The 57671-nt window shown below is 45.5% G+C and carries 52 protein-coding genes and 1 pseudogene (2 of these 53 running past the window's edge); 15 read left to right on the forward strand and 38 right to left on the reverse strand.

Annotation, left to right across the window (positions count from 1 at the left end; all coding sequences use genetic code 11):
- A protein-coding gene (locus tag MKX30_RS12610; RefSeq protein ID WP_023988019.1) for a YesL family protein crosses the window boundary here: on the reverse strand, positions 1-133 show its 5' portion. It extends 629 nt beyond the left edge of the window; 133 of the gene's 762 nt are visible here — the first part of the coding sequence; the start codon lies at positions 131-133; its stop codon lies off the left edge, out of view.
- A gap of 222 nt (positions 134-355) precedes the next feature.
- Entirely contained in the window at positions 356-1945 is a 1590-nt protein-coding gene (locus tag MKX30_RS12615) for a DEAD/DEAH box helicase (protein WP_023988018.1), read from the reverse strand.
- A gap of 325 nt (positions 1946-2270) precedes the next feature.
- Here MKX30_RS12615 and MKX30_RS12620 point away from each other — a divergent pair, with 325 nt between their 5' ends.
- From MKX30_RS12620 to MKX30_RS12635, 4 genes are all read left to right on the forward strand, one after another.
- Positions 2271-3092, forward strand: a complete 822-nt coding sequence (locus tag MKX30_RS12620; protein WP_023988017.1) for a YitT family protein — start codon at positions 2271-2273, stop codon at positions 3090-3092.
- 172 nt (positions 3093-3264) lie between these two features.
- Positions 3265-3453, forward strand: a complete 189-nt coding sequence (locus MKX30_RS12625; RefSeq protein WP_080683009.1) for a hypothetical protein — start codon at positions 3265-3267, stop codon at positions 3451-3453.
- 216 nt (positions 3454-3669) lie between these two features.
- Positions 3670-4848 (forward strand): putative glycoside hydrolase, encoded by a 1179-nt coding sequence (locus MKX30_RS12630; protein WP_023988016.1) that lies wholly within the window; start codon positions 3670-3672, stop codon positions 4846-4848.
- 196 nt (positions 4849-5044) lie between these two features.
- Entirely contained in the window at positions 5045-6415 is a 1371-nt protein-coding gene (locus MKX30_RS12635; RefSeq protein ID WP_023988015.1) for an MATE family efflux transporter, read from the forward strand.
- Here the strand turns inward: MKX30_RS12635 and MKX30_RS12640 are convergent.
- From MKX30_RS12640 to MKX30_RS12660, 5 genes are all read right to left on the reverse strand, one after another.
- Positions 6412-6621 carry a DUF3906 family protein gene (locus tag MKX30_RS12640; RefSeq protein WP_023988014.1) on the reverse strand — a complete coding sequence of 70 codons (210 nt, stop codon included), beginning with the start codon at positions 6619-6621 and terminating at the stop codon, positions 6412-6414. The genes MKX30_RS12635 and MKX30_RS12640 overlap by 4 nt on opposite strands.
- A gap of 117 nt (positions 6622-6738) precedes the next feature.
- Positions 6739-7710 (reverse strand): 6-phosphofructokinase, encoded by a 972-nt coding sequence (gene pfkA, locus MKX30_RS12645; protein WP_023988013.1) that lies wholly within the window; start codon positions 7708-7710, stop codon positions 6739-6741.
- 23 nt (positions 7711-7733) lie between these two features.
- Complete coding sequence (locus MKX30_RS12650) at positions 7734-8813, reverse strand: tetraprenyl-beta-curcumene synthase family protein (RefSeq protein WP_013309708.1); 1080 nt, start codon at positions 8811-8813, stop codon at positions 7734-7736.
- Between the two features lie 244 nt (positions 8814-9057).
- Positions 9058-10473, reverse strand: a complete 1416-nt coding sequence (locus MKX30_RS12655; RefSeq protein ID WP_341062869.1) for an MATE family efflux transporter — start codon at positions 10471-10473, stop codon at positions 9058-9060.
- A 207-nt stretch (positions 10474-10680) separates the two neighbouring features.
- A complete protein-coding gene (locus MKX30_RS12660; RefSeq protein WP_013309706.1) occupies positions 10681-10878 on the reverse strand; it encodes a cold shock domain-containing protein in 198 nt (65 codons plus the stop codon).
- A gap of 173 nt (positions 10879-11051) precedes the next feature.
- Here MKX30_RS12660 and MKX30_RS12665 point away from each other — a divergent pair, with 173 nt between their 5' ends.
- The 6 genes from MKX30_RS12665 to MKX30_RS12690 all read left to right on the forward strand — a co-directional run bounded on the left by MKX30_RS12665 (position 11052) and on the right by MKX30_RS12690 (position 15980).
- Positions 11052-11285: a hypothetical protein gene (locus tag MKX30_RS12665; RefSeq protein ID WP_013309704.1), complete on the forward strand. Its 234-nt coding sequence runs from the start codon at positions 11052-11054 to the stop codon at positions 11283-11285.
- Positions 11286-11292: 7 nt separating this feature from the next.
- A complete protein-coding gene (locus MKX30_RS12670) occupies positions 11293-11481 on the forward strand; it encodes a hypothetical protein (protein WP_025715827.1) in 189 nt (62 codons plus the stop codon).
- Positions 11482-11680: 199 nt separating this feature from the next.
- On the forward strand, positions 11681-13477 hold the full coding sequence (pepF, locus tag MKX30_RS12675; RefSeq protein ID WP_025722300.1) for an oligoendopeptidase F: 1797 nt from the start codon (positions 11681-11683) through the stop codon (positions 13475-13477).
- 56 nt (positions 13478-13533) lie between these two features.
- On the forward strand, positions 13534-13956 hold the full coding sequence (locus MKX30_RS12680) for a LapA family protein (RefSeq protein ID WP_028542828.1): 423 nt from the start codon (positions 13534-13536) through the stop codon (positions 13954-13956).
- 13 nt (positions 13957-13969) lie between these two features.
- On the forward strand, positions 13970-15007 hold the full coding sequence (locus tag MKX30_RS12685; RefSeq protein WP_028542829.1) for a M42 family metallopeptidase: 1038 nt from the start codon (positions 13970-13972) through the stop codon (positions 15005-15007).
- Between the two features lie 73 nt (positions 15008-15080).
- On the forward strand, positions 15081-15980 hold the full coding sequence (locus MKX30_RS12690) for a LysR substrate-binding domain-containing protein (protein WP_071558935.1): 900 nt from the start codon (positions 15081-15083) through the stop codon (positions 15978-15980).
- Positions 15981-15999: 19 nt separating this feature from the next.
- Here MKX30_RS12690 and MKX30_RS12695 read toward each other — a convergent pair whose 3' ends face one another.
- The 10 genes from MKX30_RS12695 to hemE all read right to left on the reverse strand — a co-directional run bounded on the left by MKX30_RS12695 (position 16000) and on the right by hemE (position 27497).
- Positions 16000-16989 carry an aldo/keto reductase family protein gene (locus tag MKX30_RS12695; protein WP_341062870.1) on the reverse strand — a complete coding sequence of 330 codons (990 nt, stop codon included), beginning with the start codon at positions 16987-16989 and terminating at the stop codon, positions 16000-16002.
- Positions 16990-17142: 153 nt separating this feature from the next.
- A complete protein-coding gene (locus MKX30_RS12700) occupies positions 17143-19092 on the reverse strand; it encodes an ABC-F family ATP-binding cassette domain-containing protein (protein WP_076264300.1) in 1950 nt (649 codons plus the stop codon).
- Between the two features lie 120 nt (positions 19093-19212).
- Complete coding sequence (locus MKX30_RS12705) at positions 19213-19791, reverse strand: TetR/AcrR family transcriptional regulator (RefSeq protein WP_028542833.1); 579 nt, start codon at positions 19789-19791, stop codon at positions 19213-19215.
- A gap of 82 nt (positions 19792-19873) precedes the next feature.
- Entirely contained in the window at positions 19874-20680 is an 807-nt protein-coding gene (locus tag MKX30_RS12710) for a DUF92 domain-containing protein (protein ID WP_341062871.1), read from the reverse strand.
- A gap of 212 nt (positions 20681-20892) precedes the next feature.
- Entirely contained in the window at positions 20893-21516 is a 624-nt protein-coding gene (locus tag MKX30_RS12715; protein WP_069291625.1) for a fumarylacetoacetate hydrolase family protein, read from the reverse strand.
- A 39-nt stretch (positions 21517-21555) separates the two neighbouring features.
- A complete protein-coding gene (locus MKX30_RS12720) occupies positions 21556-22326 on the reverse strand; it encodes a glycerophosphodiester phosphodiesterase (protein ID WP_341062872.1) in 771 nt (256 codons plus the stop codon).
- Positions 22327-22408: 82 nt separating this feature from the next.
- Positions 22409-23887, reverse strand: a complete 1479-nt coding sequence (locus MKX30_RS12725; protein WP_341062873.1) for a CapA family protein — start codon at positions 23885-23887, stop codon at positions 22409-22411.
- A gap of 137 nt (positions 23888-24024) precedes the next feature.
- On the reverse strand, positions 24025-25470 hold the full coding sequence (hemG, locus tag MKX30_RS12730; RefSeq protein WP_075154023.1) for a protoporphyrinogen oxidase: 1446 nt from the start codon (positions 25468-25470) through the stop codon (positions 24025-24027).
- Between the two features lie 7 nt (positions 25471-25477).
- A complete protein-coding gene (gene hemH / locus MKX30_RS12735; protein ID WP_028542839.1) occupies positions 25478-26419 on the reverse strand; it encodes a ferrochelatase in 942 nt (313 codons plus the stop codon).
- A gap of 7 nt (positions 26420-26426) precedes the next feature.
- On the reverse strand, positions 26427-27497 hold the full coding sequence (gene hemE, locus MKX30_RS12740) for a uroporphyrinogen decarboxylase (protein WP_023987997.1): 1071 nt from the start codon (positions 27495-27497) through the stop codon (positions 26427-26429).
- Positions 27498-27730: 233 nt separating this feature from the next.
- Here hemE and MKX30_RS12745 point away from each other — a divergent pair, with 233 nt between their 5' ends.
- Positions 27731-28951 (forward strand): MFS transporter, encoded by a 1221-nt coding sequence (locus MKX30_RS12745; RefSeq protein ID WP_023987996.1) that lies wholly within the window; start codon positions 27731-27733, stop codon positions 28949-28951.
- Between the two features lie 112 nt (positions 28952-29063).
- On the opposite strand, the gene MKX30_RS12750 is transcribed toward MKX30_RS12745, so the two are convergent.
- Positions 29064-29708, reverse strand: coding sequence for an O-methyltransferase (locus MKX30_RS12750; protein WP_023987995.1), 645 nt, complete (start codon positions 29706-29708; stop codon positions 29064-29066).
- Between the two features lie 157 nt (positions 29709-29865).
- On the opposite strand from MKX30_RS12750, the gene MKX30_RS12755 reads away from it, so the two are divergent.
- Positions 29866-31026: a THUMP domain-containing class I SAM-dependent RNA methyltransferase gene (locus tag MKX30_RS12755; protein ID WP_023987994.1), complete on the forward strand. Its 1161-nt coding sequence runs from the start codon at positions 29866-29868 to the stop codon at positions 31024-31026.
- A gap of 188 nt (positions 31027-31214) precedes the next feature.
- A complete protein-coding gene (locus MKX30_RS12760; RefSeq protein WP_023987993.1) occupies positions 31215-33197 on the forward strand; it encodes an LTA synthase family protein in 1983 nt (660 codons plus the stop codon).
- A 173-nt stretch (positions 33198-33370) separates the two neighbouring features.
- Here the strand turns inward: MKX30_RS12760 and MKX30_RS12765 are convergent, their stop codons facing one another.
- The 15 genes from MKX30_RS12765 to MKX30_RS12835 form a co-directional block, all read right to left on the reverse strand.
- Entirely contained in the window at positions 33371-33640 is a 270-nt protein-coding gene (locus MKX30_RS12765; protein WP_023987992.1) for a hypothetical protein, read from the reverse strand.
- A gap of 94 nt (positions 33641-33734) precedes the next feature.
- Positions 33735-33956: a DUF1450 domain-containing protein gene (locus MKX30_RS12770; RefSeq protein WP_007429791.1), complete on the reverse strand. Its 222-nt coding sequence runs from the start codon at positions 33954-33956 to the stop codon at positions 33735-33737.
- 23 nt (positions 33957-33979) lie between these two features.
- Positions 33980-34282: a heme biosynthesis protein HemY gene (locus MKX30_RS12775; protein WP_013309686.1), complete on the reverse strand. Its 303-nt coding sequence runs from the start codon at positions 34280-34282 to the stop codon at positions 33980-33982.
- Between the two features lie 261 nt (positions 34283-34543).
- Positions 34544-34810 carry a hypothetical protein gene (locus MKX30_RS12780; protein WP_023987991.1) on the reverse strand — a complete coding sequence of 89 codons (267 nt, stop codon included), beginning with the start codon at positions 34808-34810 and terminating at the stop codon, positions 34544-34546.
- A gap of 135 nt (positions 34811-34945) precedes the next feature.
- Positions 34946-36166 (reverse strand): M14 family metallopeptidase, encoded by a 1221-nt coding sequence (locus MKX30_RS12785; protein WP_023987990.1) that lies wholly within the window; start codon positions 36164-36166, stop codon positions 34946-34948.
- Between the two features lie 120 nt (positions 36167-36286).
- Positions 36287-37096, reverse strand: a complete 810-nt coding sequence (gene racE, locus MKX30_RS12790; protein WP_023987989.1) for a glutamate racemase — start codon at positions 37094-37096, stop codon at positions 36287-36289.
- 208 nt (positions 37097-37304) lie between these two features.
- Positions 37305-37628 (reverse strand): YtxH domain-containing protein, encoded by a 324-nt coding sequence (locus tag MKX30_RS12795; RefSeq protein WP_068940242.1) that lies wholly within the window; start codon positions 37626-37628, stop codon positions 37305-37307.
- A gap of 96 nt (positions 37629-37724) precedes the next feature.
- Entirely contained in the window at positions 37725-38372 is a 648-nt protein-coding gene (locus tag MKX30_RS12800) for a helix-turn-helix transcriptional regulator (RefSeq protein ID WP_028542843.1), read from the reverse strand.
- Positions 38373-38380: 8 nt separating this feature from the next.
- Complete coding sequence (locus MKX30_RS12805) at positions 38381-38821, reverse strand: DUF86 domain-containing protein (protein WP_023987986.1); 441 nt, start codon at positions 38819-38821, stop codon at positions 38381-38383.
- Between the two features lie 24 nt (positions 38822-38845).
- Entirely contained in the window at positions 38846-39133 is a 288-nt protein-coding gene (locus MKX30_RS12810) for a Dabb family protein (RefSeq protein ID WP_013309679.1), read from the reverse strand.
- 80 nt (positions 39134-39213) lie between these two features.
- Positions 39214-39639: a phage holin family protein gene (locus MKX30_RS12815; protein ID WP_023987985.1), complete on the reverse strand. Its 426-nt coding sequence runs from the start codon at positions 39637-39639 to the stop codon at positions 39214-39216.
- A gap of 206 nt (positions 39640-39845) precedes the next feature.
- Positions 39846-40982, reverse strand: coding sequence for a polysaccharide deacetylase (locus MKX30_RS12820; protein WP_023987984.1), 1137 nt, complete (start codon positions 40980-40982; stop codon positions 39846-39848).
- 963 nt (positions 40983-41945) lie between these two features.
- On the reverse strand, positions 41946-42473 hold the full coding sequence (locus MKX30_RS12825; RefSeq protein WP_254325934.1) for a hypothetical protein: 528 nt from the start codon (positions 42471-42473) through the stop codon (positions 41946-41948).
- Between the two features lie 23 nt (positions 42474-42496).
- A complete protein-coding gene (locus MKX30_RS12830; protein WP_341062874.1) occupies positions 42497-47512 on the reverse strand; it encodes an RHS repeat-associated core domain-containing protein in 5016 nt (1671 codons plus the stop codon).
- Between the two features lie 72 nt (positions 47513-47584).
- Positions 47585-50827 carry a hypothetical protein gene (locus MKX30_RS12835; protein WP_341062875.1) on the reverse strand — a complete coding sequence of 1081 codons (3243 nt, stop codon included), beginning with the start codon at positions 50825-50827 and terminating at the stop codon, positions 47585-47587.
- A gap of 297 nt (positions 50828-51124) precedes the next feature.
- Between MKX30_RS12835 and MKX30_RS12840 the strand changes: the two genes are divergently transcribed.
- Entirely contained in the window at positions 51125-51709 is a 585-nt protein-coding gene (locus tag MKX30_RS12840; protein ID WP_007429779.1) for a helix-turn-helix domain-containing protein, read from the forward strand.
- A gap of 206 nt (positions 51710-51915) precedes the next feature.
- Here MKX30_RS12840 and MKX30_RS12845 read toward each other — a convergent pair whose 3' ends face one another.
- The 4 genes and pseudogenes from MKX30_RS12845 to MKX30_RS12860 form a co-directional block, all read right to left on the reverse strand.
- Positions 51916-53613: a ribulokinase gene (locus MKX30_RS12845; RefSeq protein ID WP_053325142.1), complete on the reverse strand. Its 1698-nt coding sequence runs from the start codon at positions 53611-53613 to the stop codon at positions 51916-51918.
- Positions 53614-53725: 112 nt separating this feature from the next.
- Positions 53726-53906: pseudogene (locus MKX30_RS12850) on the reverse strand (class II aldolase/adducin family protein); the annotation flags it as partial.
- A 338-nt stretch (positions 53907-54244) separates the two neighbouring features.
- Positions 54245-55351 carry a GntR family transcriptional regulator gene (locus tag MKX30_RS12855; protein WP_053325140.1) on the reverse strand — a complete coding sequence of 369 codons (1107 nt, stop codon included), beginning with the start codon at positions 55349-55351 and terminating at the stop codon, positions 54245-54247.
- A 197-nt stretch (positions 55352-55548) separates the two neighbouring features.
- Complete coding sequence (locus MKX30_RS12860) at positions 55549-56700, reverse strand: sn-glycerol-1-phosphate dehydrogenase (protein ID WP_341062876.1); 1152 nt, start codon at positions 56698-56700, stop codon at positions 55549-55551.
- Positions 56701-56868: 168 nt separating this feature from the next.
- Here MKX30_RS12860 and MKX30_RS12865 point away from each other — a divergent pair, with 168 nt between their 5' ends.
- On the forward strand, positions 56869-57072 hold the full coding sequence (locus MKX30_RS12865; protein WP_023987976.1) for a hypothetical protein: 204 nt from the start codon (positions 56869-56871) through the stop codon (positions 57070-57072).
- 113 nt (positions 57073-57185) lie between these two features.
- Here MKX30_RS12865 and fabV read toward each other — a convergent pair whose 3' ends face one another.
- Positions 57186-57671: the final stretch of an enoyl-ACP reductase FabV gene (gene fabV / locus MKX30_RS12870; RefSeq protein WP_341062877.1), read on the reverse strand. The gene runs 696 nt beyond the window's last position; 486 of the gene's 1182 nt are visible here — the last part of the coding sequence; its start codon lies beyond the right edge, outside the window; its stop codon occupies positions 57186-57188.

Raw genomic sequence — 57671 nt, forward strand, 5'->3', positions numbered from 1 at the left:
TTACAAGTAGTTTCAGTATGAGGCAGAATACAAAAGGCGACGAACATAACACCCATAACAAATTTGTAGCCGCCAGTCGGGTAATCCACTCGGTCAGGCGGTAAATACCACCCATAGCTCCTTTAAACTCCAATGTCAGTCTCTCCCTCCGCAAGCCTTGGCAGTTCCAAGACTCATGTTGCTATGCCTATAAATTCCGGCTCTTGACTATATCATACCGTATTTCAGCCCTAATACGCCAGAGAAATCAATACATGACCCATTAAAGCAGATCGCTAAAAGGTTCATTCATACTGATCAATCATAACAAAAAAGCCGAAGCTTCATCTGCTTCGACTTTTCATTATTTCATTTCTTATTCGGAAGAGGAATCTTCACGTCTTGCAGGACGACGAGTTTCTCCATTGCTGCTCGGGCGTGGTTTACGATCTCCACTGTAGCGGCTTCCTGAATCACGGTTGTAGCCACCGCCTTCTTTGCCACGGTTGTAACCGCCATATCCACCTTTACTTCCACTACCGCCGGTACCGCCAGAACGGTTGGAATTGTAACCACCATTGCTGCGACCGCTATAGTTGGAAGGCTTGCGACCGCCAGAACGCACGTCTGGTTTACGACGTTTTGCACGGATCGGATCTTCTGGAGTCAACTCAATCGATGCTTCTCTTTTCTCACCAGTCATCAGTTTCAGAGCTGCGGAGAGAAGTTGTACAGAATCATATTGCTCCAGCATTTGAATAGCCAAACCTTTGTACTCGTTCAGCTCACCGCTTTCTACAGCCTCTAGGAGACGTTCAGCAATGATACGTTGTTTGCCTTCCAGAGCTTCAGCCAACGTTGGAAGCGGCTTGCGTGGAATGCGGTGACGAGTTACACGTTCGATAAAGTGCAAATGGTCAATTTCACGAGGCGTTACGAAAGACCAAGCTTCCCCTTCTTTACCTGCACGTCCAGTACGTCCAATACGGTGAACATAGCTTTCTGGATCTTGCGGAAGGTCAAAGTTCACAACGTGAGTTACGCCGGAAACGTCCAAACCACGGGCAGCTACGTCAGTCGCTACGAGCACATCGATGCTTCCGTCACGGAATTTACGCATTACAGCATCACGTTGGTTTTGAGACAAGTCACCATGCAAACCGTCTGCAGAATATCCGCGTTTTTGCAGAGCTTCAGCCAGCTCGTCTACCCGACGCTTAGTACGCCCAAATACGATAGCAAGTTCTGGGGATTCCATGTCGATCAAACGGCTCAATGCTTCGAATTTTTGACGCTCAGGAACTTCGATATAGGCCTGATCAATCAGTGGAGCACTAACTTGTTTAGGAATAACTGAAACATGCTCAGGATTTTTGAGGAATTGCTCAGCCAATCTTTTAATATTAGGAGGCATTGTAGCCGAGAAAAGCATCGTTTGGCGCTCGTCTGGAACTTGCTTCAGAATGGATTGAATATCTTCCATGAAGCCCATATCCAACATTTCATCTGCTTCATCCAAAACAACTGTGTTTACATCTTCCAGCTTGATGGTTTTGCGATTAATATGGTCAAGCAAGCGTCCTGGCGTACCAATAATTATTTGAGGTTTCTTTTTCAAAGCACGAATCTGGCGTACGATATCTTGTCCACCATAGATTGGCAAAGTACGAAGACCTTTGAAACGGGAGAGTTTTTCGATTTCTTCAGCTACCTGGATAGCAAGCTCACGTGTTGGTGCCATGATCAGGGCTCTGATTTTTTCGTCGCTTCTAGAAATTTTGTTGATCAGCGGAATACCAAACGCAGCAGTTTTACCAGTACCTGTTTGGGCTTGGCCAATCATGTCTCTGCCTTGCAGTGCAATCGGGATGGATTGGGATTGAATTGGTGTTGCTTCTTCAAAACCCAGTTCTGTAATCGCCTGAATTACTTTCGGTTCAAGATCAAATTCTGCAAATGTCGTCAAATTTATTCAAACTCCTTCATAATGGTGGATGTGGTGGACAATCCACAATGTTGTCTGTATTCTTAAGTAGCGATATTATTGTATAAGTTTTCCCCAATACAGTGACAGTTTATTTAGACCTATAACTGCATCTTTCTGTAATGAATTTGGGGAACCTATCCGATACATCTTAAACGAATTTATCCTTTTTAAAACAGTTTAAATTTTAAGTGTTTCTCTGGACATAGGTCCCTACTCAAGAATATCCACATCGCATTATAGCACAGAACAATTCATGAATACCAGCAAGTTGCTTCCCGTATAATTTAAATGAGGTGAAATTAAGTTGTTAAAAATAGTGTTAAACTGCTTAACTGTCATTTTTGGAGCCGCTGCCATTGCATGCGGTTTTAATCTGTTTCTCGTGCCACACCACTTGCTGAGCGGAGGAGTAGCCGGGCTTTCCATGTTAATCGGCTACTTCACAAAATTTGATATCAGCGCGATGTATTTTATTATCAATATCCCGATGCTTATTGCAGGCTGGTTTATTTTAGGCAAGCGTTTTATTAGCCTGAGCATTTTATCCGTTGTCGTTACAACGTGGATTTTGGCGTGGGTGCCGGTGCAATCTGTCGTGTCGGACCCCCTGCTGGCCTCCGTTTTTGGTGGGGTAATGATCGGCGTTGGAGCAGGAATTTCCTTTCGGGTAGGAGGGTCCACGGGCGGTTTTGACATTATCGGTTCCATCGTCACTCGTTATCGTGACTTCCCCGTAGGAACTGTACTTGTTGGCATGAATGGACTGGTCATTCTTGCAGCAGGATATTTGAACGATGATTGGAATATTGCACTTGCGTCGATGCTATCTATTTTTGTGACTGGCAAGGTATTGGATCAAATCTATGTCAGTCACACGAAGATTACTGTCTACATTATTACAGAGCACACCGACAAGCTACTGGAGCGTATGTTGACCACACCACGCGGTGTTAGCAAAATAAAAATTGAAGGCGCATTTTCACATACCGAAAAGGACATGCTGATGACTGTCACGACACGCTACGAGCTAGTTGAATTAAAACGCATCATTAAAGAAGTGGACCCTTCTGCTTTTGTCAATATTGTGGAAACAGTTGGGGTGATGGGTTCATTTCGCCGAAGATAAGCACAAACCCAAGTGTCAAAATACAGTTTCTGTGGTACACTATATGTGCGCTGTTCCCATAGTATATAAAGACCAGCTTTACCTGCTATTTCACAGGCACTTTGCTTTTCCGAATCGTATTGAATGATTCTTTTGGAATGATTCCGAGCAGGAAAGGGTGATTTTTGTGGAAATGGAAACGGTAAAACTGTCCGACATTGTCTTAAGATGGTACCCGGAAATGCTCCCTTCTCTCAAAAAGGATGAGCTTAACTCGATGATTGTGCTTCGGGACGGGATGGCCATACTCAAGCCAACGGATGCGCTAGAAATTATTCAGTACAGTATTTGCGAGCATCAAGACAATAATTATCTTCAATAAATTTCTTTACCAAGTGCCGCTTCTTCCGGTTGCATCTACGACCGCGAAGAGAGCGGCATTATTTATGCATTTTTATGGATTCAATGAACACCGGTTGGGTTAATCATGTAAGACTGTGCCTGATGATTCCAGTATTGGTTACAAGCGTGTTGTTTTTCGATACATAACTTTACGTATAATCAGGTAAGCGACATACATAAGGGAGAGAGTTAGGAAATGAATATGATTTGGGCAATTATGCTATTGGCGATGGGGATAGGCGGAAACGGGGATCAGTCAGCCAACGCTCCAAATGTAAAAGATACGGTGGCAACAACAATTAGCAGAGCCATGATTCAGGCTCAGCACAATAATATGAAGGTGGATGCCTCCAATCCTCCGGTTAAAATTGACCCACAACCGACGACTCCTGCTATCAAGGGCATCTATGTCACGGCTTATAGCGCAGGCGGTTCGCGTATGACCCAGTTGCTTGAACTGCTTGACAAGACAGAGCTCAATTCCATGGTTATTGATATTAAAGACGATGCAGGTTACATCACTTATCCAACGACCACTCCCGAGCTGCTCAAATTGGGCAAGCCGCAAAAATTCATTCGGGATATTTCCGGTTTGATGGACCGATTGAAAAAGCATAATGTTTACCCGATTGCTCGTATTGTCGTATTTAAAGATACGGTACTGGCCAACAAAAATCCCGAGATGTCTTTCCGTAACCCTGACGGCTCTGTCTGGAAAAACGGCAAAGGAGACGGGTTCGTTAATCCCTATAATAAAGAAGTATGGGATTATAATATCGCCATCGCTAAGGAAGCAGCCAAACTTGGTTTTAAGGAAATTCAATTTGACTATGTACGTTTCCCCGAAGGCTTTGAGAAAAGAGCAGACAAGCTGAAATATACCAAATCAGATCAATCCCGCTCGGATGCAGTCGCTGAATTCGTACAATATGCCCGCAAAGAGCTTGCTCCATTAGGTGTACGAGTATCGGTAGATATTTTCGGATATGCTGCATCCGTTCCTGCTGCGGAGGGGATCGGACAGGATTTCACTAAAATCTCCGAAAATGTGGATGTCATTTCGCCCATGGTTTATCCAAGTCACTACACCACAGGCTGGTTCGGTGTAAAAGATCCCGATAAAAATCCTTACCAGACGATTAAAGGCTCCATGGCCGATACCCACAAAAAGCTCGATCCGACGGGCAAGCTAAAGCCAATTATTCGTCCTTGGATCCAGGATTTTACCGCAAGTTGGTTGGGGAGCGGACATTATGCCAAGTATGGGAAAACTCAAGTAGAGGATCAAATTCGCGCGCTTAAGGATATGAAAGTGGATGAATATTTACTCTGGAATGCCACAAACCGCTATACAAGTGGAGTAACTTACAAATAATTTATCCCTCCGGACTTCTCGTTCTCTTATACAAAATTTAGAAATTATATAATTATTTCAAAGGCTGTCCCGTTGTTTGGCGAACGGGTGCAGTCTTTTTTATTACTGTTCAAATGTAGCGGTATCCCTTACAATAAATACTTACATGTTATGATATATACAAATAATCAATCCCTAGTAAATGAGGAAAACAAAAATGCAATTGACACTAACAACGGGGCAGAAATGGAAGCAGCTTTTCTACATTTTGCTCCCTATCCTGATTACCCAGCTTGCACTATCTGCCATGACTTTTTTCGATACGAATATGTCAGGGCACTTTTCCCCTGCCGATCTGGCTGGAGTAGCCATTGGAGTAAGCCTATGGGTTCCTGTACAAACAGGCCTTAATGGAATACTTATGGCTATCACGCCCATTGTATCTCAATTGGTAGGAGCACAGCGCAAAGATAAAGTCTCCTACTATGTCATTCAAGCACTTTGGCTCTCTCTCGCCCTGTCTATGGTCGTTTTGATTGCTGGCATTATTTTGGTCAAACCTATTTTGAACGGTATGAATTTGGAACTGAGAGTTCATAATGTGGCCATATACTACCTTTGTGCCATGGCCTTCGGGATTGTTCCTCTATTTGCCTACACTGTGCTCCGAAGCTTTATGGATGCATTGGGACAAACCCGCTTTACGATGTTAATCACGCTCATGTCGTTACCCATCAATGTATTGTTAAATTATCTACTTATTTATGGAAACTGGGGTTTTCCGCGTCTGGGGGGTGTGGGTTCCGGGGTAGCGACGGCGACCACCTACTGGATCATCATGCTGGTTGCCGGTATCACTGCGCATCGTGGAAAAATATTTGCCGAATACCGAATCTTTAACAAAATATACGGGATTGCTGCTGGTGCTTTGAAAGAGCTCATCAAGATTGGAGTACCGATTGGATTTGCTATATTTTTTGAGACTGCCGTCTTTTCAGCCGTCACCCTCTTCATGAGCAGTTATAATACAGCTACCATAGCCGCACATCAGGCCGCCATGAACTTTGCATCTACGCTGTATATGATTCCACTCAGCATTTGCATGGCACTTACGATTCTGGTTGGCTATGAAACAGGGGCTACTCGCCCGCGGGATGCCAAAGCTTATAGTGTAATGGGTATCAGCAGCGCAGTAGGTCTATCACTGATTACAGCTATTGTACTGCTTATCTGGGGTGAACAGGTTGCTCGACTTTACTCCACCGATCCGCAGGTCATTCAATTGGCACAGCATTTTCTAATCTATGCGATTTTCTTTCAGATATCTGATGCTGTCGCTACACCTACACAAGGAGCGCTACGCGGGTATAAAGACGTCAATCCAGCCTTTTTGCTCACATTCCTCTCCTATTGGGTCATTGGGCTTCCTGTAGGATATATACTGGCACGCTGGACTTCATTGGGGCCCTACGGCTATTGGATCGGTTTGATTACAGGATTGGCAGTAGGCGCTATTTTACTTCTCTGGCGTCTGGTGAAAGTACAACGTCGTTTCTCCGAAAAAAAACAACACGCAGAGGCTATTTAGCCTTTGCGTGTCTCGATTACATATGCTGCGCCTAAAGTTATTCGTTTTTTCTCCACAATCGCCACTTCGTTCAGCTTGGGAGGAAATAGAAAGTGTCTCTCCACATGTTGTTCAATCTCCTCAAATGCCTGTTCTTCATTTTCAGCAGCGAGAATGACGGTCAGCGCTCCTTCCGAACTGTCCACTTCGATTTTGAATAGGTACATGTATGACTACCTCCTGATAGGATTCAAAGCTAAAAAAATAGCGGATGACTCGGGTCATCCGCATAATTTTGATCTTTTCCAATATCAGAGCCGATCTATTTTACATAAAGGCTCTTATTATTGGGACAAACGCAAGGCCAGCTCATAAAGCTCCATATTGAAATCTTTTTTGGTATTTACAACCTTATCAATATCTGTAGCTACCAACTTACCGTCGATCGTTCCGCAAGCCTTGTCAGATATGCCCTCGATCAATTGGCGAACAGCAAAGTCACCCAAACGGCTCGCCAGGTTGCGGTCAAACGCTGTTGGTGTGCCTCCACGTTGGATGTGTCCAAGCACTGTAACACGAGGCTCATAATCCGGACAGTTTTCTTGGATAACCTGTGCTACTGTTTCGCCTTTGCCTACACCCTCAGCAACAATAATGATACTGTGGCGTTTGCCATGCTTAAAGTTTTGTTTCATCCGATCGGATACTTCATTCAGATCAAATTCTACCTCAGGCACCAAAATCGTTTCTGCGCCAGAAGCCAGCCCTGCATGCAGAGCAATATCGCCACAATGACGTCCCATAACTTCCACGATGGAAGAACGTTCATGCGATGACATCGTATCACGCAGCTTGTTGATTGCGTCCACTACGATACTAACCGCTGTATCAAAACCAATAGTGTAGTCCGTGAAGGAAATGTCATTGTCAATCGTACCCGGAAGACACATGGTTTTAATGCCTTGCTTGGTCAGTTTGTTAGCTCCTTGATAGGAACCGTCTCCACCAATCACGACTACGCCGTCAATTCCACGGTTACGCAAAATTTGAGCGCCTTTTTTCTGTCCTTCTTCAGTCGTAAATTCCAGACATCTTGCAGATTGAAGTACAGTACCCCCACGTTGGATAATATCTCCAACGCTTCTCAGATCCATTGGAAAAATATCATCGTTCAAAAGGCCTTGATAACCGCGTTGAATCCCGAATACTTCCAGTCCAAAATACAATCCGCTACGTACGACGGCGCGAACTGCCGCGTTCATCCCTTGTGAATCTCCACCACTTGTTAATACTGCAATTTTCTTAACTGCTGTCATGATTTATGACCTCCTCAAAATAATCATATAAGCCTTCTTATCCATCGACTGTTTAATAAGAAAAACAAACGCATGAGCGGACTATTTTTCATTAAACGTCTCGAAACAGCGCGAACGTCCTGCTGCTCGCTAACTTTAGGGTCGGATAAATATAAAGCCAGCAATCCCTCGATAATCATCCGGTGAAAGGAGCTGGCAGGGACATCTGCAATATCAGCCCGCGCCCGATTCACAACGTAGGCGATCCGGTCTAGCATCATGTCGGTATCTTCATAATAATTGCAAAAGTTAAGATCTCCGCCCTTCCGGTCTTCGTCTTGATCGATTAGATAATCCAGCAAAATATGAAGACTGCACACATGTGGAAAATACGATGCATGTATTGAGGCAGCCCCTGCATCGGTCAGATGCTGGTCGCTGGCAGCAAGAAACAGCATAAAGACCCCCAGAGTTGAACCGGTAGCCGCAGCAAACTCATTCCAGCGCAACTCTGGTGTACGGTCTTTATGAAGCGACCACCAGTCCAAAAGCGCTTGTTCCCGCAGCTCGGGTTTAATATGCTTGTATACTTGCAAATCCGTGTATAATCGCGCCAAATCCTGAACGTAAGGCATTGCCGCCTCATAGCCCGGAAGCCTGCTTACACAAGACTGACAGGTTGTCACCAGCCCGGTCAAATAACCGCCATCCTCCTGCTCACGACGCAACTCATAATAATTCACTGGCCTAGCCGTCGGATTAACCGCATCCAGCATAGCCTGATGCAACAGCCTGAAATCATCCGGGTCCATGGACGTACTGCGATCACACAGGTTGTCCAGATAATCACTAATGGTCTGATACGCTACGATCAGCGGAATTAGCGTCTGCCGGGCAGACATATTGGCTGCGGCATAAACCGCCCCACCCACGCAGTGAAACGTCTTATCCGCTATGCTCGCAAGCGCCTGGCTTCGCAGCTCAGGGTCCGGAATTTGTTCGGCCTTGCTCTTCCAGTTACTCAATTCTAGTTTCGTTTCAGGGAGAATGTGCTTGTACATTCGGCTCATTAGACCTATGGGGCCTCTCGGTACTTGATAACGTCCTTGCTCAACATAACTCAAATGACGGTGCCTCCACATTGTTGTCTACGTAATTATACCTATCCAAACCATATCCATTATAATATGTTCGTCCTTTTAGCACAAATGAACAACCTCACTTTTTTCTTTAAAATTCAAGAAAAATGAGCTATTCTCACAAAAAGACTTTATACCTGTAATGTTTTATTAGTCAAAAATAGGAGTTACACAAAATCTATCCTTATAAGACTTTAATCGCAAATAGTATAAATGGCCTACCGCCAACCTATCCCTTGTCCTCTGCTGGCTTCACCCCTTGGATTCCCTCTCCCATGCTTGCCTGCTTCCATTTCCCGAAAGCATAATAGAAAATGACTGCTACGGCAGAGATAGCAAAACCAACAGGAAAACTCCACCATACAGCATCTAGACCATACTCATCGACAAATGCATAGGCCAAAGGTATACGAATGCCCCATAATGAAATAATGGTAATTAAAAGCGGTATCATTACGGAACCCGTTGATCGAACAACACCTGTAATGACATTGGTAACACCGAATATAACAAAAGACCACAAAGTGATCAGATTAATCCGCATGCCCAATTCCAATGCACCCCCCGTAGAAGGAAGGAACATGAGCAAGGCCTGACGGTTAAACATGTAAATTAATACCACAGCTCCACCAGTCAACACAAAATTATACACAATCCCAATCCAGGTTGTCATGCGCACTCGATCCCAACGTCCGGCTCCGATATTTTGAGCGGCAAAGGAAGATACAGCTGCACCTAACGCCATTGCCGGCATCTGCACATAGCTGGACAAATTATTGGCTGCTGTATAAGCTGCTGCTGCCACTGTTCCGTAGCCATTAATCAGATTCATTAAAGCAATCGCGCTGGTGGAGACAGCAATCATTTGCAACCCCATCGGCACTCCCTTACGGATTAGGGTCCAAATAATCTTCCAATCAAATCTGAGTAAATGAAGCTCTGAAGAAGTAATGCGCAAAAAATATTTTACTCGATATAGGTAAATGAGGATCAACACAAAGCTAATCCCTTGAGCGATCAGGGTAGCAGTAGCGGAGCCTCCAATGCCCATAGCAGGAATCGGTCCCCATCCGAATATTAACAGCGGGTTGAGTAGTACATCCAGTACGACAGAAACGATTAGAAAATAAAATGGTGTTTTGGAATCTCCAGCGCCTCTCATTACGGTCATTATGTAGTTATAGCCGTACAAAAAGGGCATACCTGCGAAAATAATACGTGTATACGTGATCGCCATATCCACCGATTCGGCAGGTGTATTGAGTACATGAAGAATCCAAGGCGAACTCAAAAATCCGATAATACCTATAGCAAAAGCGAGCACCAGAAAAAAAACTGCACTTGTACCTACTACACGCTTGGTTTCAGCTACGTCTCCTGCTCCGATATTTTGTCCGATCATAATGGTGGCCGCCATGGTGACGCCAAAAATCGAACTGATAAGAAAAAACATTATAATATTTCCGTTGGAAGCGGCAGTCAATGCGGCTTCTCCCAGAAACTTTCCAACCCAGATCGAATTGATCGTTCCATTCAGGGATTGCAGAATGTTTCCGAACAGCATCGGCAAAGAGAACATAAACAGCGTTTTGGCAATAGGACCTTCAATCAGGGAAGGCTTACGACTAGCCTCTGCTGCACTCATTTTCTCAACTCCTTCAATTAAGATGTCTTCTGCCTAGTTTTATTACGTATAATACCCTATTCCTGCTCAATCTTCTCATATCATAAACGTATTTACGCAAAAAAGCGCAGTCCCTTAAATGTAAGGAACTGCGCTCTCAATTCATAGTTTAACCGTAATATATAAGACATCCGTAGAAACGGAACCATTCTTACAATTCAGTTACACTTACAGTTTGATTACGTTAGCTGCTTGGGGTCCACGGTTACCTTCAGTAATTTCGAATTCAACCGCTTGACCTTCTTCCAAAGTTTTAAAGCCGTCGCCTTGGATTGCGGAGAAATGTACGAATACGTCCTCGCCACCATCCATTTGAATGAAGCCATAACCTTTTTCTGCGTTAAACCATTTAACTGTACCTTTCAAGTGAACAACCTCCTAAAAATACCGCCATCTATGGCGAATATCCATATTATACTTCATGCTTTTTCACAATGCAATTGATGTTTTTCCTGGTTTTTCGGGCTGGAATGATTTGCTTTTGCGGCGGAAACTGCGGTATCATGAACCAAAACATCTATAAAATCGGAGACATGCATATGATGAAAAAACACGAAATATACAAAAAAGACAATTGGAACATGATGACTGTCGAGGTGCAGGGCCGTTACATCGTTCTACGGGAAATATCCGATGATTGGGGCGAGGAAGCCCACACGTTTTTAAGCCGTCCGGCGCTGATGCATTGGGCTCAAAATCGGTTTCCCAAGCAGTCCTTTCAAGATAATGAGGAAGAGTGGCAGCGGATCATGAACGCTTTCAAACAGGTCTAGCCTATTCATGGTGTCCAACAGCTATCTCATCTTCATTATTCTGGCCTTCACGCTGGGCGGAGTGCTGATCATGAAGCGTGATACGATACCGACTCCTCTCAAAAAGTGGATGGCCCTCACTGCTGTAATCATGGTTTGCCTTGCCTTTTATCTTATTGTATACAGCTTATTAAATATAGGTTCCAACCCACAGTAAGGAAAATTATACTTTCGGGCGTAAGAGGTCATACTATGGCATAACAAGCCATGGTATAAGGAGGATCTGCCGTTACATGCATCCTGTAAAACCTCTTGCCCTGCTGCTTACGGTAAGCGTGGCGGTTTCTTCGTTTTGGCATCCGTCCCTTACTGCCGCAGCCCTACCCCACATTACGTTCGATCAGAGGAGGCTCTCCATGAGTGAAATTGTAAAACGCGCTGATGCGCCAGTGGAAAATACATGGAAACTGGAAGATTTGTTTCCTAACCGCAAAGCATGGGATCAAGAATACGAAGAAGTCAAACAACTAGCCAAAAAGGCTGAACAATTCCAAGGCAAGCTCAATTCAGCAGAGTCGATTGGCAGCTGTTTTAAATTGGAAGATGAATTGTCGCTTAAAACCGAGCGTGTATATGTGTACGCACATCTGCATCATGATGAGGATACAGCTGAACCTACATACCAGGGTCTTTCGCAAAAAGCAAAAAAATTAGGCGTTGAGGTTAGCGAGTCTCTTTCTTTTGTGACGCCTGAAATTTTGGCACTGCCGGATCATCAGCTTGATGCCTTCATTGAAGATCCAAAGCTTGCAGATTATCGGTTTACACTTCAAGAAATGAAGCGGGAAAAAGCACATATTTTGGGGAAGACAGAAGAAGCGCTGCTCGCTCAGGTTGGCAATCTGGCTCAAGCCCCGCAAACGATTTTTGGCATGCTCAACAACGCTGATCTGAAGTTTCCAAAAATTAAGGATGAGAACGGCAAAGAGGTTGAGCTGACTCATGGCAGCTACATTCAATTCCTCGAAAGTCCGCACCGCGAAGTACGCGAACGTGCTTTTAAAGCGGTATATGACACATATGCCAAAAATAAAAATACAATTGCTTCTACACTAAGTGCCAATGTAAACAAGAATATTTTTTATTCTCGTGTTCGCAAATACCCTTCTGTACTGGAAATGTCACTGTACGGTGACAATATTCCGAAGGAAGTGTACACGAATCTCATTGACACCATTCATGAAAGCTTACCCCTGCTCCATCGTTACATCAAACTGCGTAAAAAGTTGTTAGGTGTGGATGAGCTCCATATGTATGATTTGTTCGCTCCGCTTGTGGACGAATACAAGATGGACATTACGTATGAAGACGCCAAAACGCAAACAAAAGAAGGCCTTAAGCCACTGGGCGAGGACTATCTCGCTTCGCTGCAAAAAGGCTATGATGAGCGCTGGATCGATGTATACGAAAACGAAAACAAACGTACTGGTGCATACAGTTGGGGAGCTTATGGTACCCACCCATATGTGCTGCTGAATCATAAAGACAACCTGAACAGCATGTTCACACTTGCTCATGAAATGGGGCATGCGTTGCATTCGTACTATTCAGACAACGCATTGAAGTATAGAGATGCACAGTACACCATTTTCCTGGCTGAAGTGGCATCCACAACCAATGAAGCGTTGCTAATGGACTACTTGCTGAACAAATCAACCGATCCGAAAGAGAAAATGTACCTTCTCACCTACTATGCAGATCAATTCCGCACAACGGTATTCCGTCAAACCATGTTTGCGGAATTTGAGAAAATTGTACATGAACGCGCTGAACAGGGGGAATCCCTTACACCGCAGCTTTTATCGGAGATTTACTATGATCTGAATGTGAAATATCACGGGCCTGGCATGAAGGTAGACAAAGACATTGAAATGGAATGGGCACGGATCCCTCATTTTTATAACAGTTTTTATGTCTACAAATATGCTACTGGCTTCTCGGCAGCAACTAGTTTCTCGAAACAGATTCTGGAAGAAGGCCAACCAGCCGTTGATCGTTACTTGGGCTTCTTAAAGAGCGGTGGCAGTGATTATTCAATTAATATTTTGAAAAAAGCTGGTGTTGACATGTCCTCTCCGCAGCCGATCCGCGAAGCGATGAGCGTATTCGAAGAAGTCATTACAGAAATGGAAAAGCTAACTGAAGGAAAGTAAAACCGTGCGCACTTAAAATCCAGCATTGAAATGATGCACGGATAAATCCCTTGTCCATGGCGGGCAAGGGATTTTATAATGTAACGGGAGGAGGTGGCATTTTGAAAACACAATGGTCTTTGATCGCAGCTCTTGTTATTGCTCTGTTAACAGCTGTATTTGCTGTTATTAATGTGAATTCGGTTCAAGTGAACCTTCTATTCAGTATGGTTAGCATTCCTTTGATTCTGCTTATTCTTGGTTGCACTCTTCTAGGTGGACTTATTGTCGGTTCTTTCGGTATTTTCCGCCAATATAGGCTTCAGAGAGAGATTAAACGTCTGACTACTCAGCTTCATACATTACAAGAAGAGCACACATCCACGGTGGAAGCAAACGCGGATGTGACCTATGACACGACTGGGTCTTCCAGCACAGGGTCTACTTTCGACCAAGATATAGAGCAACCGTCCTCTAACCCTGATCGGTTGTCCAAATGAGGAGGAGCAACAAATGACGATTCAATTAAATGAAGATTATATGATGAACTTTTTAAATCAGCTACTGAACACGCCCAGTCCCAGTGGGTACACACACCATGTGATGGAGCTGATTCATAAGGAAGCTGAGAGCCTCGGGGTACCCATCGAATGGAATGCAAAAGGCGGTGCCATCTTGACTCTGGAAGGTCAGGAAACGGACCGTACGGTGGCGCTGAGCGCACATGTGGATACATTGGGCGCGATGGTACGTTCGATTACAGCACAAGGCACCCTACGTCTGACATCCGTCGGCGGTTTCATGATGAACAGCATTGAGAACGAATACTGCCTTATTCATACCCGAAGCGGACAAACGTATACGGGTACTATTCTGTCCAGCCATCCATCCGTGCACGTCTATGATGATGCACGAAGCTTTGAGCGCAAGGAGAGCCACATGGAGGTTCGGATTGACGAGCTTGTTGAGTCAAAAGAAGACGTGCTTCAGCTCGGTATTGCGGTGGGCGATTTTATTTCGTTCGATGCGCGTCCAGTCGTAACACCGAGTGGATTTATCAAGTCACGGCATCTGGATGATAAAGCTAGTGTAGCTGCACTGTTTGGTCTACTGGAATCTGCTGTACATGGAAACTGGAAGCCTCGACATACCGTTAAATTGCTCATTTCTAACTATGAGGAAGTGGGGCACGGAGCGGCTTACATACCTGAAGGAATCAGTGAGATGATAGCTGTCGATATGGGCTGTATGGGTGAAGATCTGAGCTGCAAGGAAACGGATGTTTCTATCTGTGCCAAAGATTCCTCCGGGCCTTACGACTATAATATGACGACCCGTCTGATTGAACTGGCCAAAGAGCTGAATATTCCGTATGCTGTAGATATTTATCCGCACTACGGTTCGGACGCTTCGGCTGCACTAAGAGCAGGTAATAACATCCGTGCTGCTTTGATCGGCCCTGGCGTACACGCCTCCCATGCAATGGAGCGCACGCACAAGCAGGCCGTGGTGAACACTGCACGTCTGCTTGCAGCTTATGTGACAGTTTAATTCGAACGATAAAAACCGACCTGTTCCACTGGAGAATAGGTCGGTGAAGGCTTAGTGAAAGGAAATCACAGCTATGGATCTGAAAAAACTACGTTACTTTATCGCAGTAGCGGAAGAACTGCATTTTAACCGTGCTGCGAAAAAACTGAATATCACCCAACCTCCCTTGAGCCAACAAATTCAAAGCCTTGAAGAAGAGCTTGGTGTGAAGCTTTTGGAACGAACCAAAAGACAAGTTCGACTTACGTCAGCAGGAGCGATATTTTTAGAAGAATCCAGAAATATGGTTGCTCAATTGGAAAGATCTATTAAGATCACACAGCTTGCAAGTCAGGGGAAATTCGGACAATTATCCATCGCTTTTGTAGATTCAGCCTCTGGCAGTCTGATGGTTAATGCCTTGAAGAAATTCCAAGAGCGCTTCCCAGATGTGAAGCTTACGTTATTTGAAATGACATCTGCCCAACAACTAAAAGCCATACACGATGGCAAAGTTCATGTGGGCTTCCTGCGCAGTGCAGATCCATCTATACATATCACTTCTCGTCTTTACACCAACGAATCACTCATGGCCGTTCTTCCTCAGACACATCCGTTAGCCCACCATTCAACCTTGTCTTTACGTTCTTTAGCGGACGAATCTTTTATCCTGTCTCCGCCTCATATGGGAGCTTCTTTTCATAATCTCATACTCGACTTTTGCGGACAACACGGATTTCAGCCTCAAATCGTACAGGAAGCCGTTCAAATGTATACGATCGTTAACTTGGTAGCGGCGGGTATAGGTATCTCCATTGTCCCCTCTTCCGTATCTGTCTTTCAACGCAGTGATGTCGTATTTCGTTCATTTCAAGAAGAGTCTCCGTCCATCCCACTTTATGCTGCATGGAAAACAGGTGCACATGAAACTGTTCTGACTCATTTTCTGGAAGTGGTTGAAGAAACAGCTTGTAACGAAGAGTTAGACATGTAAATCTCCTTGATCGTATATCTTAACCTGTTTTTCTCGGATCACGTTCAACAATACCATTTAAAACGCTATCCAATTGTCTCATGACCTGCCCATCTAGACGGACACCCGCAGCTTTTACGTTCTCTTTAACCTGCTCGGGCTTGGAAGCACCGATAATAGCTGAGGACACTTGCGGGTTTTGTAAAACCCATGCGACTGCAAGCTGGGGCAGCGTCAGTCCGCATTCTTCTGCAATCGGCTGAATTTTCTTTACTGCCAAAAGGACTTCTTTACGTAACCATTGTCCAGCCAAACGTTCGAAAAATGGTGACCCTGCTGTCGTAGAAGCTCGTGAACCCTCGGGTAACGGCTTGTCTGCTGTATATTTACCAGAAAGGATACCTTGTGCCAGAGGTGACCAAACCACCTGCCCAATCCCTTCCTGCTCACAAGCGGGAATCACTTCAGCTTCAATGACACGCCACAGCATGGAATATTGGGGCTGACTTGCCACGAATGGGACCTTTAATTCCCTAGCCAGAGCAGCTCCTTGCTTAATCTGCTCTGCTGTCCACTCGCTTACTCCTACATACAAAACCTTCCCTTGCCGCACCAAGTCGGATAAGGCCAAAAAAGTTTCTTCAAGCGATACGGTTGGATCAAAACGGTGTGCATAATATACATCAATATAATCCGTTTGTAGGCGTCGAAGAGAAGCATGGCAGGCCTCCATGATATGTTTGCGAGACAGCCCTTTATCATTCTGTCCGGTACCTGTGGGATGAAAAACCTTAGTACATAATTCAATACTTTCACGGCGTATTCCCCTTAAAGAATGACCCAAAACCGTTTCCGCCAGGGTATCCGAATACACATCAGCGGTATCAAACGTGGTAATCCCTGAGTCTAATGCAGCGTTTACACAGGCTTGCGCTATGGTATCATCCACTTGAGCACCGTGGGTGATCCAGTTTCCCAATGCGATCTCACTTACCATCAAACCACTTTTTCCAAGTTTACGATATTCCATTTTCAATTCCTCCCCTCCATCTGCAATCCATTATACCCACTGTAATTTAATATTAGAAATATATAATTCACTCGCTTTTAATATGAAAAACGTATTAATAATTCGATAAAAAAAGCAAGCCCCCACTCTGAATGGTGACTTGCTTCTGTATTTTTAAGATTTACTTTGTTCAATCTGCTCGGCTAGCTCATTCAGGTAGGTCCAGCGTTCCATTTGGTGCTCCAGATGCTGTTCGGCCTTTGCTTGCTCAGCCATGAGCTCCTGTAGTCGTGCTGAATCACTGAAAGACTCTTCCATCTGCCGCTGAATGTCGGCCAACTTCTGTTCGGCTTGTTCAATCAGCTCATCAATTTGCTCATATTCCCGCTGTTCCTTGAAGGTGAATTTAAGCTTAGTTTTACTTGTCTCCTTGACTGAATCGGAAGGACCCGCAGACTTAGGCGCGGAAGAGCGATTCGAGGAAACCGTACTCGTCGAGACAGACGTATTCACAGAAGATTGAGCATTTTTACTGATCCATTCTGCATACTCGCTATAGTCGCCTACATGTACACGTACCTGTCCGTCCCCTTCAAACGCCAGTATTTTGTCCACTGTCCGATCCAGGAAATAGCGATCATGAGAAACAATAAACACCACGCCCGGGAATTCATCCAGATAGTCTTCCAAAACGGAAAGGGTTTGGATATCCAGATCATTTGTTGGTTCATCCAGCAATAGCACATTCGGTGCCGACATCAGAACACGAAGCAGATACAAGCGCCGTTTTTCGCCCCCGGACAGCCTGGAAATAACCGTCCATTGCGCGCTTGGTGCAAACAGGAAACGCTCCAGCATTTGTGCTGCTGTAATCGTCGAACCGTCTGCTGTACGAATCACTTCGGCTTCTTCCTTAATATATTCAATGACACGTAATGATTCGTTCATTTCCTGATGTTCCTGAGTAAAATATCCTATCTTCACGGTCGGCCCCAGGACAACACTGCCGGAATCCGGTTCTACACGCTGTGCAATCATTTGGAGCAGGGTGGATTTCCCACTACCGTTAGGACCTAGGATACCAACACGATCACCAGGAACCGCAATGTAGCTCAAATCCTGTATCAGCTTACGAGAATCTACCGATTTGGACAGATGCTCAATCTCCAATATCTTTTTACCCAGACGTGTGGAGGCAACGGACATATCTACAGATCCAGAACGAGCTTCCGGTTGCTGATCCCTAAGCTGCTCATATCGATCAATACGCGCTTTCTGCTTGGTGGAACGAGCCTTTGCTCCACGACGAATCCAGGCCAGCTCATTACGCAGCAAGTTCTTCCTTTTTTGTTCCGTAGACGCTTCCCGCTCCTCACGTTCTGCCTTCAACTCCAGAAAACGGGTATAGTTAGCCTCATAACGGAAAAGGCGGCCATGATCCAGCTCCAGCATGACATTTGCAACTCTATCCAGAAAATAGCGATCATGCGTGATCATTAACAACGCACCACGTCTTTTTTGCAAATACTGCTCCAACCATTCAACAGACTCATTATCAATATGGTTTGTAGGCTCGTCCAGAATGAGCAACTCGCAGGGTTGGATCAAAGCCGCCGCCAAAGCCACCCGCTTACGCTGCCCGCCGGATAGAACGCCCATACGAGACTCAAACTGGGTGATCCCCAGTCGGGTAAGTATATTTTTGGCCTCACTCTCCAGCTGCCATGCCTGGAACGTATCCATTTGCTGACTTGCTCGCAATAGACGGTTTTGAAGCTCCTCGCTACCCGGATTTAACTCCAACAACTCCATGATTTCCGTATATTCACGCACCGCTTTCATCTCAGGCTGGTTGCCATGAAAAATATGCTGGAGTACCTTCATTTCGGGATCAAACTCCGGATTTTGTGCTAGATACTGAATTCGCACATCGTTGTTCACTGCAATATTGCCATCATCTGGCGGCTCTAAGCCGGAAATTACCCGTAAAAACGTTGATTTGCCGGTACCATTTACACCGACGACCCCTATTTTGTCACGTTCATCCATACCAAAGGAAGCATCCTCAAACAACATTTTCTCGCCATAGCTTTTCGTTATATGTTCAACGGTCATAATATTCATACGGATTCCCTACTCTTCCCCAATTTGTGATGCATCCTGTTTATTTTAACACAGACACAGCCAATGATTAAAAAAACCGTTACCTGAACGAAGTCAGTACGGTTTTTTAGCAACAAGATGTCAGGATTTTTGTACCCCGGCTTTACAGCCATGCATAAATAAGTTCGCCGCTAATTCAGCCGTCTGATCTACGTCACATTCGCGGAAATCTTTATTCAATAAAATATCCATTTTTAGGCGTTCCAACATACCAATGAATGCCTTCGCATGAAACTCAGACTGCTGTACACCCTCTGACGCCAGTTTATTTTTGACCAAATCAGTATAGTCCTGGATAAATCCCCACATAAACTCCATTAGGTCGGGGTCACTGTTGGGGGTCATAAAAAATAATTTAGTATGCTGCTTGCGCTTGAAATAGTAGTGCAGATGCAAATTTGCCATCCGCAGCAGTCCTTCTCCCAAAGTACGATTGATTAATGCGCCTTGCATTTCGGCTAGGTATTGCTCGCAATCTCTACGTGTGACTGCTGTAAATAGCTGCTCTTTGCTTTTAAAGTACAAGTATACTGTGCCTTTGGCAACTCCCGCTTGTTCTGCAATCTCGGAAATTTTGCTTTCATAAAAGCCTTTGGTGCCAAAGACGGTGTAAGCGGCGTCCAAAATAGCTTCATATTTATCTCCTTGTATATCGCCCATCTTAGCACCTCCTTATACAAGGATTGAAACACGGTCAATTCTTATAACAATTTTTTCCTTGTAATGATCTCCAGCTCCGTGTTCAAAGTATAAAAAAAATACCTGCAAGAGCGACCAATCCTCCGAAAATAGAACTAATGCTATTCACCCGATCATTGCTCATCCAACGCCAGCCTCGTACATAGACCGTCGTTTGTCCACAATGTGAGTCTACTTCTACTTCCCGTCCGCAAACCGTGCAGGAACGCATCATTTGCACCGTAGCACCTAGATAGGAATCAGCAAAGGCCCCGGCGCTACCGGATATACCTCCAACCAGTGCCCATATCCATAACGGCAAGCTCGGCGTTCCAATGGCGTGTCCAAAGCCCCATGCACCTATGCCGATCAGTACACCCCCAGCCAAGGCCGCAACCGTTCCCAATACAGATACTCCACCTGAGGTTCCGGGTGCCAGCACCTTCCCGTTAAGCACCGAACGGGGTGGCCTACGACTCAGGCTGCCAAATTCCGTTGCCCACGTATCGGATGTTACCGTAGCCATGACACCGACAAAAGCCAGCTGCCACGTAACATGAGGCCATATCGCATAGCCCAGGCATAGCAGCATACCTAATCCCCCATTGGCCCATACTTGGCCTGCATCCCGGTTTCCGGTTTTGGCATACGATTTTTCCAGCTCAGCCTTGCGCTCCTTTTTGAACCTCGACAGGAGGGTCGACGTGATAAAGAACAAGAGCAATGTGCCGAACCAGAACAGGTTACCCGCCCCATAATATACGGTTCCCATCAGTACAGCCGTGGCAAAGCCAGATAAGGTTAAGGATTTTTTATAAAATGCAGCTCCGGCCACCACAGCAGCACAAAGCAATCCGATGATCCAGTCCATGATATACCTCCGCTTTTGAAATGAATCTCCGTTTTTCTTTTTTCGTTCTGTATATTATTGTACAATGCTCTACACTTATATAAAAGCCGTGTCCCATGCTTTGGCACAGGACACGGCCTTCACAATGCTTTTCTAAGGGAATCGCTCTTTATTTCCCAACTACCAAGAACATTCCCTTTTTTAATCCTCATCCATGAATGCCGTTCACAAGTTTATGCGATGGTGAAGCTCCCCTGACGATCACTCCCCCAGAAAAGCTCAAAGCGATCCCCGCTTGCTGTAGGCCCTACTCCTGCTGGAGTACCTGTAAAAATAATATCTCCTTCACCCAGCCCATAATGAGTCGCTATATATTCGACGATGTGCTGGATAGAAAAAATCATATCTTTAACATGTCCACGCTGGACTTCCTGTCCATTTTTGAGCAAGGAAAAATCCTGCTGCTCCAGCATGTCCAATTTTTCTAAAGGCAGGAATGGTGTCACGGGAGCAGACGATTTAAAGCCTTTGGCGGCGGTCCATGGATGGCCTTTTTTCTTGAGAACACTTTGTACATCACGCAGGGTAAAATCAATGCCGAATGCAAATGCGTTCAGACACGTATCTGCAGACATGCCTGGTTCGTATTTACGTCCTACAGCCACGACCAGCTCAGTCTCAAAATGAATATCTCCCTGCCCCTGAGGAAGCTCCAGCGTGGCGCCATCCAGCGGCACAACCGCATGAGACGGCTTCAAAAAAATCATCGGTTCTGCGGGAACCTCATTACCCAGCTCCTCCGCATGCAGCTTATAATTGCGCCCAACACAGTAAACATTACGAATATCCACGTTCATCACGATCCGTCACCCTTCCCGCGTATGTAGTCCAATTGATTAACGAATAAGTTTACGTATATAGTGCCACATCCGGTGCTTGGAAAGCAAAAAAACCTGCTCCCAGCGATCCGGCCAATTAGTGCAAATCATCAATTCAGGATGCAATGAGGACAATTTCCGCATTATACGGCGGTCATCCACCGTCCACGCCATGACAGTAATACCGCGGCCAGTGAGATCTTTCATCAGGTTTCGATCCAAACGCGGATAGCCCATGGATAAAAAAGTGCATTGTAGCTGCTCCAGTTGCTTTGCCAAGTCATCTGGACGCGCATCGATAATCAATCCTGTACGGATCTCAGGAGACAGCTCCTTAGCCCGGCGTACTGCGGCACGCTCAAAAGAGGTTAATACCACCTCTCCCTCCATCCCTCTCATCACAATTTCACGGAGTACGGCTTTCTCCAGTCCCGGATACATATCTCCCGCTGTTTTAAGCTCAATATTGAGTGATACGCGGCCACGACATAAATCCAGTACCTGTGCGAGGGAAGGGATCATTTCTCCACGGTATTCTGCACTTTTCCAGCTACCAGCATCAAGTTGTTGCAATGCTTTCCAGTCTGAATCCTTTACTTTCCCTATACCATTCGTCGTGCGCTCCAGCGTAAAATCATGAATTACCACCGGAACACCGTCCTTTGACAGCTGTACATCCAGCTCAATCCAGTGTACAAATGGCTGCTTCAACGCAAGCTTAAAGGCTGCCATCGTGTTCTCGGGAGCAATCCCCGAAAAACCGCGGTGAGCCACGCACAAATGATTCATCTTGTTATGACCTCCATCCACAAAGGAGTCCTTCATACGATCGTTCCGTCAATTCCCATATAAAAAATTTCTTTTCGAGCTTCTATTGAGCGCTTACTGTACCATCCGTCCCTATAGAGACATTTCCCGGTGACAGTGCCGCCACTCTCTGCAAAATTTTGCTGGCCTCCGTATCCTTCAATGGAATCGGTTGACCTAGCTCCGCCCGGTAAGGGGTCAGCTTCATTTCGCAAGCCCCTTTTCGGGTGCAGGTTGCCTGAAATATGGCTGTATCCCAAGTGGCTGGCACCGTTGATTTAGAAAAAATAAAATTGCCTGTGCTGTATGCGATCCATTTACCTTTATATTGCTCCATCCCTTGAAGCACATGTGGATGACCGCCAATGACAAGATCAGCTCCAGCATCAATAAAAGCATGCGATAACTCGGTCTGATGGGGCTCAAGTGCAGTAGCGCGCTCCTTCCCCCAATGGGCAATGACAATCACCAGATCGGCCTGCATTCGTGCCTCACGGATGGACTTTACGATAGCGGACGAATCATAGGCTCCTGCTACACCGGGCAGTTTGGCGCCCGCATTCCAGTTGGCTTCAGGCATGACACGTGTAGTCCCCAACAACGCAATTTTGATCCCTTTACGTTCAAAATAATGCGGCGCATACGCTTCTTTTGCATTACGTCCGGCTCCAGCATGGGCTATACCTTTTTCATCCAGATACTTCAGTGTATCCAGTAATCCGCCTGTGCCCTGATCCAAAATGTGATTGTTGGCCAAATTGACAGCATCTATCCCTGCCGCAGCCAACGCAGTTAACGCCTTGGGCGAAGATTTATACACATACGTTTTATTTAACGCACCCACACCATTCGTTGTCACGGGCGTTTCCAGATTGGCAATCGTCAGATCGTCTTTATGAAACAAGTTTCCGAGATATTGATACGGAAACTCAAACCCATTCTGTTCCAATCGCTGCTCAACTTTACCGGAAAATTGCACATCCCCTACAAAGTGAAGCGTGACTGTCGGAGAATCTGCACCGTCTGTTTTGGATCTTTTTACATCCTCCGTTCCTCCCTTATCCGCGGATGGATTACCGTCGTATTCCTTATTGGACGTATCGTTCCCTGCTTGCCCGTCTTTCCCCGAGGATAATTTTGCTCCTGAAGAGCTGCCTTCGGGAGCATTTGTGTCAGACGTTGTCGCGGGACGATGGCTTGTGTCTGAAGCAGCAGATTGCTTCGTTTCATCGTCAGCAAATTGCTTATCTGCATGGGAGCCTTCGTCCAGCTGTTTATTTGACAAGTCTGTAACATTTTCACTGACCGAGGGAGTAGACCGCTCTTCACTAGCAGATTCCGTTTGGATTTTCTTCTCCGTTTGCGAATACCCGGCATTTTCCGCAAGAGAGCCACTGTTGTCGTGTTCAAATATGTAATAATAACCGAAAAGACCTACGATCATAAGCAGCAGGACCAGATTCGTAATAATCCAAGCCTTGCCTATTTTTGGTTTTCTTGCTTTCTTGCGACCTTCATTTCTCTGTGATCTGGGAGGGTACATTCTTCACTCCTTCTATGCTATTACATATGCATAACTTCTTTATTAGCTGGCGAATTTTACACCTTCTCCATTATATATCAAATTTCAATATAAATAGAACCCCTCGCCTGGATCGCGAAGGGTTCATCATTGAACATTTACACCTGTACCTTGACCGCTTCCTGCTGTGTCGTTTGGACGGCATGGGAGGCCCATTCCTTAGCCTGACGGATGCAATCCGGTAAACCAATCGCATCATAGCCAGCACCCAACACATACACTCCCGGCATGGCAGTGCGTAACTCTTCCCGCAAATCAGCTATAGCCTGCGGATGCCCTACCGGATATTGCGGCATGGAATTGCGAAGACGTGTAATTTCCGTGAACAGCGGAGTTGCTGTAACTCCCATCATCTCTTTCAAATCCTTACGTACCAGTGCAATCAGCTCATCATCCGGTAACTCTACAGTGTCTTCAGCTCCTGCTCGCCCTACATAACAGCGCAACAGCACCTTATCATCCGGGCTAGTATGTAGCCACTTGGCAGACGTCCATGTGCAAGCGGTCACGCTGCGTCCTTCTTTGCGAGGGACCAGAAAACCAGAACCGTCAAAGACATTCTCAATATCATTTTTATCGAAGGCCATGACCACGTTTGCTACGGAGACATAATTAACGGCTTCCAGTGCAGCCACATTGACATGATCTCGCAATAGCGGCGCAGCAGCAAAGTTGGGAGTCGTTACAAAAATATCATCCGCCTCCAGCGTCTCTCCATTATCCAGCATAACGCGATATGGGCTGTCTCCACTTTCCGTGGTCTTTGTGAATTCTGTAACAGCAATTCCGGTGCGTAAATCACAGTCATACAAATCATTCAGCAACGCATGCACCAAACTTTGCAAGCCTTGACGGAAGGTCAAAAAGGCGCTTTTTTTCGTACCTGTATGTGTTTCAGCTGGTTTTCGGCCTGTCATCATCCCGTGAATGAGGCTTCCGTACTGCTGCTCTACCTCAGCAAATTGTGGGAAGGTCGCCTGCAAACTTAGCGTCTTCATGTTGGCAGCATAAATCCCCGCCAGCAGTGGCTCGGTTACATTTTCCAGCACTTCTTTGCCCAGTCGGCGTTCAATAAAATCACCCAACGCCTCATCTCCCGGTACACGGCGAGGCGGAATGACAAAATCCATCATAGCCCGCATTTTCCCGCCTAGAGAGATCAAGCCGCTGCGCAAAAAAGGTTTCAGCTCTGTTGGAATCCCCAGCACCAGCCCAGGAGGCATCGGATGAAGCTGTCCTTCATGCAAAATGTATGTCTTTTTAGCCTCAGGATTTGTGCTCACCAGTTCATGATCCAACTCCAGCTCTTTTGCCAGGTCTATCATGGCCGTTTTACGGGCCAGAAAGGAATCTGGCCCCTTTTCAATTACAAAACCATCTTTATGCAGCGTTTCAATTTTCCCGCCCAGCACGGAAGCTTTCTCCACCAACGTAATTCGAGGTGTATAGCCAGCTTCTTTGTACATTTTTCGTGTATAAAAAGCAGTGCTAAGCCCGGTCAAGCCTCCGCCTACAATTACAATATTACGTAACTTTTGCTCCATTATGTCCTCATCCCTTTTTCCATTGGTCTATGATGACATCACTAAGCGTCTCCATATACAGTGGATCACTGTTGAGTGAATCAATACGCTGAAAACGCATATCCAATTCCTTCGCTAACGCCTGTGCTTCAATATCCAGATCGTATAACACCTCTAAGTGATCAGAAACAAAGCCAACTGGCGCAGCCAGCACATACTCCACTTGCTCCTCTTTAAGACTGTGCATGGTATCCAAAATGTCTGGCCCCAGCCATGGCTCTGCTGTACGACCGGCGCTTTGCCACGTAAACTGCCAGTTGGTAATTCCCGCCTTGTCCGCAACAGCCTGCGATGTAGCCATTAATTGCTCAACATAAGGATCACCCATAGCCAAAATCCGTTCAGGCAAGCTGTGCGCACTAAACAGAACACGAACCTCATCCCGCTTGGCTCCAGCTTCTTCAAAAAGCGCCAGTTTGGCGTTTACACGCTCAGTCAGCGTCTTAATCAGCTTTGGATGAAGATAATAGCTCTCCACAAATGATATGGCTAGATCCAGTTCCTGTGCCTTAGCCTGTGCGCGCTTAATATAAGTGCCTACACTCATAACGGAATAGTGAGGAGCCAGCACGACACCCACCGCTGTACGAATGCCATCATGCACCATAGCTTCCACACCGTCTTCAATAAACGGTTTGGCATGTTTGAGTCCCTGATAACAGACAAATTCAATGTCCGGGTTGCGATTTTCCCGATTTAAGGTTTCCTGCAAGTTTTGAACCTGCCGATCCGTGTTCTGCCGCAGCGGAAACACACCGCCTACAATAGCTTCATAACGATCCTTTAATTCTTTTAACTGCTCCGGCGAGGGAGCATTGCCGCGACGAATATGTGTATAATAGGCTTCCACCTGATCCAGACTCTCCGGCGTCCCGTAGGACATGACCAGTACACCCACTTTTGTTTTCATTAACAGATCACCTCTTAACATTTCTAATGTATTCATTTTTTGACAAAACCGAGCGGGAATACTCATGTACATAATTAGTAAGCTCTCTTAGCTTATCTAGCGAGGCCTCAGGAAATAAACCATGACCGAGATTGAAAATGTAACCCGGCTCCAAAATGCCTTCATCTACAATGGTTTTCGCATACTGCTTGATAACATCGATTGGCGCAGTAAGCACATAAGGATCCAGGTTTCCCTGTACACCAAAACCGTTCCCCAAGCGACGACGTCCTTCAGGTATACTTACCCGCCAGTCCAGTCCAATCACATCGGCTTTTAACCCATTCAAGTGTGGGAGCAATTCACCAGAGCTTACGCCCGGAAAATAAATTTTAGGTACATCCAGATCAGATAGTTCATGGAAAATACGTGTGATAGTCGGCAGCACAAAAGTTTGAAAATCATAAGGCGAGAGCGCACCTACCCAGCTATCAAACAATTGAAAAGCCTTACCGCCATTAGCGATATGGGCTCGCACGTATGTAATAACCATGTCTCCTAGCTTATCCATCAGGCGATGCCACAGCTCAGGCTCTCCATACATCATCGCTTTGGTGCGAATATATCCTTTCGAAGGCCTTCCTTCTATTAAATAGCTTGCAATGGTAAAAGGCGCTCCAGCGAACGTAATCAATGGCACGTTCAGTTCACGGTCCAAAATACGAATCGTTTCCAAAATATGACCCAAATCGCGTTCCACATCAATTGGACGCAACTTATCTACGTCTGCAGCTGACCGGATCGGATTATCAATAACCGGGCCAATATTTTTGACAATATCAAAATCAACCCCTAGAGAGGCTACCGGATTCATAATATCAGAATATAAAATTGCAGCGTCCACCCCAAGCTTGCGCACGGGCATCAAGGTCACTTCTGCGGCCAACTCGGGCTGGCGGCATATTTCAAGCAATGTGTATTTTTCTTTAATTTTGCGATACTCAGGGTCATACCTTCCGGCCTGCCGCATGTACCATACGGGAATATGATCCACAGCTTGCTTGCGGCAAGCGCGGATAAAAGTATCATTGTAGGTCATGACTTCAGCCTCCAGTTCGAATCATAAATACTATATTTTATTATGCCCTTTTTCAAGAGTCGTAACAACCGCAGCTCTCGAACAAACCATGACAAACCCATGACATTTGGATAAAGTTTCAATGAAGTGTGCTATACTAGAGAAATGGCTTTTTTAAAGCTCCGGAGAAGTTATGCTTGGATAAGTAGGATTTACAACAGGATGAGAATGGGCAGAAAGGAAGTGAAAGCACATTGAAAACGTGGGAGACGTGGAAAATCAATCTCATTGTGCTTTGGTTCGGTCAGTTTCTGGTCAATGCGGGTATTACGATGATTACTCCGTTCCTCGCCCTGTATCTGGCTCAGGACCTTCATGTGAAGGGAGAGCACGATATTGGTCTATGGGCCGGAGTTATTTTTGCCGCTAACTTTTTGACCTCATTTATGTTCCAGCCTTTGTGGGGCAAGCTGGCTGACCGATATGGACGTAAAGTCATGCTGCTTCGCTCTGGCTTTGGTATGGCTTTGGTCATCGGATGTATGGGTTTGGTCACCCACCCGTGGCAACTGCTAGCGCTTCGCCTGCTGAACGGTACGATTTCGGGTTTCAATCCGGCATCGATTTCCCTAGTGTCGGGTACCACTCCCAAAGAGCGAACCGGATTCGCTATGGGGATTATGCAATCCGGTCAGATGGCTGGCACGATTCTCGGCCCTCTGCTAGGCGGATTTTTGGCTGATTGGGTCGGATTCAGACCGATCTTTTATATTACAGGCGCTCTAATTCTTATAGCCTCGCTCATCGCAATGTTTCTGGTTAAAGAAAATTTCAGCAAAACGGAAGCTGCACGCATACCGCAAATTTCGGTTCTTGCCGGATTAAAGGAGCTAAGCCATACGCCCCAGCTTCCGGCTTTGTTCACCGTAACGTTTCTGCTCCAGTTTGCCATGATCAGTACGGTATCTCTGCTGCCGTTATATGTGCAAAAACTGTACGGGTCGGCAGAAGGAATTGCGCTGATTGCCGGATTCGTTACGGCTATTACAGGCGTATCCAATATGGTTGCTGCACCGCTCCTTGGAAGATTGAGTGACAAGATAGGGGCGCACAAGATCTTGACCATTGCACTGCTCGGAACGGCGGTTATGCTCATTCCGCAGGCTTTTGTCAATGAAGTATGGCAACTTGTCATTATCCGTTTTTTCATGGGTGTATTTATGGGCGGTCTGCTACCAAGCGTAAATGCGTTGATTCGCACGTATACACCGGAAGGAATGGAAAGCCGTTCTTTCGGCTTCAATACCAGTTCGCTAGCGCTCGGAAATATGCTGGGTGCTGTCATTGGCGGGGTGCTATCCGGGTTTATTGGCATCGAAGGACTGTTTATCATGTCAGGTGTCCTGTTAATCGTCAACATATTCTGGGTACGCATGAAGCTTTTTGATCGTAAGGCTACGCCTGATTTCAGGTAAGATAACCTTCGGGTAAGACAAGCCTGCCTTAACAGACAAGAACCACCTTGTTCACGCTGCCGTGGACAAGGTGGTTCTTTCTTTATATGTGGCTATACATGGGGAATGAACGCTATTTAACTCGAGCTAGCGCCAATCCATCGTACGCTGGCAAAAGCGTGCTGACCAGCCGTGGATCTGTTGCTATCGTTTCATTAAAACGTCTCACGGCCTGGACGGCAGGGCCGTTCTTATCCGTATTCAGCGTCCGTCCGCGAAGGAAACAGTTGTCTCCCGCAATAATGGCACCCGGATTCGCCAGAGCAATCGCATATTCCAGATACACTGGGTAATTTTCCTTATCTGCATCAATGAAGAAAAAATCGAAAGTTCTTCCCTCTTCCTGAAGTTCCTTCAAGCTGTCCGCTGCGGGTCCGATACGATATTCGACACGGTCACCGTATCCGTTGTTTTCCATATGTCGATGTGCCAGCGCTGCGTACGCTTCTTTCAGCTCCAGTGACACAATGCGGCCCTTTTCTCCCAGCCCACGAGCCAGACATAATCCACTGTAGCCGCCTAATGCGCCGATTTCCAGTACATGCTGTGCGCCAGATACTTCAATTAGAAAGGTCAACAGTTTTCCGTAAGGATGAGCAACGGATACTTCCGGCATACCTTCTTTAACGATAGCCTCCCTAATACTGCGCAGTGCTTCATCTTCTTGTACCAGCTGGTCTACATATTGTTCAGGCGTCATATTTGGTGTAATTTCCACGGTTCATCTCTCCTTCTTGCTTAATCATAGCGCAGGTTGGACGTGATGTCCTTCGTAAATTTTTTACCTTAATGATTTGTCTCTTCGAGTACAATGACCTATACTATAGGGATTGAACCAAGCTTACATGATTATGGGGACGGAGTGAATACGTTTAATGACTCAACTGCAACTAATTGCAACTGCGCCAATGGGACTTGAAGCCGTCGTGGCCCGGGAACTCAGAGAACTCGGGTACGAAGATCTGACCGTTGAAAATGGCCGCGTCGTTTTTACCGGAGATTATATGGATATATGCCGGTGTAACCTGTGGCTTCGCACATCAGACCGCGTGCTTATAAAAATGGGTGAATTTGCTGCAACTACCTTCGACGAGCTGTTCGAGGGTACCAAAGCATTGCCTTGGCAGGATTGGATTCCTGTAGATGGTGAATTTCCCGTAGAGGGACGTTCGCACAAATCACAGCTTAGTAGCGTACCAGCCAGTCAGGGAATCGTCAAGAAGGCGATTGTAGAGAAGCTCAAGGAAACCTACCACACAGATTGGTTTGCTGAAGATGGCCCTCGTTACGTCATTGAGGTCATTCTATTGAATGATCGTGCATTGCTGACACTTGATACGACCGGTCCAGGACTGCACAAACGCGGCTATCGTAAGCTCGTTACAGAGGCGCCTCTCAAAGAAACGATGGCTTCTGCTCTTATTCAGCTTAGTCGCTGGAGCCCTGACCGACCATTCTATGACCCATGCTGCGGTTCCGGTACTTTATTGGTCGAAGCTGCCATGCAAGCCTGGAACATTGCGCCAGGCCTGAGACGTACCTTTAACTCGGAAGACTGGCCTGTCATTGGCAGAGAATTATGGGATCAGGCTCGCGACGAAGCGATGGATTTGACCCGCGATGACATTCCTTTTGAGATTGCAGGTAGCGATATCGACCCAAATGCCATACAAGTTGCTGAGGCAGCTGTAAAAGCAGCAGGCTTTGCTAAAGACATCCCTCTTAAGGTAATGCCTGTAACTAAAGTCAGACTCGAAGGACAATATGGTGTGATGATTACAAACCCACCTTATGGCGAGAGACTGAGCGAGCAATCCGAGGTGGAAAAGCTGATCCGTTCACTCGCACGCACGGCAGCCGAAATGAAGACTTGGTCCTTCTTTGCCATCAGCTCCACCAAGCAATTTGAGCATTATTGGGGCCGTAAAGCAGACAAGCGCCGGAAGTTGTTTAACGGCCGTATTGAATGCCAATACTATCAGTATCTAGGCCCTCTGCCTCCGCGCCGCAAAGATACTTCGCCGTTGCAGCCTTAAATATGATGAAGTTTAGGCCAGGAAACGAACCCTCTGTTCGTTCTTCTGGCCTGATTTGTGCTGTATTTTCTTTACTTAATCATTGAAATGCGCGAGATGAGCGCTATAATAATTAAAGGCATTTCGGTTTTAACATTACGTTAATATGTAGTTTATACTAGCCGAACATTTCTGCCGGAGGGGGTAAAGTGTTGGTTATTCGCACGTCCAGTGCAAGTCGCACTGGTAACACGTTCAGCAGAGTGCTGCTGTCTCGATATTTTGGATTAGGTCTGTTTTTTGTACTTATGATCGGCAAGCTCGTACTGATTCACTATAACTTGCATGCCCAAAATATTGACATGAATCCGCTGGATTATGTCATCGCTATTGGTTCTCTTTTACTTGTGAGCTTCTGGACCTTATGGCTACCACGTCGCGGACGTTTGATTGCTCTTGTGGTGCTCGATGTTTTGCTCACCGCGCTCATTTATTCCGACATGGTTTATTATCGGTATTTCCAGGATTTCATTACGATTCCCGTCTTACTTCAAGCCGGACAAGTTGACTCTCTGGGCGGAAGTATCGCATCCCTTATGTACTGGTGGGACATTTTCTTTTTTGCAGACTGGATTCTATTCATTCCGTATGTCATATTTGTGGCTTCGTTACGACGTCGACTTACAACGAATGATACTTATTTAGAAGCATCCCGAAGCTCGTTCACAAGGAGGTTCCTGCTTCGCTTCTCCAAAGGGGCATTGGCCTTCCTGATTGGCTATGTATTGACATTTGGGCCGATCAAATATTATACCTCCACATGGGCAACTGGCATATTTGTCGGCAACTGGTGGTCGATGGCCTTGTACAACGTAACCGGATTGATCGGATTTCATGGATATGACATCTACCGCTATGGTCAGGATCACCTTGGTCCCCAGCCTACATTGGCTCAAGCAGAATCCGATAAGGATAAGGAATGGTTTAATCAGCACCAAAAGTTGCTTCAGGTTAAAAATGATCTATCTGGCAAGTATAAGGGCAAAAACGTGATGGTCATACAAGCTGAAGCGTTCATGAACTTTTTTATCGGCAAACAGATCAACGGTCAAGCGATTACGCCTAACTTTGACAAACTGACGAAGGAAAGCATGTATTTCAACAATTATTTTCACCAGACTGCGCAGGGTCGTACTTCGGACGCGGACTTCTCTACACATGCTTCGCTGCATCCGCTCCCTACTGGCTCGGTATTTATCCGTTATGCGGACCATAAATTCGATACGTTACCTTCCATTTTGAAGGATACTGGGTATAGTCCCAATGCGTTTCACGTGTACGATAGCAGCTTCTGGAACCGTTACACCATGTATAAGGCAATGAACTATGACAAGTTCTACAGTAAAAAAGATTTTAAAATAGATGAGCCACTGGGTTGGTCCCTAGGAGATAAATCCTTTTTCCGTCAAACGCTCAATGATCTCACCACCGAAGTTAAGCAGCCGTTCTACGCCTATATGGTCGGTATCTCCAGCCATCATCCGTACAACCTGTCACCTGACGCGGTAGATTTGGACGTTGGCGAGTTTGAAGGTACCATGTTCGGAGACTATCTGAAATCTGTCCATTATGTAGATGAAGCACTGGGCGAATTGGTAGATCAGATGAAGAAAGACGGACTGTGGGATGATACGATCCTGATGTTTTATGGGGATCATGACAATTCTATTAAAGACAAAGCACTGTATGAGAAGTTTTTAGGCAAGCCACTTACGGATCTGGACATGCAGAAAATCATGAATCAAGTGCCATTGCTTGTGCATCTTCCTGACGGAAGTCAGGCGGGCACGTATACGGAACCGGCAGGTCAGTTGGATCTGACGCCTTCCGTAATGCACCTACTTGGGATTTCTACAAAACCATATCATTTTATGGGAAACGATCTGTTTAGCGGGAAGCCTCGTATGGTTGTGCTGCGTACTGGTGCTTTCACCGATGGACGAGTGTACTACATTCCATCTGAAGACGGTACATTTTCCAAAGGGACCTGTTACAACCTGAATACAGGCCAGCCTACAGATGTAAACGCCTGCGGACCGGGCTATACCGAAGCTCTCAATCGGTTGAACATATCCGATCAGGTTATCACATACGATCTTATTCGCGAATGGGAACCACAAACAAAGAAGTAACTCCTTCTTTATCTAATAGACTTTCTGTGGGAGGTTGCTAACATAGCATCCTCCCCGAACTCTTTTAAGGATGCCGATCGCATACCCACCCTGTATATAACAAAAAAGCACGATCCATCAGCTTGTAAGTGCTGTGGATCGTGCTTTTTTATATGGATTGTCACTCGACTGCGCTAGGAACGCAACGTTTTTTTAGCTTGTTCAAGCCGTTGTACCTCTTCACCAAGCATGTCCTCTGCAACTTCTACTGAGTCGTCACCAAGGCTATCCTTTGCCTGCTGTATGGCATGTTCCGCATGAGTGCGAGATTGCTCCGCCTGTTCAATCAGTTGCTCAGCCGGATGTGACAATGCCTGAGAGACGGCATTGTGTAGCCTGTCCACCGAGTTTTGTGTTTGAGCTTCAACACTGTGATTGTCGAGATTAGAATCATATTGGGCCATGAGTCACTCCTCCTTCTGGGCAGTGGTCTACATCCATTAGCATGGATCAGAAGAAGGAGAACTATTCAAAAATTGCGAATGCTGCGTACTGGAACTATTTGATAAAGCGCGCAGCCTTCTCCAATACTTCATCCTCTGTGGCCGCACTCACATAACGTCCGTTCACATATACAAACGCTCGTTTCCCACAAGGACCGCAATACGATTTGCAGCCGATTTTGATCTCGGCATCTGGTGCCATCTTTTGCAACTTGGGCAAGATCGTTTTCAAGCGGATATGATTGCATTCATCACATACGCGAATATCATTGGCCATCTGTCATCCCTCCGAGCTCCGGCTTAGTGGTCGCCGTGATTACCTTGGGAAGGGTTAGTAATGACAAATCCTTCTTCGGGGAAGTACAAGTAATCAATTTTCACACCATCCAGCAGCGGCTGGCCGTTTTCCAAAATTACGTCAATGCCTTTATCTGTAGATACGACAGTATCTGTTTCTTTAGGCGTGTCCAAATCCAGCCCGTAATGAGCATGATCTCCATGAGCATGAGTAATAACAACGCGCAGGCTCTTCCCTTGGTTCTCTTCCTTATCCAGTTCAAGTTTCAATACTTTAGCTGCGTTACGAGTAATTTTGCAGTTCATCAAACTTCATCTCCTTCATATTCATTAAATGAAATGTGGTTCATTGGATACATATCCACACCACACAACCTAGCGGGTAAAATCAACAACTCAAATAATTAGCCTCTATCCCAGAGGGAAAGAGGTACTACGGCAGCACAGCTGCGTCTGAAACATCATCATGAGCCGATAGACCACAATTATATTCAGCATAGCAAAAGGCAATATTCCTATTGTAAAGAAAATCGTGAAAAATCGCAATCACGAAATTCATAAGCTTATCTACCGAACACGTACATGCTGCTTTTCAAGCACATCTGGATATTTTCGTTCGGCACGGGTGACAAACCAATTCATAAGCAATAGCGTCACACCAATATCGTCGATGGGCATAAATGGCATGACATCAGGTAATACCCAATAGAGCAATACAGGCACCGCAAAGAGTAACTTTTCTCCCAGCGGAATCCTTGATGAAGTAATAAATCGGGGCATACGACGAAATACATGTGACCATTGACGGAGAGATAGTAATCTTTTCCACTTCATAGTTGTTCACTCCATTTCCAATGCTCCTAAGTATATATACCCCATTGAAGGGACATGTAAAGAGGAACACTTATAAAAAACGTGTTCCTCCTAATACGCGCAAATGATTCGATACGTTTCAGTAGGCCGAATTTTTCACCATGACAGCACTGTTGCCATTAACATGCCCACTTCTGCTGCAATATCATCGTAATCACGCGTGGGCAGCGGATTTACACCTAGACCGACTTCAACGGTAAACCCTGGTTTACCAAATCGCTGTATAAACCAATCCTTGTACCCTGCATCGCTCCCCCCCAGCTTTACCGCCCGGTACCCTGTTGCGGCAGCTAGCCGTAAGGCCCAATCTCGGCTCTCCTTAGGCTCTAGATCCCGATAATTCCAATAGATCTCCTGTCCCTGACTGTGTATGGATAACACCATGTCGAACTGTTCGCGCTCCGTCAGATCGGCAAGCGCCTTGGACTCTGGTTCAGACAAAGGTGCAGGTCCTGCATAGTCTCGTCGAGACGGACCTATTTTACCGCGTCTGCGTACCTCTTCTTCCCAATATGCCGGAAATTGATCGTTGAGATCGACACCACGAATATTGGCCTTCCAACCGCGATAATCAGCACGTCCTTCATTCCACTTTTTGAGATCATGATACAACGGATGAGTTGGGAGTACACCTTGTTGCACCAGCTCTACCCCATCCGGGTTGACCATCGGAACCACCCATAGGGATGTATGCTCCAGCAAATCCTGCGGAGAACCTCCATACACCCATTGAGAGGTCCCTATATGTTCTTCAGTCCCATCGATCCCTTGTGCATATTGCTCTATAAAACGCAGCAAACAAGGCGTCGTCAGCCATTCATTAGCATGAACAGAAGCATTGGCATGAATTTTACGGGTTCCCTGCCCAATACGTACATAAGGAATATCCTTCCCCATGACACTGGTGCCAATGCTGCCAACTTCAATAAACGGATATCTGAGGGCCAAGGCCGCTAGGTCTTCCTTTAAATCTTCATATCCATATTCTCCACGTAATCGTACAATCTGATCCTGATGGTCTTCAGGAATAACAATAGTTTTTCCTTCCGTAAAATCATGCTCCGCAAGTCCTGGATTGGCTAGCCGTAACTCATCAAGCTCCACACCAAACTGCTTGGCAATCTGTCTTGCATACTCACCAGGCTGAATAACGTATTTACGATCCGTAGACGGACGAATATATAACACTTGACCACTAATCAGATAGGGTTGCGTGGCGGCCCACGGATTATCTACGATCAAAGTATCCGCCGATAGTTTAAAAGCCGAGGCGACCCGGTGCAATGTATCTCCTTTTTGAACGATATATTCCCTCATCTTACTACGCCCCTTCCATCTGCCTTACTGCATGTTATGCAGACGCGGCGTGTCTTGATGTAGCGAAAAGCAAAACAACCGACTTCTTTTGTCCAATGACAAAAAAAGTCGGCTGTCTCGTTAATCCAAATTGGTGACTTGCCAGACGACAGGCGTTTGGCGAATTTGCTCCCCGAGCCACTGTGCGGCAATGCGCTGGAACAATTCAGGATCGCCGGAACAAAAAAGCTGATGCACCGGCGTTTCGTCCCCAGCTTCCAACTTGCCTTTGTTATACAAAATGGTACTCGTCTCACGCGCCGTTTCATCTGCCGAGCTAATGAGCTTTACTGCAGGCCCCATGACTTCTTGAATCGTTTCCTTCAAAAAAGGATAATGCGTACAACCAAGAATCAGACAATCAATCGGATACGTTTGAATAGGTCTCAATGTCTCCTCCACAACCTGCGATGTCGTCTTGGAGCGGAATAACCCTTGTTCCACCAATGGAACAAGCGCAGGACAAGCATGGCTCACCACGTCTACATAAGGAGACAATTGCTTGAGCGCAGCTGTATACGCTCCGCTTCGAATCGTACCGACAGTCCCAATCACCCCGACATGCCCGGTAGCCGTCGCGCTAATCGCAGCACGAGCCCCAGGGTGAATGACTCCGATCACCGGAATGGATACCTTTTGGCTTATATAGTCCAATGCCGCGGCAGTAGCCGTGTTACAAGCAATAATAATGACTTTCGGATCAAATTGAATCAGAAAATCAACCATTTGCTCTGTAAATTTTTTAACCTCTTCCGATGGTCGGGGGCCATACGGAGTGCGCGCAGTGTCTCCAAAATAAATGATTTTTTCCCGTGGAAGCTGACGCATGACTTCTTTTACAACCGTCAAACCTCCTACACCGGAATCCAATATTGCAATCGCTTGCTGCACGTACACACCGCTTCCTTTTTTGTTCAAATATGAGTTGTTTCATCTCGGAAAGCTATCCGTTGCTACATACCTTATGTCGTATTAATGTAAAAGGTACCCCAAAAGATTACCCTAAAACGAGGAAGTGATCAATAAAAAGGCTCCACCCCAACGGGAGAAGCCACGAATTCAAACCGTATTCAGTGTTTCACCTACGTTTTACAGACCGTTACAGAGCATCTTTTTCCGTATCTTCTTGAACAGTCGCTGATGAAATACTAACCTCAGGAATAATTTCACCCTTTTTACGCCATTGCCCAATTTCATGAATGACGGCTGAGGCTGTCTCCTTAATTTTGTCAGTATACTCAATTGAGGTGTCTGAAATTTTCCCCGCTAGCTCCTGTCCCTTATCACTTACGTTGCGCGCCTGATCTGTAATATTCTGACGCAGCTCACGACCAGACTTAGGGGCAAATAACAAAGCAGCAACCGAACCAATAATGCTGCCTGCCAACGCGCCTCGGATAAAACTTTTGCAGTTCTCCTTCATCATCATCTCTCCCTTGTGCCCGGGCGAATGCCCATCTGTTAGTGCATTATAAGCATGGAGAGCTTGTCATGATACAGAAAACAAGCCTGAAAAGTTTTACTTTTTTTTAGAGCGGATACGATACAGGCAACAACGGCCCCCATCCGCCAAACAATCCTCACGAACAACCTCGGCATCAAGCAGCTCCTCAAACATTTGCTGCTCGCATTCACAAGCCTTGCGGTAACGGCCTGCAATTTGAGAGATAGGACAATTGTATTCCACAATAGAGTAGCTACCATCCTCTTCCTCGTGCCACTCTGCCATATATCCGGAAGCATTCTGGATGCCCGAAAGCTTTTCCACACGTGAGGCCAGTGTAGTCTTCCCCTCCATGTGAGGGGCGTAGCGCTTCATCATTTTACGTTTTCTACCATCAAACAGCGAGTAAACAGCTTCCATTCCCTGTTCTTCATCCAGCTCCTCTAACAGTTCCAGTAACAGATGATCATAATTACGAGGAAACTGCTCGCTTCCCTGCTCGCTCAGACTGTATAAAAACGTCGGGCGTCCCATCGCCTGTCTCACGATCGTAGCCACGATCAGACCATCCTGCTCCATCAATTTGAGATGCCTGCGCACTCCCATTTCGGTAATGCCCAATTGAGCTGCCAAGCTTCCGACGCCCACAGGTCCCTGGGTTTTCAATAATGTCATGATCATGCGCCTAGTGGGCATTTCGGGTACGATATACTTATCCGTCACTTTTGCCTTTACACTCCCTCGGGCTGGGGACCCAATTCCTTATTTAAATAATCATGCACGTTAGATGCAAAAAGCTCCAGCAACCCAGGCAGCTTTGGTGTAAGCGGGTGAAGGCTTGTCCGGTCCCAATGGAAGTACTCCTGTACTAGGGGTTTACGTAAGCCTACCAGCTCTACTAGCGAATGAAATACGGTATCATCCAGTACACCCTCCTCATGAATGATACCGATAATATCCTCATAGCTACTAGCGTCACGCATAATAAATCCGTCGATGATATAGCTTCCTACGTCCGTTACCGTCTCAATTGCCAGATGAAGGCAGCGCTCCTGCACTAGCCCCTGCAACAGATCGCCGTTCCAGGCAGCAGAAGTCTGGCGAAGTCCGGCGACAATGTCGGGAACAGCCCCTAGTCGAAGCTCAATTTGTTCCCGGTTGACATAATACAAGGTCCTACACCTCCAGTAATCGCTTTAGATTTCATAATCAACTGCGATAGATACATCCTTTACTTCATTCATGTGTACAATAATTTCCTGGTGCACAGGATGTACCTGATACGTTTGCAAATCCTCCAGTGTTTCGACAACAGCGGTAAGGGAAATATCATAAGAACGTTCCGAACGAATCACATCCGTACCTACTTCGAGTGACAGCAGCTCTTTGATTTTGCCGTTCATGCTGCGCAAAATGGATGCCGTGTGCTCAATGCTTTCGGGGGAGCGGTCTTTCAATTTGAACAAAACAATATGTTTAATCATGCGTATAGGCTCCTTATCTTAAAATGTTCTCTTGAAAATTTTATCATAACGCCCCACATACGGAAAGAAACTTTGTAATTCTAGCGATCTTTTCCGCCATTTTTACCATCAGACTCCTTGTCCTTTAATAGGGCAAAAAAATTCTTGAGCTTCGGTGGGAGCGGCAGACCCATTCGTGAACAGTTTTCCGTAATAGAGATCAATTCATTGGATAAATAAAAATACGTTGTCGCCCCTTTCATGATTTCGGTACCCATCAGGAGATCCACATGATGCGCCAAAGAAATTACCATTAGCATTAAAGCCTTTCTAGCCAGCCCCCAAAAGCCGGCTTTACTGCTTAAACCTTGCCCAGTCTTAATTGCTGCGGCGACTCCAGTCACATAATCAACAGCCATTGCAACCGTGAATAGCACCATTAGCTGATTCCAGCCGCCAAAGGCAAACGTAATAAGGGCTCCTGCGGTAGCGCAAATCATACTAAACATACTCGGATTAATATTCATACCTCTCCTCCTCTCGGGGCGGTTACTGTAATATATGCAGCGACGTGGTAACCCGTAAAGTCATATGACCTGTGCATAGACATGAATTCATAGATTCATATAAAGCATGCTGCAAACTTCACAATTCCGAGCGAATACAACAAAAAGACACCTTTTCAACCACTATATAATGGTTGAAAAGGTGCCTTTTCTTTCATGCTATTCAATTAACGATGATCATTCCAAAAATTAAGCGGAGTCAGGTTATCATTCAACGGCTCGAACGAGTATCCTTCTTTCTGCAAAGCGGCCATGATTTGTGGAAGAACCTTGATCGTAGATGGCTTATCATGCATAAGAACGACTGGTGTTCTGCCTTGCTTTTTCAATCTTCTAATATCACTTAGGACAGTCTGTACAAAATGCTCTGGATTTTTAGTATAACGCCAATCATTGGAATCGATATTCCAGTCCCAAATATGATAACCTGCACCCGTCAGTTGATCACGATATGCTTTCTTCAAATACGGTTTGCTGCCATAAGGTGTACGAATCAAAGAAGTGCGTTTTCCTGTAGCCTTAAATAAAATTTCATTATCCTGATTCATCTCTGCCAATGCTGCTGCCGGGGATGCATAGATTTTCTTCACCTGATGCGTCATCCCATGCAGGCCCAAACCATGACCCGCCTCTACCATTCTTTTCATCACTGCGCTATGTTGACGAATTTCAGGTCCCAGCATGAAGAAAGTAGCCTTCGCATTATATTTATCTAAAATATCCAGCAGCTGCGACGTATGCGCCGTAGGACCATCATCGAAGCTCAAATAAATCGTACGACTGGATGATGAGGCAGTTCCCTTGTTGCCTGAATTGCTGGCTTTGCCCGGTTTGACAGCTGCATACTGTTTAATTTCTGTTGCGAATGTATTCAAAAACTGAGCATCAGACAAACTAGCATTTGCGTTCTGAATTCGATATAGATTACTTGTTGGAAGCGTAATAGTGAAGCCGAACGCATCGGTCAAAGTGCGAATTGGCACCATTGTACGATCTCCACGCTCGAACACATCCCCCTTGTTCAAATCCAGCGTAAAGCTGCGATTATGTCCAGTCAGTACCAATGTGTTGCCGTTGGCCGAAGTAGAAATCCCCATCTTTTGCCCTAATGTAACGATAGGAACATACAACTTATCATTTTTCATTACGGGCTGAATGGTATTCGAATCTAGCAACACATCATTGACCCCCAGCAAAGGAGCCTTCGCTTGTGCACTCGCCGTATTCGTATGTATACCTAGCAAACCCAAACAACAGATTGCCATCAAGCATACAGCCATCCATTTTGCATTTAAAAGCTTCATTCATTACACCATCCTGTGCTGTATTTTATAATGTGCGGGAGCTATCTCTAGCTTGTCTATGAAGTTATACAGACATGACGATATAGACATGGCAATATAGACATTCACTCAACATATAGAACATAAACGCGTATGAACCGACTGAACCTGACGTCTTTTCGTTCCCCCTATATATATTAATAGATTACCAGACTATAGTAGGTAAATATAGTAAAACAATTTGAAAACAATCTCGCAACCCCCCTACCAGAGAAGGTTACAAAGTTGTGAATAAATTGGCCGGAGTTAATAAGAGTACAAGCGATTAGTAGATTCTTTTGATGGAACTAGAACCTATAAAACAAGTCTTTTATGAATTTTATACTCAGTATTAAGTGGCTATACCGACAAATTCCCCTCTGCCCGTTAGGAAACTATCTGATTATCATTTATAATATACTTATTGTTTCAGCAATAGTTATACATAATTATTTAAAATTATCATCTAGACACTCTTCTGCTCATAAGAAATACTTCATTTCTCGAACCTGCTCGTGTATTCTTTAAATAAGTACATCCTAAAATTCTTTTTTTTGTAATTTCATTATTTATCTTTGGGAATACATTTAAATTATATAAATCTAGCTATGTTCGAAAAAATTATTTATGTACTTTGAGTGGATCACAAAAGAAGACCTTGAAGAGAAATCTCCAAGATCTTCTGAAGTATTAATCCAATGTAAAATAACCATCATCGATTTTTCCATTTAAAATCAAATAACAACCTCATTTAATCTTAACGTCTTACAATATTGGAATAAAAGATATTACTTGGTTTTGACTACATTCCGAAAAGTTACCTAACATCAAAGCACCTCGTTGCAATTCAACAATTAATCTTGTTTCTGGAAATCGCCAAAATAGCTTTTAAATCCATTCGGATAATCTTTACTATAGTTATCAAAAGCATTCCTCATCGCTTCTTCAATTGTAGAGAACTCCTTCACCATCAATTGCGTTATACTCTGCAATTAAACGCGACATGCCCGAAAGGCTACCCTCTTCATATCCTGATTCCCTTAGCCCCGATATAATATTGAAAAGAACTCTTTTCCATTCTGATCTAAAAGACTTCTTAGATAGAGTAATAGCTCCTTTAGTGGTCAATAATTGTTCAGTATGTCCCAAAACAGAACCCCATTGAGAGTTTATTTCCATTTGCTCATCCGACCAACTTATATTCCATACATTAGCAAATGTATCAGATGCCCAATGCAAAGATATCTCACCAGATGAATTACTTCTTAATTTTTCAAGAATATAAAGAATATCATCTATCATATAACTAATGTCATATTTATAACATAGCGGTATATATATGGATTTCCAAACCATGACAGCCTTTTCAGTCATCATTGGAAATATTGTTTCAATTGCATTTGATAAATTTTGATCTTCTCCATCAAAGAAACCTGTACATCTAGGACAACTTGCTTGAATCCAAAAATCCACAATTCTTGACCTCCTCTTATTTTTTAGGGCATAGGATACCCATGCCAAGTTCCCGTGCCATTATTTCGAACCCACATTTTTGTAGCTGGAACTGTTGTTCCATCGGGCAAGTGTATAATGGATTTTGAACCTGATGGCAAATCAAAATATCCATTTTCACCAGGTTTTAATGTGTTCGCCTTCTCTGTAGCATAATCTAAATCAGCCTTATTCCACTGACCTTGAGGTTTCCCTTCGTTTTTGGCTCGGGCCGGACCTTCTTTCCAATTCACACCGTGTTTTTTACTCCCATTTACGGCTGCTTCCGGTTTGACAAGACCTCCTTTAGCACCTTTAGCAGCCCCAATAGTTTTGCTAAGTTTCCCTGCCACGCCTTTAGATCCCGGACTCAGAGCGGCTAGTCCATTGGATATTCCTACGTCCCTTCGCCATTTGGTATAATCTGCAAGAAGCTGGCTTTGAGCCCAACTTGCATTACCTGATGTATTCCCATATGACCCAGTCCGGGTCATCATCCCAAATAGATACTTATAGCGATTGTTATTAGCTTCTCCATATATTGGTCCAAAGATTGTTCCCAATTTTTCACGCGCTAACCAATAGGCCGCATCATTTGGAGTAAACTGCTTAGAATATCCCAACAAATTTTCTATGTCCGGTACTGAATACAGATGCCCACTCGGATCCACATAGAATAGTGGATTATTGGCTGCATACGCATACCCGTTCAAGCTTTGCGGATCGCTCATCTCTCCCTGATACGTATCCTCGCCCATAAAACGGGCTGTGCCTGGATCATACCAGCGAGCCCGCAGGTACTGGAGTCCGGTCGTATCGTCCCAATACTCGCCAGCATAGCGCAGCACATTCGGAACGGTCTCTTTGACCTTCTCCGGGCCGCCCCAGATATCGTAGCTGTAGCTATTCAATTCCTTGCCCGAACTATCACTTAGGCCTACTACATCACCGTGACCGTTGAGCTGATAATATTGCAACTGCCCGCTTACCTTGTCTTGTCTGGCCCACAGTTGACCGGACAAGTCATACACGTAAGCGTAAGTGATCTTGGCTGTTCCACCTTGGACCTCGGCTTCCGCAATCAGCTTCGCTTCTTCGTCATAGTAATACCGAGTCGTTTTGCCGCCCTCTGTACGCTCGTACAGTAGACCGTCTCCGTTATAGCTGTACCCGACCTCTTTGCCTTCACCGGTCACCTTTGTCAGACGGCTGACAGAATCATACGTATATTCAGCATTTTTCATGCCGAACACTTTGCCACTGCTTTCAGCGCTTCGGTTTCCATTCGGATCGTAGCCATAGGTCTTATTTTTTTCACCAGCGGCTTCGCTGGCAATCCGATTTGACGGGTCATATCCAAACTGGTCTGTTGTTCCGTTTTGTGTACGTCCGATGATGTTTTTATTCCCATCCCGTTCATAACCAAATTGGTGTAGCGCCGTACCGCCTTGCTCCACCGTAACCCCGGATAAATCCAGTCCGTTATAGCTGAATCGTGTACTCAGTCCTCTGCTCGAAGACTGACCTTTTAGCAAACCATTAGGAGCATAATCAAACGTCATGCTATCTAGTGATCCACCCGCAGCAGCACTCGCTTCTCCCAAACTCTGTACATTTGCCACACCGGTCCCAGCGCTAATGTCCATTTGGGTAACTCGGCCCACACTGTCCAGCTTGGATTGAACATGCATAGACGTGCCAGCAGCATCTGTTAGCACATAGCCTGTACGAGACTGCTTGTTGTATTCATAGCTGATGTGCGTACCATCAGGGTACTTCAGCCCAGTCAACGACCCATCTGATGGATCATAGGCATAGGTGGTCGTTCCCTGACCATCTGTCATGCTTTTTCTTCGTCCTGCGCTGTCATAGGTATAATTGGTTTTAAAATCGGGACCTGCCGCTTCGGTAACTAATCCGTCAGTGTTATATTGAAAGGTAATGGCATCCGATTTTCCTGTCAACATACGGGAGATAGTTCCATCCGTATCGTAAATATTTAACGTAGTTCCTCCGCTTGATTTCTCAAGTAACGTACGTCTGCCCAACTCATCATATGAATACACATTTTTTTGCCCATCTGGAAACTGAACGGTCTTCAAATTTCCGGCTAGATCATACACATAGCTGACCTGCTGTCCGGATGGATCAGTGACCGAGGTCATTTGTCCCAAAGCATCGTAATCATAGAGCGTGCGTTGACCATTACCGTCTGTACGGCTAGTGACCATACCCGCATAATTATAAGCTAACGATTCCAGCGGCTGAAATGATCCATTTTTAGCTTCTTGTGTGGAAGTCACACGACCTAAAGCATCTGATACTTCACGCACACGATAACCGGACACATCCGTCTGAGTGACAGTACGATCCACCGCGTTATACGTCACGGTATCTGTTGTGCCATCCGCATAGGTCGTCTTCACAGGTCGTCCAAAGGCATCATAGGCATAGCGAGTGGTTGCTTGTTCGGCATCCGTGCTTTCTACCAAATCCCCATTCTCATCATAACTATAACCATAGATTGCATCACCCACTTGCTGCTGGAGCATTTGCCCGAACGGATTATACAATCTTTCGGCGCTGATACCATCGGGTCCGGTGACAGTGACATCATTCGTATCATCCTTGTACACCACGACGGTTTGAGTTCCATCTGGATAAGTAACCTTTGTTACACGTCCCAAAGAATCATATACATAGGACTCTGTTTTGCGCTTGGCATCTGTTTGGGACTTGATTTCTCCAGTCGGATAGTAGTCATACGTGTACTCAACACCTTTAGGCAAAAGCTGCCTTGTTGGGAGCTGAGAACCATAGGGAGACTTATAATCAATAGAAACATCCGTATAGTTTCTGTCATCAATAAGAACTTTCTGACCACTTACATTCCCTTTTGCATTGTAAAAAGTATAGGTATGTGATAAAAGCTTCCCTTGCTCTGTACCTTCATAGTTTTTCAGTTCATACAATGCGCCCTCTGCTTTATAAGTTCGAACTGTCGTTCCAGTTTTTCCTTCACTTATTTTAGTAACCGTCTGGGTAGGTTGAACCCAGAAAAAAGGCTCACTAGAGGTTTTATACGTATGAACAGTCTCCGATCCCGTACTTTGGGATATTTTCAAAGGAAGGCCATATTCATTGTAGTCATAGGAGGTCGTTACAGGTTCTGATGAAGAACCTCCCTCCGTATAGGACTCTCGCATTTGCACAGGCAAATTCCAGTCCATGGCATCATTATACGTGTAATCTATATGATAGCCGGTAGAATCTCCCTCTTGATCATAGCTGTTTAGAACAAGCTTGTCCGGTACGTTATCTCCTCTAAAGACTTTACCGAAATGGAAGGTTTCCGCTGTACGTGTCCCTTTGGCAACTACCGTCCATTCAGCGTTTTTCCCATAGTTGGCTAGATCTTCCCCGGAATAGGTGAAATCAATTTTATTTAAATAACGATTGCCTGCGGTTGTACTGTACATATCAGCGCGTGAAACCACCTTGAACACGCCTTGTGTACCGTATACACCTATCTGCTTGTTAAATGCTTCATAACGAATGTCTGTGATCGATGAAGTAGGTCGTACAATTCGTGTAAGCAACGCCGATGCATTTTGCTGTAGGGCTCCAGTCTTTCCTTCACCATCTACGACCACATTAAAAGGAGCGTCCATGAATGTATACGCATAGCTTGTGCTTCTGGAAAGAGAATCCAACACTTCTGACAGCACCTTGCTGCTTCCCTCGCCACTTTGACGATAAGTGTACTGATGGTCTGTACCCTGCTCTTTAACAACAAGCTGTCCAGCATTGTAAGTGAAGTCAAGCTCTCTGCCATCATTATTTCGAATCGAACGAATGAGCTTTGCTCCACCAGAACTTGTATAGTCAAATTCCACCCGATTCTTATACGCATCCTGGATTAAAATCAAATAACCGTCCTGATCCAGAAAATAGTCGTTTCCATTCAGCACTGCTATTTTGTATGCACTGCTTACTCCCTGCACGCTTGCGCTTTGATCTGTACTGATCTTCAGATCTTTGTATGCATATCCTTCAAGCTGCAAATCATTTTTCATTTCATAGGAGCCTGTTCCCGGCATATACAAATACCGCTTACCATCCTGTTTCTGTATATGAGGAAGATCCCACTTCCAGCCTCTTCCCAGACCAGAAGCTGCTTCCTCCTCGCGGATGGCACTGGTGTTTGTATACAACCCTTCATTTTGCTGCACACCAATCTGGTTATTTGCCAATGAACTGTTATACACACGAGTCAGTGCGAAGGGTAATGAACCCGGCAGCACCAAGTCCGTATTTTGCACGACAAGCTGTCCATAAGCGGTGGATACACCGTTGTCACCGTAATTCAGCCCATAACGTGAAGCATCATCACTCAACCTGCTTTGTGCAAGCGCCGCCTGATCAAAAGGAGCATACACATCTGTTGTAGCAGATACCTGCAACAAACTTTGTTTAAGTAAATCCTTCCCGATCAGTCCGTTTTCTCCTGGAGTCGGAGCATATACGGAATCATTTACTCGGGGGATGGATGGTATATCCATCTCAGTCGTGTCTGGAGCCGGCGCTTTATCCTCTTCCTTATCTAGCGGTTGTTGAGTTGCCTTTTCATCCTGGGCGGCCTGAGTGGGCTTTTCACCTTCCTTCAGCTCAGCCGACTCATCAGACGGTTCCGCCTTTGCATTTGTGCTCAATGTCAGCCCATTCTGCTGTACCCACAAGCTTGGACTTTGCTCCGGTAATGAATTTTCTCCACCATCTTTTTGCCAAGCTTTATAAATATCATATAAAGTATAGCCTTTGGATAACTGTGCATTGACCCAAGCCTGATCTTTACCAGTTTGCTGCGCAAGCCATGCTCTGGTAATAATCTGTGGAGTGGAAGACGAAGAAGACTGAGAAGCTGCCGCCTCTCCGTGCCCTTCTTCTCCATATGCCCATGTGCTCCATGGACCCAGCAACATTGCCATACATAGTAGACTACAAATATAACGTTTAAACACTCGCTCACCCCTATTTAATAATGCCTGTACATCTAACTATCTGTTATGTTTTTTCGAAGCAAAGACATCCTTTTAATCTGTAAAAGGAAATACCTTCTTCGTCCGTCTAATGACGTTTCCGTTTAAGTCATAATCCAGTTGAATTTGATCACCGGTGAACAAAATAACTTTATTCAGTCGGTTCCCTTTTCCATATTCATATGAAGTATCCTTACCAAGCGCCATATGTGCTGCCTTAATTACGGTTTGTAATGCGCCGCTATTGGTTTCTGTCAACTTCACATAAATCGTTTGGCCTGCCTTCATCTCATACTCTAAGACCGTGTAATCCCAACCATATATTTGTGCTTGCTCTGTTGAAGAGACAAGCTGGTTACTAAAATCAGGGTCCGTAAACAAGCTTACAATGGGTTGCTGCGCAGCAAAGTTGGATTTCTCCTTCACCGCAAAACGGTAAATCCCGTCTTCTTTGGGTGTAAAACGATATTTTCCTTGCTGACCTGCCGTAAAGTCAGCTTCTTTATCTATGAGCTCAATTAGCTCGTCCAGCTTGCTGTCATCGTTATTTTTTACAGCAAACACACGATAAGGCGCTCCAAAGTTAACAGCAGGAGCAGCTGCAGCTACGGCAAGATGAATATTTGCATTAGCTGGCACTTCCTGTTGATTATCTATCGCCTCTTTATGTTCACGAATCACTTTTCCAGCCTGATCCGTAACGGTATATTGATACGTTCCACCAGCCGCCTTCGCATTCGTCACGATAGGGGCCTCCTGACTTCCGCGATTGATCCATATCTCCTGCTTGCCGCCAGACAAAGACGTTTTTAACAACGCCGGTTCTGTGCTTGGCTCCGCTTTAATTTCATTCTTGAAATGAAAGGTCACGGCTTGCGGCGAAGTGACAGTCACAACGAGCGTACCTCCGGCTCCAAGTGAGATTTCAGGTAGAGAAGCATCCATACCTGCTCTATCCACCTTGGAATTTACACCGCTACCTTCTTCATATATGGCATAGTCGTAGAGGCGGCTTTCGTTTGAAGCATCTGTCGTTAATGAGGAAGCCTGTGAACCAGTATTATGGAATACATAGCTTTCTCCCTGCTTGACAGTGACTTGATTGCCTGTCGGCACCTGAGCATCCTCAACGTCGAATATTCCTAACACAGCTCCATAAGTCACTGGCACATCCGAAACCGTCGTTACAATGGCATATCCACCAGCCTGTACCAACGGCAATTGAGTCGTATCACTGGCCTGACTGTACACCGTACCGTCTGCCTTGTAATTCATGTAATTCCACTTCATACCGCTGACTGAAATGACATCCAGAGCCTTGTCCAAAGTGCTTACATTGATAAATTTCCGGCTTTCACCGCGTTTCAATGTAATTCGATGGAAGGCTGCCTGTGCGTTAAGCATAGCCTCTACCTTACTGCTGTAACTAAAGGTGATTGGCCGATCGGATACATTGGTGACAATGGCTTCACCGCCTGCAACAATCTCTGGGTCCACTGTATTGTTGAAATGATCTGATGTCAGTAAACGAAGCCCTCGATAGCTTGCCGAATCAAAGCGTGCACTTCCACTACTTTTGTCATGCCGCAATGAATTCGATTTGCTATCATGATTGCGGAAAATATACGAATCCCCTGGCTCCAGCGTCGTTTGCCCGATACCATTATCATCTTCGCTGGCCTTAAAGCTCCGATAGATACCACCAAACGTGATTGGCGTGTCACTGGTTACCGTCACACTGGCCTTTTTACCTGCACCAACCAAAAAGGTTGAGTTCCCGGTATTGCGCCTGGATTGCTCTGTACCATCTGCTTTGTACAGAACCACATCATATTTTCCTTTAACGGTACTGGCAGTGCTGTGCAGATTCCTCAAATGATCACTAATATTGGTAAAAGCATAACTTTCACCTTTCGAAAGTGTTACCCGCAAGAAAGCAGGATAGCTACTCGTTTCCCAGGAAAAATCATCTGTATAGTCAAAGATAATAGGACTCGGACCGATCACAGTCACAATGGCATATCCCGAAGGCGGGATCATGGGACCAGACTGGCTGTTAAAACCAGAGGAATTTACCGTTCCATCCGGCTTGTAAATAGCATAGTCGAACAAGCTTCCTACCTTTTTGGAGTTATTGTAGATCGGATTCATTAGCGTACCATTATTGTGGAAAATGTAGCTCTTGCCCACCTCAAGCTCCACACGGCTGATTGCATCACCACCCACAGGACGAGCAATAAAATTGCGATATGGAGCCCCGTATGTAACCGGATTGGCAGTGACCTGGGTAATTACCGCGTATCTGTCCACAGCAATCTGCGGCTTCGCCGTAGTGCCACTGCCGCGTGAAGCCTCTGTTCCGTTTGCCAGATAAACAACATAGTCAAGTTTATCTTTAGATGTACCGTCACTTTCCACCGTATCCAATCGGGTTCCCACATTGATAAATTGGTAGCTTTCCCCCTGATTTAGGGTAACCCGTGCATAAGCCGGCTCGCCGGTGCTTTCTATACTGTATTTGCCGTATGGAAATCCGAAGGTCACCGCATTGGCAGTGGAACCTGTAATAATCAGTTCCTCGCCATCACCCAAAGAGGGATGAGCAATGCTATTGAGATCAGATGCGGATAAAGTTCCGTCTGCCTTGTATTTTGCGTAATCAAAACGGCGATTGTCCGCATTTGACCCATCATGCTGAATCGAACGGGCAGTCCATCCTTCATTCACAATCCGATAGCTTTCATTTTTAGAGACCGTAACTCGCTCTAGTGCCGGGTCCTCCGATGTACTGTAGGTGAAGACGTCCGTTACTTTTACGGTTAATGCTGCTGTTCCTGTATTCGTAATAAACGCTGTGCCTCCCCCAGGAACACCAATGGGGCTAATGCCATAGTCCATATGGACAGTGCTGATGTCTCCGTCCTCTTTGTAACTTACACTATCGTACAAAATGCCTTTTGATTGAGAAGCGTTGCTATATATGGACTTACTGATCGTATCTGTATTCTCGAATTCATAGGTTTCCCCAGGTTCGATAACGATTGACGTATACTCCACCGTTGCCGCCAAGCTCATCATGAGTGCATTATAAACGCTGTTTGTTACAGAAGTTGGCGGATCAAAAGAAACTGTTTCATTAGTGATCTCCTGTTCCTTCTGTACCAAATCTGCTTGGTCCAGTTGCATTCCGTCCTTTAAATCTTGTTTTTCCGCTCCTGCCACACTAGGCAAGCACAGCAAAGTGTTCGTTGCCAAAAGTGCCGTCAGAAACCATACCATTACCTTTTTACAAATCATCTAACTGTATAACCTCCCTTTCTCTCGTCAAAAAAATTGCATGTTGGGCTGCAAAAACCCACTTTTCTCTCTGTACATCCTTACAATCGTAAGAGAAGAACATATTACCTCCATTTCCATTAATAATGTCACATTTTAATATATCGACACCTTAAACTTCCATTTTTATAGGCCAAATGGACCTTATTTTCCATAAACCGGTTAAGCCCATGGGATTAAAAGAAAATCAGGAGAGGAGTCACTTGCAAACCCCCCTTCGGGTATAGTAGTATGTGGTTAAAAAAAATCGGAGGGTATATGCCTAAACAACAAGATAAACATTCCATTCAGGCGTGGTCTCTGATCAATCGCAAATATTTGGGAAAAGGTGTGCGTGTCAAACGTTTTCGTAAACCAACACGCTGTCAAGTGCGCAATCGCGTTTTGCTTGCCGTTTTGATGGCTAATGACATTAAACTGTCCCAACTTGCCGAGGAGCTTTCCATTTCCTCCCGTAGTGTCAGTGCGTGGGTATATGAAGGTCGCATTCCCGGCAACACTAATCTGGAAAAGACGTGTAATACACTTGGTTATCCGCACCATATTCTATTTAATGAAGAGGTTGTCCGGCGTTCACCACTCATCTGTCAACCAGCGCCGTCCCGTTTTATGAAACGGACTGTGACTCGTTCTCCGGTTAAAAATCGGATCTTGGCGGGTCTATGCATGGTACATGATATTTCGGTGACCGATGTGAGTCATTGGATTGGTGTTCACCCCGGTACATTTCGGAAATGGTTGCATCAGGGTACCGTTCCTTCGCAAACCTTCCAGGATCAGGCGGAACAGTTTTTCCGTATTCCAAAATCCATTTTGTTTGCTGATGCCATGCTGAAAAAGTAAAAATGTCCGTAAAAGAGAAATAGTTGTAATTTTCATGAAAGTCTTTGAAAGGAACGCATTACCATCTTTCATCCGCTGAGACTTTCACATCATGTAATTCACAGAATATAAAAATGCAAAAAAGCACAGTCTGCCGATTCCTCGGCGCACTGTGCTTTTTAGATAACAGACCTTTAAATACTTCTTGCTTATATTTTGTCAGCTTTTTAAGAATGAATGCTTGCCGTTTCAGTTGAACGTTTGGCTTCTTCCTTGATGGACTTTAGCTTTTTCATCATCGGATTGCCTCCACGTCCAAAGTAGTCGTGAAGACGGCTGTATTCCTCGTACAGCTTATCATACACGGCCGCGTTCTCAGGGATCGGCTTGAAGCTCTCGTCCCGTACACGCGCCATATGACGCGCTGCTACGACGATATCGTCGTACCCTCCAGCTTCAGCTCCCGCAGCCACTGCTGCGAACATGGCTGCACCCAACGCAGGAGTTTGGGTAGAAGCAGCGACCTTAATTTCCCGTCCGGTTACGTCAGCATAAATTTGCATCAAAAGACGATTTTTCTGCGGCAATCCACCGCACGTATACAATACGTCTACTGGCACGCCGTTATGATGGAATGCATCGATAATTTTACGTGTTCCGAACGCAGTTGCTTCCAGCAATGTACGATACACTTCCTCTGGCTTCGTCAGCAACGTATATCCGACAATCAGCCCCGTCAGGTTGGTGTCAACCAACAAAGAACGGTTACCGTTCCACCAGTCGAGTGCCAGCAATCCGGTTTCGCCCGGTTTATATTCAGCCGCTTTACGCTCCAGCCATACATGGACGTTCACACCTTCCGCAGCTGCCTGCTCCTTCACTTCGCCCGGAACAGCATGTTCCACAAACCATGCGAAAATGTCTCCTACCGCCGATTGTCCAGCCTCATACCCGTAATAGCCCGGAATAATTCCGTTCTCTACAACGCCACACATACCTTCTACTTCTTTTTCTTCCTCACCGAGGAGCATATGGCAAATGGAAGTTCCCATCGCCATCACCAGCTTGCCTGGTGTGACGACGCCTACTGCCGGAACAGCCGCATGAGCATCCACATTGCCTACCGCTACTGCCGTTCCCGGGTTCAGTCCGAGTTTTGCAGCCATCTCCTCTGTTAATCCACCCGCACGGGCACCCAATTCATAAATCTCACCGCGCAGCTTCGTATCCGTCAAATTATCTAGACGCGGATCGAGCGCTCTGAAAAATTCACGATCCGGATAACCATCGCGATGATGGTAAATAGACTTGTAGCCAGCTGTACACTGATTACGTTTCAGTTCCCCGCTGAGCTGGGAAATTACCCAGTCGGTCGCTTCTACAAAGCGGTCTGTTTGATTATAAATGTCCGGTGCCTCGTTCAGAATTTGCCAAATTTTTGCGATCATCCATTCGGAAGAAATTTTCCCTCCATAGCGGGGCAGAAAGGCCTCTCCTCGCTGCGAGGCAATGGCATTTAAACGGTCCGCTTCATCCTGTGCTGCATGATGCTTCCACAGTTTCACCCAACTATGCGGGTTATCTTTTAGGTTCTCGTCAAAGCACAACGGTTGTCCTTGCGCGTCGATCGGCAGCATCGTGCATGCTGTAAAATCAATTCCGATCCCGATGATATCGTCTGGAGAAATGCCAGTCTCCTTCATAACGGCAGGTATAGAAATAGTCAGCACTTCAATATAATCAGCCGGATGTTCCAGCGCCCAATCCATATCCAACTTGCGTCTGCTACCAGGCAATACTTCATCAATAACTCCATGACGGTAAAGTGTTACATGTGTAGCAATTTCAGCTCCGTCAGACAGGTCAACAATGACCGCACGGCCAGACTCCGTTCCATAATCGACACCAATTGTATACTTGCTCATTTGTGTGCCTCCTCCTTTATCGTTGACCATCATAAGCGTTCGCCCCATGCTTGCGCAGAAAATGCTTACCCAGCAGCGCCAGATCCACTAAGGTGAATTCTGGATTCCGAACGAAAGAACGGTATAGTGCCAGATGATGTGTAGGCGTATCTGACGAAGGCCGAAGGTCAACCTCGACAATATCGCCTTGTAGAATCAGTACAACCAGTTGCTCCGCTTTCAGTTCTTCATAGGCCACTCCTTGGAAGAGCCAAATTGGCCTCCCATACTTCCTTTTTCAATTGTTCTAATATGTATAAAACACACCTTTTACTATCATTTCTGAAATCTGCAATGGAGGAGGTGACTGAAACTAACTTCAAATGGAAAATTACAGGAAGGTCTTAACGACCCTTTATCCTTGGTTCCGCTTTCATTATATGCTTGTACGTACAACTTAGCTAGTCTTTTTTATGTATTTTCTCGATAGATTTATGTACTCATTTTCAGAAAAAACATAGCAAAAACAGTCTATTTCTGCAATCCAGAAAACAGACTGTTCGGTATGGCGAAAAACATGCCCATCAAATATTAAGCGTTGAAGCTGTACACTTACTAACTTGTCCTTACATGTTAAGACTGATCTCCCTGCCTAGTTTTCTCCAGGCATTACCTGAACAGGCCCCGTAGATTCACGAACGATGAGCTCAGGCGGTAGAATTAACTGACGATCTTCTTCATGGTACCCCTTCTCTTCAATCATCGACAGCATGGTATCGGCAGCACGTAACCCCAATTCTTCCTTTGGATGTCGAATTGTCGTTAGCTTGATTTCCGTTGCTGTCGCCAAAAATGAATCATCAAACCCAACCAGCGATAGATCATTGGGAATGTTCAGGCCCGCCGAACGTACAATATCCAGGAGTCGAACAGCCAACTCATCATTATAGGTCACCCATCCAGTAGGACGCTCTCCCGCCTCCATCGCCAGCAGCCTCGACGCACGTTGTAGCGGAATCTCATTTTTTTCTTCTGTCCGGTAAGTCGTTACTGCGTTCGGGTGTAATGTCACTCCATATTTGCGGTGAGCAGCCACAAATCCTTTCATACGAAGAATTCCTTGCATATCATCGGTTTTGAAAAATCCGGCCAAGCGTCGGTGTCCCAGCTTAATCAGATGCTCGGCCGCCAAAAAACCACCCTTTTCATCATCTACTCGCAGACATGGCGCATCCATTTCCTCATAACGCGCATTGATCATCAAATAAGGGATTTGGCGATTTTCCACGGTTAAATAATAGTTCAGATTGGGGTTACGCTCTCCACTTTTGGTCGGTTCAATAATAATTCCGCTCAGCGGTTGACTTAACAGCATTTCTAGGCACTGACTTTCTTGCTCAGGGTCATTACCTGTGCTTGACAGCAGCATCTTGTATCCCTGGCGACTCAATTTGGATTCAATTCCCTGTACAATGGATGGGAAAATATAATCCGATATATAGGTTGTAACGACTCCAATCGTCTTTGGATCTTCGGGCTGCTTGCTGTCCCGTGTCGCGACAAAGGTTCCCTTGCCCTGCATCCGAAACAGCCAGCCTTCCTGCACCAGCTCACCCAGCGCCTGACGCACCGTTTGCCGACTAACGGCAAATTGTTCAGACATTTCATGCTCAGATGGAAGCTGGCTTTGTGGTTCCAGTTTAGATGAATGAATCCAGGACAAAATTTCTTGTTTAACTTGTATATATTTGGGCGCCATAATTTCCTCCGTACTTGCAATATCGTGTACCTGTTCATATTCCACGATTATAGCATACCGTTCATTTGTACATACAAATGTTACAGGAACAGGATATCGTCGTATTGCTGCCGGAGGTGTAAACCCATTCGCTTATCCCTTCCTTGCCACACATAACTGGCCGAATATCTAAGGACAATTTGTGTAGATGTTACACATTACGAACGAAGCAATTGATGTTCATTCATATACTTGAGTCCAGTATAGCGATCACGCAAGGTATGGGCCGTGCGCAATGCACGCGCAAGCTGTTCCTCCGTAACCCCCAGCTCGGCAATGGTAGATGGGCCTCCGACCTGAGCCAGCCATGCACGCATCTGCTCCGACGTAGGCAAAGCCCGATACACCTTAAAAGCCTCTACATCCTGACTGGCTGCTAAATCCCTGTACAGGTCAGACAGCAATGCGGATGCTACGCCTACTTTGGCACCATGCAAAACTTGCTTGCGTCCCTCTGCAATAAAATCCATTTCAATTCGGTGGGAAATATGGTGCTCTCCCCCTGACGCTGGACGGGAATGATCTATCATCAGCATCGAAATACCAGATGCAATCAGCGCATTCATCAATACCTCGACACCAGCCTTGCTGCCTGCCGCAATCTCGTCGACATGCTCTACACAGTCACGCAGAGCCTCCTCAGTAATGCGATTAGCCACAGGTGAATATGGCTCGTTTCCCAAATCTCTGGAAACATGCCAGTCCGCTAGTGAGGTGAACTTACCGAGCATATCGCCAAAACCGGCCGCAGTCATCGTCTGTGGCGCATTTGCCAGCACGGACAAATCAGCAAAGATCGCCTCTGGCGGAACTGCTTGGAATGTCTGCTTGCTGCCGTCCACAATTAGTGGTGCGCCTGCGGAGGTAAAACCATCCACCGAAGCAGCCGTCGGAACTGACAAGAACGGACGATTCATTTTATAACATACGAAGCGAACCAGATCATGAATCGTGCCGGAGCCTACAGCAAGTACAGCCTGACTATTATCCGCCACACCCAGCAGCACTTTCATAATGTAGGTTTCATCAGCAATCACATCCCCTACAGCATTCGGAGGTAAGCGGACTACATCAACTGTCAAACCTGCCTCACGAATCAGCTCAGCTACTTTTTTTCCAGCCGCCGCCGAAGTATGCTCATCTTCTACCAGAGTTACATGACGATAATCCTGTTGGTTCAGATAAGGAACAACAGACTCCAGTGCTCCATCCCGTACCTCAATAAACAATTCAACCTTTCGGTGAGGATGATCAGCGTTACTAGCCTGCGCCTCTTCGTTCCACAGCTTGATCTGCTCATTCATATTCATTTCATCAGCCTCCTGAAAAAGGAATAATTTGCACAAGAATGATCCATAATGATTAATAGATTCCGTTTGAAAACGATTACTATTTAATTGTACGCACAAGTGTGTGTCCAAGTCCAGCGAAAAAGTACAAGTTACTTTTTAATTTATATATTCGAAAGGAACATGTTTATGAAATTTGGAACGGATATTGCCTGTGCACTTGGGTTACTGGCAGGTACAACGTTTGGCAGTGGTATTGCTTTTTTGTTCGGCTGGCAAGCTTATCGGGCACTGACTTCTGTTGCAGTCTTTGGCGTTGCGGGGATTGTCATTACCATTGCCGTTTTTCGCTTGCTGCACCGTAAGTCACTTTCCACGTCTAATTCTCGATAAATGCTGTTAGTGAAACGAGTGCAACTTGTTTTTTTGCCAATATACATAAAAAACGGGTCTCTTAAGCAATTGCATCGCTTGAGAGTACCCGTTTTTGTTTTACAAATATTCACTTATAAAGTTGTATCAACCTCTGGATTAACATCTAATTCATAATCAATTTCATCAAACCCGAATCCAAATAATTGAAGGAAATCCAGACGGTATTGTTCGAGATCGCCTAATTCAGATACATTTTCTGTAGTGATTTCGGACCAAGCTGCTTTGACAGCCTGCTGCACATCGTCTCTCATTTCCCAGTTATCCAGACGGATGCGTCCTTCTTCATCCGTTTCCACAGTGGACCCACTGTATAGCGTCTCGAACAGACGTTGTGCCTGCTCAATACATCCCTCGTGCAGTCCCTTTTCCTTCATGACCTTAAACAGCAAAGAAATATACAAAGGTACGACTGGAATAGCCGAACTGGATTGTGTAACCAAAGCTTTATTCACAGAAACGTAAGCTTTTCCATGATAACGCTCCAATTGCCTTGTTAAAGTATGTGCTGTAGCTTCCAAATCATTTTTAGCTTGGCCAATGGTTCCTTTACGATAGAT

This window comes from Paenibacillus sp. FSL P2-0173 (assembly GCF_038008045.1).
Lineage (GTDB): Bacteria > Bacillota > Bacilli > Paenibacillales > Paenibacillaceae > Paenibacillus > Paenibacillus polymyxa_B.

Coding starts and splice junctions, on each gene's coding strand:
- MKX30_RS12755 (WP_023987994.1), top strand. CDS start 29,866: ATGACTCAACTGCAACTAATTGCAACTGCGCCAATGGGACTTGAAGCC.
- MKX30_RS12695 (WP_341062870.1), bottom strand. CDS start 16,989: ATGGAATATCGTAAACTTGGAAAAAGTGGTTTGATGGTAAGTGAGATC.
- MKX30_RS12690 (WP_071558935.1), top strand. CDS start 15,081: ATGGATCTGAAAAAACTACGTTACTTTATCGCAGTAGCGGAAGAACTG.
- MKX30_RS12860 (WP_341062876.1), bottom strand. CDS start 56,700: ATGAATATGAATGAGCAGATCAAGCTGTGGAACGAAGAGGCGCAGGCT.
- MKX30_RS12630 (WP_023988016.1), top strand. CDS start 3,670: ATGAATATGATTTGGGCAATTATGCTATTGGCGATGGGGATAGGCGGA.
- MKX30_RS12640 (WP_023988014.1), bottom strand. CDS start 6,621: ATGTACCTATTCAAAATCGAAGTGGACAGTTCGGAAGGAGCGCTGACC.
- MKX30_RS12685 (WP_028542829.1), top strand. CDS start 13,970: ATGACGATTCAATTAAATGAAGATTATATGATGAACTTTTTAAATCAG.
- hemG (WP_075154023.1), bottom strand. CDS start 25,470: ATGGAGCAAAAGTTACGTAATATTGTAATTGTAGGCGGAGGCTTGACC.
- MKX30_RS12835 (WP_341062875.1), bottom strand. CDS start 50,827: ATGATTTGTAAAAAGGTAATGGTATGGTTTCTGACGGCACTTTTGGCA.
- MKX30_RS12795 (WP_068940242.1), bottom strand. CDS start 37,628: ATGAAGGAGAACTGCAAAAGTTTTATCCGAGGCGCGTTGGCAGGCAGC.
- pfkA (WP_023988013.1), bottom strand. CDS start 7,710: ATGACAGCAGTTAAGAAAATTGCAGTATTAACAAGTGGTGGAGATTCA.
- MKX30_RS12710 (WP_341062871.1), bottom strand. CDS start 20,680: ATGGACTGGATCATCGGATTGCTTTGTGCTGCTGTGGTGGCCGGAGCT.
- MKX30_RS12700 (WP_076264300.1), bottom strand. CDS start 19,092: ATGAATATTATGACCGTTGAACATATAACGAAAAGCTATGGCGAGAAA.
- MKX30_RS12715 (WP_069291625.1), bottom strand. CDS start 21,516: ATGAACGTGGATATTCGTAATGTTTACTGTGTTGGGCGCAATTATAAG.
- MKX30_RS12770 (WP_007429791.1), bottom strand. CDS start 33,956: ATGGCCAATGATATTCGCGTATGTGATGAATGCAATCATATCCGCTTG.
- MKX30_RS12775 (WP_013309686.1), bottom strand. CDS start 34,282: ATGAACTGCAAAATTACTCGTAACGCAGCTAAAGTATTGAAACTTGAA.
- MKX30_RS12785 (WP_023987990.1), bottom strand. CDS start 36,166: ATGAGGGAATATATCGTTCAAAAAGGAGATACATTGCACCGGGTCGCC.
- MKX30_RS12670 (WP_025715827.1), top strand. CDS start 11,293: ATGGTGTCCAACAGCTATCTCATCTTCATTATTCTGGCCTTCACGCTG.
- pepF (WP_025722300.1), top strand. CDS start 11,681: ATGAGTGAAATTGTAAAACGCGCTGATGCGCCAGTGGAAAATACATGG.
- MKX30_RS12680 (WP_028542828.1), top strand. CDS start 13,534: ATGGCGGGCAAGGGATTTTATAATGTAACGGGAGGAGGTGGCATTTTG.
- MKX30_RS12655 (WP_341062869.1), bottom strand. CDS start 10,473: ATGAGTGCAGCAGAGGCTAGTCGTAAGCCTTCCCTGATTGAAGGTCCT.
- hemE (WP_023987997.1), bottom strand. CDS start 27,497: ATGACCTACAATGATACTTTTATCCGCGCTTGCCGCAAGCAAGCTGTG.
- MKX30_RS12810 (WP_013309679.1), bottom strand. CDS start 39,133: ATGATTAAACATATTGTTTTGTTCAAATTGAAAGACCGCTCCCCCGAA.
- MKX30_RS12840 (WP_007429779.1), top strand. CDS start 51,125: ATGCCTAAACAACAAGATAAACATTCCATTCAGGCGTGGTCTCTGATC.
- MKX30_RS12665 (WP_013309704.1), top strand. CDS start 11,052: ATGATGAAAAAACACGAAATATACAAAAAAGACAATTGGAACATGATG.
- MKX30_RS12815 (WP_023987985.1), bottom strand. CDS start 39,639: ATGAATATTAATCCGAGTATGTTTAGTATGATTTGCGCTACCGCAGGA.
- MKX30_RS12720 (WP_341062872.1), bottom strand. CDS start 22,326: ATGAATCATTTGTGCGTGGCTCACCGCGGTTTTTCGGGGATTGCTCCC.
- MKX30_RS12765 (WP_023987992.1), bottom strand. CDS start 33,640: ATGGCCCAATATGATTCTAATCTCGACAATCACAGTGTTGAAGCTCAA.
- MKX30_RS12635 (WP_023988015.1), top strand. CDS start 5,045: ATGCAATTGACACTAACAACGGGGCAGAAATGGAAGCAGCTTTTCTAC.
- MKX30_RS12780 (WP_023987991.1), bottom strand. CDS start 34,810: ATGAAGTGGAAAAGATTACTATCTCTCCGTCAATGGTCACATGTATTT.
- MKX30_RS12705 (WP_028542833.1), bottom strand. CDS start 19,791: ATGGGCGATATACAAGGAGATAAATATGAAGCTATTTTGGACGCCGCT.
- MKX30_RS12845 (WP_053325142.1), bottom strand. CDS start 53,613: ATGAGCAAGTATACAATTGGTGTCGATTATGGAACGGAGTCTGGCCGT.
- MKX30_RS12865 (WP_023987976.1), top strand. CDS start 56,869: ATGAAATTTGGAACGGATATTGCCTGTGCACTTGGGTTACTGGCAGGT.
- MKX30_RS12855 (WP_053325140.1), bottom strand. CDS start 55,351: ATGGCGCCCAAATATATACAAGTTAAACAAGAAATTTTGTCCTGGATT.
- hemH (WP_028542839.1), bottom strand. CDS start 26,419: ATGAAAACAAAAGTGGGTGTACTGGTCATGTCCTACGGGACGCCGGAG.
- MKX30_RS12625 (WP_080683009.1), top strand. CDS start 3,265: ATGGAAACGGTAAAACTGTCCGACATTGTCTTAAGATGGTACCCGGAA.
- MKX30_RS12725 (WP_341062873.1), bottom strand. CDS start 23,887: ATGTACCCTCCCAGATCACAGAGAAATGAAGGTCGCAAGAAAGCAAGA.
- MKX30_RS12820 (WP_023987984.1), bottom strand. CDS start 40,982: ATGAAGCTTTTAAATGCAAAATGGATGGCTGTATGCTTGATGGCAATC.